Annotated in this window: 51 protein-coding genes and 1 pseudogene (2 of these 52 cut by a window edge); 23 read left to right on the plus strand and 29 right to left on the minus strand. The window is 59.6% G+C overall.

Annotated elements, in window-relative coordinates; genetic code table 11:
- From IFT59_RS14535 to IFT59_RS14570, 8 genes are all read left to right on the plus strand, one after another.
- On the plus strand, window positions 1-587 hold the 3' portion of the coding sequence (locus IFT59_RS14535) for a mandelate racemase/muconate lactonizing enzyme family protein (protein ID WP_192087323.1). 565 nt of this gene lie to the left of the window's left edge; the window shows 587 of its 1,152 coding nt (coding positions 566-1,152); its start codon lies beyond the left edge, outside the window; the stop codon is at window positions 585-587.
- A 148-nt stretch (window positions 588-735) separates the two neighbouring features.
- Window positions 736-1,050, plus strand: a complete 315-nt coding sequence (locus tag IFT59_RS14540) for a hypothetical protein (RefSeq protein ID WP_062459650.1) — start codon at window positions 736-738, stop codon at window positions 1,048-1,050.
- A gap of 46 nt (window positions 1,051-1,096) precedes the next feature.
- Window positions 1,097-1,708, plus strand: a complete 612-nt coding sequence (locus tag IFT59_RS14545) for a general stress protein (protein WP_192087324.1) — start codon at window positions 1,097-1,099, stop codon at window positions 1,706-1,708.
- Window positions 1,709-1,882: 174 nt separating this feature from the next.
- Window positions 1,883-2,677: an exodeoxyribonuclease III gene (gene xth, locus IFT59_RS14550; RefSeq protein ID WP_192087325.1), complete on the plus strand. Its 795-nt coding sequence runs from the start codon at window positions 1,883-1,885 to the stop codon at window positions 2,675-2,677.
- Window positions 2,677-2,886, plus strand: a complete 210-nt coding sequence (locus tag IFT59_RS14555; RefSeq protein WP_113165411.1) for a hypothetical protein — start codon at window positions 2,677-2,679, stop codon at window positions 2,884-2,886. Before xth ends, IFT59_RS14555 begins: the two co-directional genes overlap by 1 nt.
- Window positions 2,887-2,981: 95 nt before the next feature.
- A complete protein-coding gene (locus IFT59_RS14560) occupies window positions 2,982-3,875 on the plus strand; it encodes an NAD-dependent epimerase/dehydratase family protein (protein ID WP_192087326.1) in 894 nt (297 codons plus the stop codon).
- Window positions 3,876-4,089: 214 nt separating this feature from the next.
- Entirely contained in the window at window positions 4,090-5,622 is a 1,533-nt protein-coding gene (locus tag IFT59_RS14565; protein WP_192087327.1) for an acyl-CoA carboxylase subunit beta, read from the plus strand.
- Window positions 5,623-5,632: 10 nt separating this feature from the next.
- Window positions 5,633-7,636 (plus strand): acetyl-CoA carboxylase biotin carboxylase subunit, encoded by a 2,004-nt coding sequence (locus IFT59_RS14570; protein WP_192087328.1) that lies wholly within the window; start codon window positions 5,633-5,635, stop codon window positions 7,634-7,636.
- A 57-nt stretch (window positions 7,637-7,693) separates the two neighbouring features.
- Here IFT59_RS14570 and IFT59_RS14575 read toward each other — a convergent pair whose 3' ends face one another.
- Genes IFT59_RS14575 through IFT59_RS14590 form a run of 4 tightly spaced genes read right to left on the minus strand, consistent with a single transcriptional unit; the run spans window position 7,694 to window position 13,601 of the window.
- Window positions 7,694-8,584 carry a lytic transglycosylase domain-containing protein gene (locus tag IFT59_RS14575; RefSeq protein ID WP_062578028.1) on the minus strand — a complete coding sequence of 297 codons (891 nt, stop codon included), beginning with the start codon at window positions 8,582-8,584 and terminating at the stop codon, window positions 7,694-7,696.
- Window positions 8,585-8,639: 55 nt separating this feature from the next.
- A complete protein-coding gene (locus IFT59_RS14580) occupies window positions 8,640-9,182 on the minus strand; it encodes a metallophosphoesterase family protein (RefSeq protein WP_062578026.1) in 543 nt (180 codons plus the stop codon).
- A gap of 58 nt (window positions 9,183-9,240) precedes the next feature.
- On the minus strand, window positions 9,241-12,405 hold the full coding sequence (locus IFT59_RS14585) for an efflux RND transporter permease subunit (RefSeq protein WP_197978115.1): 3,165 nt from the start codon (window positions 12,403-12,405) through the stop codon (window positions 9,241-9,243).
- Window positions 12,402-13,601 carry an efflux RND transporter periplasmic adaptor subunit gene (locus tag IFT59_RS14590; protein WP_197978116.1) on the minus strand — a complete coding sequence of 400 codons (1,200 nt, stop codon included), beginning with the start codon at window positions 13,599-13,601 and terminating at the stop codon, window positions 12,402-12,404. Before IFT59_RS14590 ends, IFT59_RS14585 begins: the two co-directional genes overlap by 4 nt.
- A 542-nt stretch (window positions 13,602-14,143) precedes the next feature.
- Between IFT59_RS14590 and recQ the strand changes: the two genes are divergently transcribed.
- The gene (recQ, locus tag IFT59_RS14595) at window positions 14,144-16,003 is read left to right on the plus strand and encodes a DNA helicase RecQ (protein WP_192087329.1); all 1,860 of its coding nucleotides are present in this window, start codon (window positions 14,144-14,146) and stop codon (window positions 16,001-16,003) included.
- A 66-nt stretch (window positions 16,004-16,069) separates the two neighbouring features.
- Here the strand turns inward: recQ and IFT59_RS14600 are convergent, their stop codons facing one another.
- From IFT59_RS14600 to IFT59_RS14610, 3 genes are all read right to left on the minus strand, one after another.
- Entirely contained in the window at window positions 16,070-16,480 is a 411-nt protein-coding gene (locus IFT59_RS14600; RefSeq protein WP_244631553.1) for a response regulator, read from the minus strand.
- Window positions 16,481-16,586: 106 nt separating this feature from the next.
- On the minus strand, window positions 16,587-17,027 hold the full coding sequence (locus IFT59_RS14605) for a hypothetical protein (RefSeq protein WP_192087330.1): 441 nt from the start codon (window positions 17,025-17,027) through the stop codon (window positions 16,587-16,589).
- Between the two features lie 140 nt (window positions 17,028-17,167).
- Window positions 17,168-18,031, minus strand: coding sequence for an SDR family oxidoreductase (locus IFT59_RS14610; RefSeq protein WP_082471776.1), 864 nt, complete (start codon window positions 18,029-18,031; stop codon window positions 17,168-17,170).
- A gap of 291 nt (window positions 18,032-18,322) precedes the next feature.
- Between IFT59_RS14610 and IFT59_RS14615 the strand changes: the two genes are divergently transcribed.
- Both IFT59_RS14615 and IFT59_RS14620 read left to right on the plus strand, forming a co-directional pair.
- The gene (locus IFT59_RS14615) at window positions 18,323-18,532 is read left to right on the plus strand and encodes a cold-shock protein (protein WP_062459695.1); all 210 of its coding nucleotides are present in this window, start codon (window positions 18,323-18,325) and stop codon (window positions 18,530-18,532) included.
- Window positions 18,533-18,653: 121 nt separating this feature from the next.
- Complete coding sequence (locus IFT59_RS14620) at window positions 18,654-18,878, plus strand: hypothetical protein (RefSeq protein WP_062459699.1); 225 nt, start codon at window positions 18,654-18,656, stop codon at window positions 18,876-18,878.
- Window positions 18,879-18,973: 95 nt separating this feature from the next.
- On the opposite strand, the gene IFT59_RS14625 is transcribed toward IFT59_RS14620, so the two are convergent.
- The 4 genes from IFT59_RS14625 to IFT59_RS14640 all read right to left on the minus strand — a co-directional run bounded on the left by IFT59_RS14625 (window position 18,974) and on the right by IFT59_RS14640 (window position 22,167).
- Window positions 18,974-19,396, minus strand: coding sequence for a hypothetical protein (locus IFT59_RS14625; RefSeq protein ID WP_192087528.1), 423 nt, complete (start codon window positions 19,394-19,396; stop codon window positions 18,974-18,976).
- Window positions 19,397-19,527: 131 nt separating this feature from the next.
- Complete coding sequence (gene pcaF, locus IFT59_RS14630) at window positions 19,528-20,733, minus strand: 3-oxoadipyl-CoA thiolase (protein WP_192087331.1); 1,206 nt, start codon at window positions 20,731-20,733, stop codon at window positions 19,528-19,530.
- A gap of 10 nt (window positions 20,734-20,743) precedes the next feature.
- The gene (locus tag IFT59_RS14635; RefSeq protein ID WP_192087332.1) at window positions 20,744-21,448 is read right to left on the minus strand and encodes a CoA transferase subunit B; all 705 of its coding nucleotides are present in this window, start codon (window positions 21,446-21,448) and stop codon (window positions 20,744-20,746) included.
- Window positions 21,445-22,167, minus strand: a complete 723-nt coding sequence (locus IFT59_RS14640) for a 3-oxoacid CoA-transferase subunit A (RefSeq protein ID WP_192087509.1) — start codon at window positions 22,165-22,167, stop codon at window positions 21,445-21,447. The genes IFT59_RS14635 and IFT59_RS14640 overlap by 4 nt, the downstream gene beginning before the upstream one ends.
- Window positions 22,168-22,284: 117 nt before the next feature.
- On the opposite strand from IFT59_RS14640, the gene IFT59_RS14645 reads away from it, so the two are divergent.
- On the plus strand, window positions 22,285-23,046 hold the full coding sequence (locus IFT59_RS14645; RefSeq protein ID WP_192087333.1) for an IclR family transcriptional regulator domain-containing protein: 762 nt from the start codon (window positions 22,285-22,287) through the stop codon (window positions 23,044-23,046).
- 39 nt (window positions 23,047-23,085) lie between these two features.
- Here IFT59_RS14645 and mmsB read toward each other — a convergent pair whose 3' ends face one another.
- The 7 genes from mmsB to IFT59_RS14680 all read right to left on the minus strand — a co-directional run bounded on the left by mmsB (window position 23,086) and on the right by IFT59_RS14680 (window position 30,295).
- Window positions 23,086-23,973, minus strand: coding sequence for a 3-hydroxyisobutyrate dehydrogenase (gene mmsB / locus IFT59_RS14650; protein ID WP_192087334.1), 888 nt, complete (start codon window positions 23,971-23,973; stop codon window positions 23,086-23,088).
- A 9-nt stretch (window positions 23,974-23,982) separates the two neighbouring features.
- Window positions 23,983-25,578: a GMC family oxidoreductase gene (locus tag IFT59_RS14655; RefSeq protein ID WP_192087510.1), complete on the minus strand. Its 1,596-nt coding sequence runs from the start codon at window positions 25,576-25,578 to the stop codon at window positions 23,983-23,985.
- A 13-nt stretch (window positions 25,579-25,591) separates the two neighbouring features.
- Entirely contained in the window at window positions 25,592-26,590 is a 999-nt protein-coding gene (locus tag IFT59_RS14660; RefSeq protein ID WP_062459725.1) for a branched-chain amino acid ABC transporter permease, read from the minus strand.
- A 15-nt stretch (window positions 26,591-26,605) separates the two neighbouring features.
- Complete coding sequence (locus IFT59_RS14665; protein ID WP_062459730.1) at window positions 26,606-27,493, minus strand: branched-chain amino acid ABC transporter permease; 888 nt, start codon at window positions 27,491-27,493, stop codon at window positions 26,606-26,608.
- 97 nt (window positions 27,494-27,590) lie between these two features.
- A complete protein-coding gene (locus IFT59_RS14670) occupies window positions 27,591-28,295 on the minus strand; it encodes an ABC transporter ATP-binding protein (protein ID WP_062459733.1) in 705 nt (234 codons plus the stop codon).
- On the minus strand, window positions 28,295-29,077 hold the full coding sequence (locus IFT59_RS14675; RefSeq protein ID WP_192087335.1) for an ABC transporter ATP-binding protein: 783 nt from the start codon (window positions 29,075-29,077) through the stop codon (window positions 28,295-28,297). Before IFT59_RS14675 ends, IFT59_RS14670 begins: the two co-directional genes overlap by 1 nt.
- Before the next feature lie 3 nt (window positions 29,078-29,080).
- Window positions 29,081-30,295, minus strand: coding sequence for an ABC transporter substrate-binding protein (locus tag IFT59_RS14680; RefSeq protein WP_192087336.1), 1,215 nt, complete (start codon window positions 30,293-30,295; stop codon window positions 29,081-29,083).
- Window positions 30,296-30,507: 212 nt separating this feature from the next.
- Here IFT59_RS14680 and IFT59_RS14685 point away from each other — a divergent pair, with 212 nt between their 5' ends.
- A complete protein-coding gene (locus IFT59_RS14685) occupies window positions 30,508-31,428 on the plus strand; it encodes a LysR family transcriptional regulator (RefSeq protein ID WP_174197702.1) in 921 nt (306 codons plus the stop codon).
- Window positions 31,429-31,505: 77 nt separating this feature from the next.
- On the opposite strand, the gene IFT59_RS14690 is transcribed toward IFT59_RS14685, so the two are convergent.
- Window positions 31,506-33,785 carry an FdhF/YdeP family oxidoreductase gene (locus IFT59_RS14690; protein WP_113111458.1) on the minus strand — a complete coding sequence of 760 codons (2,280 nt, stop codon included), beginning with the start codon at window positions 33,783-33,785 and terminating at the stop codon, window positions 31,506-31,508.
- Between the two features lie 283 nt (window positions 33,786-34,068).
- On the opposite strand from IFT59_RS14690, the gene osmF reads away from it, so the two are divergent.
- From osmF to IFT59_RS14710, 4 genes are all read left to right on the plus strand, one after another.
- Entirely contained in the window at window positions 34,069-34,980 is a 912-nt protein-coding gene (gene osmF, locus IFT59_RS14695; protein WP_062578000.1) for a glycine betaine ABC transporter substrate-binding protein OsmF, read from the plus strand.
- A 68-nt stretch (window positions 34,981-35,048) separates the two neighbouring features.
- The gene (locus IFT59_RS14700; protein ID WP_192087337.1) at window positions 35,049-36,215 is read left to right on the plus strand and encodes an ABC transporter permease; all 1,167 of its coding nucleotides are present in this window, start codon (window positions 35,049-35,051) and stop codon (window positions 36,213-36,215) included.
- Window positions 36,212-37,150 carry an ABC transporter ATP-binding protein gene (locus tag IFT59_RS14705; protein ID WP_062577995.1) on the plus strand — a complete coding sequence of 313 codons (939 nt, stop codon included), beginning with the start codon at window positions 36,212-36,214 and terminating at the stop codon, window positions 37,148-37,150. The genes IFT59_RS14700 and IFT59_RS14705 overlap by 4 nt, the downstream gene beginning before the upstream one ends.
- Complete coding sequence (locus tag IFT59_RS14710; RefSeq protein ID WP_192087338.1) at window positions 37,147-37,896, plus strand: ABC transporter permease; 750 nt, start codon at window positions 37,147-37,149, stop codon at window positions 37,894-37,896. Before IFT59_RS14705 ends, IFT59_RS14710 begins: the two co-directional genes overlap by 4 nt.
- A gap of 21 nt (window positions 37,897-37,917) precedes the next feature.
- Here IFT59_RS14710 and IFT59_RS14715 read toward each other — a convergent pair whose 3' ends face one another.
- The 4 genes from IFT59_RS14715 to proV form a co-directional block, all read right to left on the minus strand.
- On the minus strand, window positions 37,918-38,178 hold the full coding sequence (locus IFT59_RS14715) for a helix-turn-helix domain-containing protein (RefSeq protein WP_192087339.1): 261 nt from the start codon (window positions 38,176-38,178) through the stop codon (window positions 37,918-37,920).
- A gap of 78 nt (window positions 38,179-38,256) precedes the next feature.
- Window positions 38,257-39,129 (minus strand): glycine betaine ABC transporter substrate-binding protein, encoded by an 873-nt coding sequence (locus IFT59_RS14720; protein ID WP_192087340.1) that lies wholly within the window; start codon window positions 39,127-39,129, stop codon window positions 38,257-38,259.
- Window positions 39,130-39,196: 67 nt separating this feature from the next.
- Window positions 39,197-40,087, minus strand: coding sequence for an ABC transporter permease (locus IFT59_RS14725; protein ID WP_062459766.1), 891 nt, complete (start codon window positions 40,085-40,087; stop codon window positions 39,197-39,199).
- A gap of 88 nt (window positions 40,088-40,175) precedes the next feature.
- The gene (gene proV, locus IFT59_RS14730) at window positions 40,176-41,408 is read right to left on the minus strand and encodes a glycine betaine/L-proline ABC transporter ATP-binding protein ProV (protein ID WP_062459769.1); all 1,233 of its coding nucleotides are present in this window, start codon (window positions 41,406-41,408) and stop codon (window positions 40,176-40,178) included.
- Window positions 41,409-42,118: 710 nt separating this feature from the next.
- Here proV and IFT59_RS14735 point away from each other — a divergent pair.
- The 4 genes from IFT59_RS14735 (at window position 42,119) to IFT59_RS14750 (ending at window position 45,539) form a co-directional block, all read left to right on the plus strand.
- On the plus strand, window positions 42,119-43,297 hold the full coding sequence (locus IFT59_RS14735) for an amidohydrolase family protein (RefSeq protein WP_197978117.1): 1,179 nt from the start codon (window positions 42,119-42,121) through the stop codon (window positions 43,295-43,297).
- Window positions 43,298-43,364: 67 nt separating this feature from the next.
- Window positions 43,365-44,363: an alpha/beta fold hydrolase gene (locus IFT59_RS14740; RefSeq protein ID WP_192087342.1), complete on the plus strand. Its 999-nt coding sequence runs from the start codon at window positions 43,365-43,367 to the stop codon at window positions 44,361-44,363.
- Complete coding sequence (locus IFT59_RS14745; protein ID WP_192078435.1) at window positions 44,350-44,793, plus strand: DoxX family protein; 444 nt, start codon at window positions 44,350-44,352, stop codon at window positions 44,791-44,793. Before IFT59_RS14740 ends, IFT59_RS14745 begins: the two co-directional genes overlap by 14 nt.
- A 128-nt stretch (window positions 44,794-44,921) precedes the next feature.
- Window positions 44,922-45,539, plus strand: a complete 618-nt coding sequence (locus tag IFT59_RS14750; RefSeq protein ID WP_062460469.1) for a hypothetical protein — start codon at window positions 44,922-44,924, stop codon at window positions 45,537-45,539.
- Window positions 45,540-45,556: 17 nt separating this feature from the next.
- Here IFT59_RS14750 and IFT59_RS14755 read toward each other — a convergent pair whose 3' ends face one another.
- The 3 genes from IFT59_RS14755 to IFT59_RS14765 all read right to left on the minus strand — a co-directional run bounded on the left by IFT59_RS14755 (window position 45,557) and on the right by IFT59_RS14765 (window position 49,455).
- Entirely contained in the window at window positions 45,557-46,915 is a 1,359-nt protein-coding gene (locus tag IFT59_RS14755; protein WP_446737835.1) for an ATP-binding protein, read from the minus strand.
- Between the two features lie 4 nt (window positions 46,916-46,919).
- Window positions 46,920-47,573 carry a response regulator gene (locus IFT59_RS14760; protein WP_192087343.1) on the minus strand — a complete coding sequence of 218 codons (654 nt, stop codon included), beginning with the start codon at window positions 47,571-47,573 and terminating at the stop codon, window positions 46,920-46,922.
- 181 nt (window positions 47,574-47,754) lie between these two features.
- The gene (locus IFT59_RS14765) at window positions 47,755-49,455 is read right to left on the minus strand and encodes a phosphoethanolamine transferase (protein ID WP_342366107.1); all 1,701 of its coding nucleotides are present in this window, start codon (window positions 49,453-49,455) and stop codon (window positions 47,755-47,757) included.
- A 351-nt stretch (window positions 49,456-49,806) separates the two neighbouring features.
- Here IFT59_RS14765 and IFT59_RS14770 point away from each other — a divergent pair, with 351 nt between their 5' ends.
- Window positions 49,807-51,036 (plus strand): M24 family metallopeptidase, encoded by a 1,230-nt coding sequence (locus IFT59_RS14770; protein ID WP_192087344.1) that lies wholly within the window; start codon window positions 49,807-49,809, stop codon window positions 51,034-51,036.
- Window positions 51,037-51,220: 184 nt separating this feature from the next.
- Window positions 51,221-53,329 (plus strand): carboxy terminal-processing peptidase, encoded by a 2,109-nt coding sequence (locus IFT59_RS14775; protein WP_192087345.1) that lies wholly within the window; start codon window positions 51,221-51,223, stop codon window positions 53,327-53,329.
- A 730-nt stretch (window positions 53,330-54,059) separates the two neighbouring features.
- On the opposite strand, the pseudogene IFT59_RS14780 reads toward IFT59_RS14775, so the two are convergent.
- The 3 genes and pseudogenes from IFT59_RS14780 to IFT59_RS14790 all read right to left on the minus strand — a co-directional run.
- Window positions 54,060-55,727: pseudogene (locus tag IFT59_RS14780) on the minus strand (HAMP domain-containing methyl-accepting chemotaxis protein); the annotation flags it as partial.
- A 436-nt stretch (window positions 55,728-56,163) separates the two neighbouring features.
- A complete protein-coding gene (locus IFT59_RS14785; RefSeq protein ID WP_192087347.1) occupies window positions 56,164-56,649 on the minus strand; it encodes a chemotaxis protein CheW in 486 nt (161 codons plus the stop codon).
- Between the two features lies 1 nt (window position 56,650).
- Window positions 56,651-57,462 carry the 3' portion of an HD-GYP domain-containing protein gene (locus IFT59_RS14790; RefSeq protein ID WP_082476371.1) on the minus strand. The gene runs 424 nt beyond the window's last position, so the window shows 812 of its 1,236 coding nt (coding positions 425-1,236); the start codon falls outside the window, past its right edge; it ends in the stop codon at window positions 56,651-56,653.

Raw genomic sequence — 57,462 nt, forward strand, 5'->3', positions numbered from 1 at the left:
ACCATCATCGCCTCAGCGTCGCCGAGGCCGCCTCGTTTTGTCAAAAGCTGCCGCGGGGCACTCTGGATTTAATCGAGGAACCGATCCGCGACGAGACGCCCGGTGCCTATGAAGCACTGCGCAGAATGACGGAGATACCGTTTGCCATCGGCGAGGAGTTTTCCTCAAAATGGCAATTCCTTCCCTATGTCGAACGTGACCTCCTGCAGTTCTGCCGCATCGACATCTGTAATGTGGGCGGTTTCACCGAAGCGATGAAGATTGCCGGTTGGTGCGAGGCGCATTACGTCGACCTCATGCCGCATGCGCCGCTTGGCGCCGTCTGCACGGCGGCCTCCGTCCACCTTGCCGCAGCCGTCGCCAACTTCGCGTGGCTGGAATGCCGCAACTCACCGACAGAGCAGCTGGGTTTCGGTGACCCCGCAACCTACCCGAAGCAGATCGGGATGGACGGAGCCTTCTACCGTGTGCCGGACGAGCCGGGTCTCGGTGTTGAGGTCAATGAATCGCTGCTCCAGGCGTCGAGCTTTGAATACACCGAGCCGCCGCACCTGCGCCGCGATGACGGCTCTTTCACCAACTGGTGAGAGCGGGGGCAACCGTGTTCGTATCGTGGGTGAACGCGGATGCGCGTCCTTGCTTGATCCGCCGTGCCTAATCTCGACGGAACAAAATCCGGCTCCACGGGTTGTCCTCCGCGCATTCGAAAGTGAATGCAGAACTTGGAGGAACACCATGAAAAAACTTAGCTTTGGCCTCGCTGCAGTCCTTCTTTCGGCATCCGCCGTTCTGGCTCAGACAGAGCCTAAGACGACCGAGACGACACCAGCGGTGAGCACCTCCGGCGAAACCAATCCGGCCGCACCGGTTGCTGGCAAGAACAGCTTCACAGAGGCGCAGGCAAAATCGAGAATCGAAGAAGCCGGTTACGCGGAAGTCTCCGGTCTCAAGCTGGACGACCAGGGCATCTGGCGCGCCATGGGTACCAAGGACGGCAAGCACGGCAACGTGGCGCTGGACTTCCAGGGCAATGTGGTGATGGCGAAGTAAGCCTGATCGTCCCAACAACAATAACGAATACGAAGAGGAAATTCCCATGCGTACCATTACTGGACTTTACGACAGCTACGATGACGCCCGCGCCGCGGTGAAGGCTCTCGAAGATGCTGGCGTGTCCTCCGACGACATCAGCATCGTGTCGCACAAGAACGGCAAAGAAGATATCGAAGGTCAGGGCAGCAACGCTGCTGAAGGCGCGGGCACAGGCGCTGGCATCGGTGCCGTCGCTGGTGGCGCCGGTGGTCTTCTGGCCGGTCTCGGCATGCTCGCAATCCCAGGCGTTGGCCCGGTTGTAGCAGCGGGCTGGCTTGCAGCAACGGCTGTCGGTGCAGTTGCCGGCGCAGTCGCTGGTGGCGCAGCTGGTGGCATCGTTGGTGCCATGATCGAATCCGGCGTGTCCGAAAAGGATGCCCACCTTTACGCTGAAGGCGTACGCCGCGGCGGTTCGCTCGTCGTTGCCAAGGTCGATGACGACAAGGCAGTCGCTTCGGAAGCGATCCTGACCCGTTCGCGTTCCGTCGATCTCAACGAGCGTCGCACAGCCTACACCAATGATGGCTGGTCGCAGTTCGACGACAAGGCCGATCCTTACACACAGGACCAGATCGACGCCGAGCGCGGTCGCTACCGCACAAACACTCCGGTCTGATCCGTATTCTGAAAGGGCGGTCTTCATGGCCGCCCTTTCTCTATGCCGGGCAATTGCCGGCGACTGCGCAAGGCGGCATCGATCTGTCAACTTGTGCTTTGTCAAAACCAACACGCAGCACCGCAAATTTTGGCTGGGCCGCGAACTCGATAGTCGCACTCGGGTACAATACGCGTGAAAATAGCCAGCTACAACGTAAACGGCATCAACGGGCGGATCGATAGACTCCTCCAGTGGCTGGAGGAGTCGCAGCCTGATGTCGTGTGTCTGCAGGAGCTCAAAGCGCCTGATCAAAAGTTTCCCATCAAAGCCATTGAAGCAGCCGGTTACGGCGCCGTGTGGCACGGGCAGAAATCCTGGAATGGCGTGGCGATTCTAGCGCGCGGCGAAGAGCCGTTGCTGACTCGAAAGGGCCTCCCTGGCGATCCTGACGATGTCCAAAGCCGATATATCGAAGCCCTTGTGAACGGTATCCTCATCGGCAACGTCTATCTTCCGAATGGTAATCCTTCACCCGGCCCGAAATTCGATTACAAGCTCGCGTGGCTTTCGCGACTGCAGGACTATGCCGCCGAGCTGATAGAATTAGACGTTCCGGTCATCATCGCGGGTGATTACAACATCATACCGACCGAACTCGACGTCTATAAGCCTGAGCGATGGGCAGATGATGCGTTGTTCCGGGCCGAAGTTCGCAATGCATTCAGGGAGCTTCTCGCGCAGGGCTGGACGGATGCCATTCGCAGGTTACATGCTGACGAGCGCATCTACACCTTCTGGGACTACATCCGGAATGCGTATGGGCGAAACGCAGGACTTCGCCTCGACCATTTCCTGTTGAGCCCAGGTCTCGCAGACGACCTCTCGCGAGCCGAGGTCGACACGCATGTTCGGGGCTGGGCCCACACGAGCGACCATGCACCTGTATGGATAGAGTTGTTAGACGATCTTAAAAAAGGAGCTGAGTGATGGAAGGCCATTGGACAAACGAACTTCGCCAGAAGGTTGAGGCACTCGTCGACGAATACGTTGCAGCTGGAGCATCCCAGAGCGATGTGCTCGATGTCGTAGCAAAGACAGGGGTCGATCTGCGGCTTCCGAAAACCGATGAGCCTGATCGCGCCAGCGACAAGGCTGTTGTCGAGGAACCCGCCAACGATTGGCCGGCTGCGACGTAAGGCTGCGCGGAGGGGCGTGACGATCACGTTGCCGCGGACTACCATGACCGCCCGGCATGGCGGTTATGGCTCACATATGGGAAGGGAACAGAAACATGACAAAGCGGATCGTTTTCACTGGCGGCACCGGAAAAGCCGGCAAGCATGCGGTATCGTATCTTCTGGCGAAGGGATACTCGGTCCTGAATGTCGATCTGAAACCGCTCGATATGCCCGGCGTGAATACGCTGATCACGGATATCACCGACAGCGGCCAGGTCTTCAATGCGTTGACGACGCATTTCGGATTCTCCGGCTTCGAAGACGGCGCACCACCATCGGCACCCGATGCGGTCGTCCATTTCGCAGCCGTTCCACGCGTGCTGATCGAGCCTGATAACAAAACATTCGAAGCCAATGTCATGGGCACCTATAACGTGCTGGAAGCCGCCATGAAGCTCGGCGTACGCAAAGTCGTGATTGCTTCAAGCGAGACGACCTACGGCGTCTGCTTTGCCGAAGGTGACAAGAATTTCCACGCGTTTCCGCTGGAAGAAGATTACGACAGCGATCCGATGGACAGCTACGGATTGTCGAAAGTCGTCAACGAAAAAACCGCTCGCGCCTTTGCCATGCGCTACGGAGCCGACGTCTATGCTCTGCGCATCGGAAACGTGATCGAGCCTGACGAATACGACAATTTCGCAGATTTCCTTGAACAGCCTATGTCGCGAAAACGCAATGCGTGGAGCTACATCGACGCGCGCGACCTTGGTCAGATCGTCCATCTCTGCCTGGAGAAAGACGGGCTTGGCTATCAGGTCTTCAACGCAGGCAACGACACGATCACCGCCGAGCTGCCAACCGCCGAATTCCTCGCCAAATATTGTCCGGATACGCCGGTCTGGCGCGAGATGGGTCGGGATGAAGCGCCGCTCTCGAACCGCAAGGCCCGCGAAGTTTTAGGCTTCCGCGAAGAGCATCCCTGGCGCCGATATATGCTTCGCTGAGCTGCCAGATTGTCCGCTTCCGCGAGGGCGGGGGAACTTGAAATGGATGCGGACGTCAGCCTATCGGAGGGGCTGGCGTCATCTCCGGCAAGCGGTTAGCAATAGTTCTAGACGAAGCCGCAGCTTCATCTTTGATCGCGAAGGCATAAGGCGCGCCGCTGTCGCATCAGACTTAGCTGGGGCACGGGAACGAGGGGATGGGAGACGACAACGCATGCTGCAGATAATCGAACAGCTGGAACAACGCAGGGCTGAGGCGCGTCTCGGAGGGGGCCAAAGACGGATCGACGCCCAGCACGCGAAGGGCAAGCTGACGGCGCGCGAGCGGATAGAGGTCCTGCTGGACGAGGGCTCCTTCGAGGAGTTCGACATGTATGTCACCCATCGCTGCACGGATTTCGGCATGGAGACACAGAAGGTGGCCGGCGACGGTGTCGTGACCGGCTGGGGCACCATCAACGGGCGCCAGGTCTATGTCTTCAGCCAGGATTTCACAGTGCTCGGCGGGTCTCTGTCCGAAACCCATGCCCAGAAGATCTGCAAGATCATGGATATGGCGGTAAAGGTCGGAGCTCCGGTCATAGGCCTCAACGATTCCGGCGGCGCTCGTATTCAGGAAGGCGTCGCATCTCTGGGCGGCTATGCGGAAGTGTTTCGACGCAATGCCGAGGTTTCCGGCGTCATCCCGCAGATCTCGGTGATCATGGGACCATGCGCCGGCGGCGCCGTCTATTCGCCTGCCATGACCGACTTCATCTTCATGGTGCGTGACACGTCCTATATGTTCGTGACGGGCCCGGACGTGGTGAAGACCGTGACGAACGAGATCGTGAGCGCCGAAGAACTGGGGGGCGCCACGACCCATACCCAGAAATCCTCGGTCGCGGATGCCGCATTCGAAAACGACGTGGAAGCGCTGGAAGCGGTCAGACAGCTGTTCGACTTTCTGCCTCTCAACAATCGCCAGAAGCCACCGGTTCGACCCGTTCATGACGATCCGTCGCGGTTGGAGATGCGCCTGGACACACTGATCCCGCATAGCGCGGCCAAGCCCTACGACATGAAGGAGCTTATCACCGCACTTGCCGATGAAGGCGACTTCTTCGAGATCCAGGAAGCCTTTGCGAAAAACATCATCACCGGTTTCATTCGCATGGAAGGCCAGACGATCGGCATCGTTGCCAACCAGCCGATGGTGCTGGCCGGCTGCCTCGATATCGACTCGTCGCGCAAGGCAGCGCGGTTCGTGCGGTTCTGCGATGCGTTTTCCATTCCGCTGCTGACGCTGGTCGATGTGCCGGGCTTCCTTCCGGGCACGGCGCAGGAATATGGCGGCGTCATCAAGCACGGCGCAAAGCTGCTGTTTGCCTATTCGCAGGCCACCGTGCCAATGGTGACGCTGATAACCCGCAAGGCATATGGGGGCGCGTATGACGTGATGGCGTCCAAGCATATCGGCGCCGATATCAACTATGCCTGGCCGACGGCTGAAATCGCCGTTATGGGCGCTAAAGGTGCGACCGAGATCCTGTATAGGTCGGAGCTTGACGATCCGGACAAGATCGCAGCCCGCACCCGGGAATACGAGGAGCGGTTCGCCAACCCGTTTATCGCGGCAGAGCGTGGCTTTATCGACGATGTGATCATGCCGCATTCGTCGCGCCGTCGTATCGCAAGGGCATTTGCCTCGTTGCGCGACAAGCAGGTGCAGACCCATTGGAAAAAGCACGACACAATCCCGCTGTGAGGCTCCAAGCATGATCAAGAAAATCCTGATCGCCAATCGCGGCGAAATTGCCTGCCGGGTCATCCGGACCGCCAAGCGGATGGGTATCGCAACCGTCGCCGTCTACTCGGACGCCGATCGTGATGCGCTGCATGTGAGGATGGCGGATGAGGCGGTTCATATCGGTCCAGCACCTTCCGACCAGTCGTATATCGTCATCGACCGTATTCTCGATGCCGTCGCGAAAACAGGCGCAGATGCCGTCCACCCTGGATACGGGTTTCTGTCGGAAAACGCCCTGTTCGCAGCAGCGCTCGAGAAAGCCGGCATCATCTTCGTCGGTCCGCCGGTCAGGGCGATCGAAGCGATGGGCGACAAGATCACGTCCAAGAAGATCGCCGCCGAAGCGGGCGTTTCGACCGTGCCGGGTCACATGGATCTCATTGCGGATGCCGATGAGGCCGTAAAGATTTCCTCCTCGATCGGCTATCCGGTCATGATCAAGGCGTCTGCCGGCGGTGGCGGCAAGGGCATGCGGATCGCCTGGAACGATGCCGAAGCCCGGGAAGGTTTCCAGTCATCCAAAAACGAGGCGAAGTCTTCCTTTGGCGACGATCGCATCTTCATCGAAAAATTCGTGACGCAACCGCGTCACATCGAGATCCAGGTACTCGGCGACCAGCACGGGACCACGCTCTATCTCGGGGAGCGCGAATGCTCGATCCAGAGGCGAAACCAGAAGGTTATCGAGGAAGCGCCGTCTCCCTTCCTCGATGAGCAGACCCGGAAAGCGATGGGCGAGCAGGCCGTCTTGCTCGCAAAGGCCGTTGGTTATTTCTCCGCGGGCACAGTCGAATTCATCGTCGACGGCAACAGGAAATTCTACTTCCTCGAAATGAACACCCGGCTGCAGGTCGAGCATCCTGTGACGGAGCTAATTACCGGCGTCGATCTCGTCGAACAGATGATCCGGATCGCGGCCGGTGAAAAGCTGGCCCTCAGCCAGGACGACGTGAAGCTTGAAGGCTGGGCGATCGAAAGCCGGCTCTATGCCGAAGATCCCTATCGCAATTTCCTGCCGTCGATCGGCAGGCTCAGCCGCTACCGTCCACCGGTCGAGGGCGTCAAGCACGATGGCACGATCGTGCGCAACGATACCGGCGTCTTCGAGGGTGGCGAGATCTCGATGTACTACGACCCGATGGTCGCCAAGCTCTGCACCTGGGCGAAAGACAGGACGGCTGCGATCGATGCGATGGCGACAGCGCTCGACGGTTTTGAGGTCGAGGGCATCGGCCACAACCTACCCTTCCTCTCGGCGGTCATGAGCCAGGAGCGTTTTCGCTCCGGCAACTTGACGACGGCCTATATCGCCGAGGAGTTTCCCGATGGCTTTTCCGGTGTGCATCCCGATGCGGATGCGTTGCGGACGCTGGCTGTGATTGCGGCGTTTGCGCATCAGATGATCAGGCAGCGGGCGCTGCAGATCTCAGGAACGCTTGCGACCGCTGGCCGCGTGACGGCAAAGGACTGGATCGTGGCACTGGCAGACGCTGAGGAAACGGTCACGATCGAGACCGGATCGGCAGAAAGCGCCGTCGTATTTGCAGATGGCAGTCGCTTCGCGATCTCTTCGGACTGGCTGCCCGGCAAGCGACTTGCCAGTTTTACCATCGGTGACAGAGTTGCCGAAGTGAAAATCGATCTGATCGGATCGGCCATCCGGCTACGTGGGCGCGGTATGGATGTCAGGGCGCGGGTGCGTTCACCGCGTGTTGCGCAGCTTGCACGCCTGATGCCGGTCAAGGTCCCGCCGGATATGTCGCGAATGCTGCTCTGCCCGATGCCCGGTGTCATCACCTCGGTCACGGTCGGCGTGGGCGATCAGGTCGAAGCAGGTCAGACGCTGGCGACTGTCGAGGCGATGAAGATGGAAAATGTCCTGAAGGCGGAACGTCGTGGCGTGGTGAAGCGGGTGACAGCATTGCCCGGCCAGAGCCTCGCGGTTGATGAACTGATCATGGAATTCGAGTAAGGCCCGCCGACGATTTCTCAGGAAACGGTGTCGACGTCCACATACAGGGTCAACGGTTCAGCGGTTCTTGAGAACCGTGCAGGAAACGCCGTGGGCTTTGATTTCATTGCAAAGCTTGACTGCAGCGGCCCGGCTTTCCTCACCGATGCGGGCTGCGTATCGCGGACGACGACCGAAATTTCCGCCGCGCTGGCGCACAATAAGTGCGCGTTCGGCATTAAGCGGCGAGGGCAGTTTCGCAGCCGAGGCGGCAAATAGCCGGCCGGCAACGCCAGGGTTATAATGCGCGGCGAGCTGGACACCCCAGGGCGCCCAGTCGGCTGACGCACCGAGAACCGGATCGTTGATGCGACGAGTGTCCGCCAGCGCGACGCAGGCGTCCTTAAACGGTTTTTGAGGGTCCAGATCGGGTGCGGCAACCGCCGGAGCATTGTCTCTCCAGACTTCCGCGGGATAGCCTGTAATCGCGAAGACGTAGTCCCGCGTCTCCATCGGCAGGCTTCCCGAGGTGAGGAACCTCTGCAGCCGTGCTTCGCCGGCATTGTAAGCGGCCGCCGAGAGACCGAAATTGCCGAACTTACCTCTCATTTCAGCGAGATATGTCGCGGAGGCATCAAGCGCTTCGAGAACGTTGAAGCTGTTGTTCAAACCGCGTAGACGGGCCGTATCCGGCATGAACTGCGCGATACCCTGCGCGCCCTTCGGGCTGACTGCTTCAGGCCGAAACAGGCTTTCACGCCATATCAGGCGGGCGAAAAAGGCGGGCGGGATCTTCTGTTCTGTCGCGAAATGTTCGATTGCGTGACAGAGATCGACGTTGAACGTCTCCTTGGCGATGCAGAGCGCTTCGTCGCCGTCGCGCCGCTCGTAGAGGCACTCCGTCTCTTTGGTTGGTTCCGGAAGTGAGGTCTCGGCAGCGACAGGGTCGGCAAAGGCAGCCGCGACCATCAAAGCGCCAGCGCCCAGAAGTTGGAATTCCCTCTTCAACAAAAACCGCTCTCTTCTATCCGCTTGCATGTCCGCCGCCCAGTGTCACGACAGAGGCGATCTTTGGCGCAGCCTTCTTCTTGACGACATCCTCCAGCGTTACCGGCCGAAGCCCCTGCGCATCGACGCCAACATCAAACTGCCGTGGCAGCGGTTTGAGCCGGCCATGCGAGTGGCCGTGGAGGTTGATCGATTTCTTGCCCATCTTGTTCCAGGTGCGAAACGCGTAGTGGCAGAGGATCAGATGGACATCGTCGATATGAAGCTCATGATAGTGCTGCACGGACGTCCAGCCACTGGCCGACGTCGTGGTCTCCGGGTCGTTATTGCCGATGATCAGGTGTTTGCGGCCGTTGAGCTTCGCCAGTAGCCCATCGCAATCGCCACCGCGTACCGACATGAAATCGCCGAGATGCCAGACATCGTCGTCAGCGCCGACTATATCATTCCAGTATTGAATGAGTGCCTCGTCGTGCGCGACCATGTCCGGGAACGGTCGCCGGTCGATGCGCAACACGCGGGGATCGCCAAAATGAGTGTCGCTGGTGAAGTAGATCATGAGGTTTTAACCGGACCGCGCGAAAAAAACAGCAACACCTATAACGGACATGCTGGTGCTATGCGGTCTCTGTCTTGGCCTCCAGATTTTCTGCCTTAGCTTTGCGACCGCTGAAGATGCGCCGTACGAGCACGAAAAACAGCGGGACGTAAAGCGTTGCAAGGATCGTCGCCGTGATCATGCCGCCGATGACCGCCGTACCGATCGCGATGCGGCTCTGTGCACCCGCGCCGGACGAAATTGCAAGCGGCAAAACGCCGAAGATGAAGGCAAGACTGGTCATCAGGATCGGTCTTAGCCGCAGGCGGGCGGCTTCCATGGCCGAATCGTAAGCGCTCTTGCCGGCCCGTTCCGCCTGTTCCGCGAACTCGACGATCAGGATCGCATTCTTTGCGGAAAGGCCCATCGTGGTCAGAAGGCCGATCTGGAAGTAAACGTCGTTCTCCAGTCCGCGCAACGTGACAGCACAGACCGCTCCGATGATGCCAAGCGGGATGATGAGCATGACCGAGAACGGGATCGACCAGCTTTCGTAAAGTGCTGCAAGACATAAGAAGATGACGAGAAGCGACAGCCCGTAGAGGATGGGCGCTTGTCCGGCGGACAGTCTTTCCTGGTACGAGAGACTGCTCCAGGCCACCGACGTCCCCGGCAGGTCCGCGGCCAGTTCCGTCATACGGTCCATTGCCTGACCGGAGCTTAGGCCCGGTCCCGCTTGTCCCTGGATTTCATAGGACTGCAACCCGTTGAACCGCGTCAGCGTTGTCGGCGCCTGGGACCAGCTCGTCTTGGCAAACGAAGAGAAAGGTGCCATTTCGCCGCTTGCCGTGCGCACATACCAACCATCGAGATCCTCGACAGCGCCGCGGTGGGCGGCGTCACCCTGGACGTAGACCCGCTTCACGCGCCCACGGTCCACAAAATCGTTGACATAGACGCCACCCCAGGCTGCGCTCAGGGTTGCATCGACATCGGACTGCTGGATCCCGAGTGCGCCGACCTTTTCGTCGTCTATGTCGATCTGTAACGTCGGGACGTCTTCAAGTCCGCTCGGACGTACGCGCGCAAGTGTCGGATCCGCCGTCGCCGCAGCGAGAAGCTGGTCGCGCCGCTGCTTGAACTCCGTCAGGCTGAGATCGCCATTGTTCAAAAGTTGCATGGTGAAGCCGTTGGACTGACCCAGTCCCTGCACCGATGGCGGTGTCAGCGCAAAGAACTGGGCGTCGCGCAAGGAGCGCCCGAGCGCGGCTGTGGCACGCGCCACAATCGAGGCGGCCGCGTTCTCTTCGCCCACTCGTTCGTCCCATGGCTTGAACTGCACAAAACCCTGACCGACGTTCTGGCCGGAACCGCTGAAACGGAAACCCGAAATCGTAAACAGGCCAGCAATATTCGCCTGTTCCGGTCCGAGGAAGTGGTCTTCGATCGCGGCTGCCGTCTCGACCGTGCGAACGCGTGTTGCGCCCGGCGGAAGCGTGTACTGAACCACGCCGTAACCCTGATCCTCAACCGGAAGAAAGCCGCCGGGAAGTTGGAGGAAGAGAAACACGACGGCGCCGATTAGCGCACAAAAGGCGATGATCGAAAGCCAGATCCTGCGGATGGCGATATTGACGGCCGCGAGATATGTCTTTTGAACCCAGCCGTAACCGCGGTCGAACATCGTCCCAAATCGCCGGATCAGACCACCAGTGCGCTTCGGCGCATTCTCTTTGACGCGTGGTTTCATGAGGGTTGCGGTCAGGGCCGGCGTCAGCACCAGCGCCACCACGACCGACAGAACCATTGCGGAGATAACAGTGACCGAGAACTGCCGGTAAATGACACCGGTTGAGCCGCCGAAGAATGCCATCGGAACAAACACCGCCGACAGGACCAGCGCGATCGCAATCAACGCCGTCTGGATTTCACCCATCGAGCGAAGCGTCGCGTCTCGGGGGCTTAAGTCCGGCTCCTCCTCCATGACACGTTCGACATTTTCGACGACGACGATCGCGTCATCGACCAGAAGACCGATGGAGAGGACCAGTCCGAATAGGGTGAGCGTGTTGATCGAATATCCGAACAGTGCGAGCACGCCGAACGTGCCGAGCACGACGACCGGGACGGCAAGTGCTGGAATAAGCGTCGCGCGCCAGCTGCGCAGGAAGACGAACATGACGATGATGACGAGAACAATCGCCTCGATCAGTGTCTTCACCACTTCCTCGATCGAAAGCCGGATGAACTCGGTGGAGTCACGCGGGTAGGTGACGCGGTAGCCATCCGGCATGTTTGCCGCTTCGCCATCGATAGCCGCTTTCACCAGCTCGGCCGTTTCAAGCGCGTCCGCGCCGGGGGCAAGCTGAACGGCGATGCCGGATGCCGGATGACGGTTGAAACGGGTGAAGCGCGTATAGCTTTCCTGTCCGAGTTCGACGCGGGCGACATCCGCCAAGGTGACACGTGCGCCGCTTTCGTCCGTGCGGATGACGATCCGCTGGAACTCCTCCGGTGTCGTCAGGCGCGAACGGGCGGTCACGATCGCATTCAGCATCTGCGTGTCGGGGGAGGGTTGGGCGCCGATCTGGCCGGCCGCAACCTGCGTATTCTGCGCCTCGATCGCGGTGATGACGTCCGACGGCATCATCCCGTATGAAAACAAACGACCCGGGTCGAGCCAGATGCGCATCGCGTATTGCGAGCCGAAAAGGTTGGTATCGCCGACGCCGGGAAGGCGACCGATCCGCTCCTGGAGATTGGCGGCAATGTAGTCCGAAATGTCGGAATCCTTCGCCTTATCGGTTTCGTCGTAAACTGCGGCGACAAGCAAAAAGTCACTGTTAGACTTCGTAACGGTGAGACCTTGCTGCTGCACCTGCTGGGGCAGGCGAGAGAGAGCCTGCTGCACTCTGTTCTGAACCTGAACCTGCGCGATATCAGGATCGGTACCCTTGTCGAATGTCACCGCGATCGTGACCTGGCCTTCGGCGCTGGAGGTCGACGTGAAGTAGATGAGGCCGTCGATGCCGGTAAGCTGCTGCTCGATCACCTGTGTCACGCTGGTTTCAAGCGTTGCAGCAGAAGCCCCAGTGTAATTGGCGCGGATGTTCACCTGCGGCGGCGCGATATCCGGATACTGCTCGACCGGAAGCGTCAGGATGGAGCCGATACCACCCAACATGATCACGATCGCGATCACCCAGGCAAAGATTGGACGATCGACAAAGATACGGCTGATCATAGCGCGGGGACCGCCTTGTTCTCTGTTGCTTCTGCGGTCTGCTTCTTACCCACGTCGACAATCTTGACCTTGTCGTCGGGTTTGACCTTGGAGACGCCTTCAACGATGACCCGGTCTCCAGGAGCAAGGCCTTCGGTTACGAGCCAGCGATTGCCGACAGCCTGAGCGACCTGGAGTGCTCGCCGCTGGACGGTATCTCCGTCGCCGACCACGAGCGCGCTTGCCTCTCCCGTAGGGCTCCTCGTCACGCTCTGCTGCGGCACGAGGATCGCATCCTTCGCCTGAGTCTGTGAGAGAACTGCGCGGACATACATGCCTGGCAGGAGGATGGCGTCGGGGTTCGGAAACTCGGCGCGAAGTGTGACAGACCCGGTCGACGGATTGACGGTGACATCGGTAAACTGGAGTTTGCCCGGAAGCGGATATTCCTGCCCGTCTTCCAGTTTCAAACGCACCTCGGCCGTGTCCTTGGACAATTCGCTCGAGGCCATCGCATCTCGCAGCTTTAAAAGCGCGGTCGAGGATTGCTGAATATCGACGAAGATTGGGTCGAGGCGCTGGATGGTCGCCAAGGCCTGCGTCTGCTGTGCCGACACGAGCGCACCTGTCGTTACCAGCGAACGGCCGATCCTGCCGCTGATCGGCGCGGTCACCTTGCTGTAGCGCAGGTTGATCTCCGCGGTCTGAAGCTTCGCATTGTTCTGCGCGACGGCCGCAGTGGCAGACCGGAGCGCTGCAGTGGCATCCGTAAACGCCTGCTCGCTAACCGCTCCCTTTTGCGCCAGGGGCTTTAAACGTTCGAATTCGATCCGCGCGTTGTCTTCGCCCGCCCGTGCGCTTTCGAGATTGGCGCGTGCCTCCGCAACCGAGGCTTCGAACAGGCTTGCATCGATCTGGTAAAGCGTGTCGCCCTTCTTGACGAAAGCACCCTCGGTAAACGAGCGAGCCTCGATGATCCCTGACACCTGGGGCCTGACCTCAGAAGTCTCGAACGGGGATGTGCGACCTGCAAGCTCGTTCACGAGCGGCACGTCTTCTGTCATCGCCGTCACAATCCCAACTTCCGTTGGCTGACGCGGTGGCTTTGCTTCCTCCTCGGCCTGCAGATTGCAGCCGGCAAGTGCAACGGCACAGCCGATGGCTGCGAGCCGCGGCAGCAACCCCATCTTCGGGTAGGAGAACTGTGTGGGGATCATCGTAATTTGGCCTGTTCCGTCGCTGCCGAGATGAGTTGCTCGGCAGGTAACGCGGAAGGCGGCAAATCGTACGGTGGTGTTTCATCACGATGTTGCGATGCAATCGCGAGCCGGGCATTTTGTTTCGGAGAGGCCTGAGAAAGCTGGCCCATGAGAGCCGGCTTGTCCGCAGTTTTTGCAAACGGTTTCAGAGTAGCTGTATGGTGACTGCTTCGACCAGAATATGATAGATATTCTCTATGACCGTCTGGCAATCCGTTTTGAACGGTGCCGACAGGTTTTTAGAATGTTCCTAAAGTGTTCAAATTATCGGTATCTAATATTATCGTTTGCTAATTTTGCAACGCGGTCGCGATCCCGCTGCCCCCTTAAATCTAGGGGTGTGTCGATTGATATTTTCTATCAGGTCATTTGTTTCGTGCCTCAATGTCATTCGGGCACGAACCGCTTGATGGATAATGGCGATATCTGCGTCGGCGGGCTTTGCAAAGGTCGTGCCGTGTGAGATGGCTCGCGAGCAAGGATGGAGGCGGAACGAGCTCATGCAAGCGAAATCAACCAGCCAAGATGGTGAACGCAAAAGCGGTGTGCAGGCGGATCCGGTCGGGGTTTTGCAGAAGGTTTACGGCTACCCTTCCTTTCGCGGCGACCAGGAGGCTGTCGTTCGCCATGTTGTTTCGGGCGGAGACGCGGTTGTGCTGTTTCCGACGGGCGCAGGAAAATCTCTGTGCTTTCAGATCCCGGCTCTCTGCCGCGACGGCGTCGGCATCGTTGTTTCGCCGCTGATTGCGCTGATGCGCGATCAGGTCGAAGCGTTGAAGCAGATTGGCGTCCGTGCCGCCTCGATCAATTCCTCCATGCCGCGGGAAACGTTCGGCGAGGTCAAACGCGCGCTGGCGGCCGGCAGGCTCGACATGCTGTACGTGACCCCCGAGAGGATCGTGACGTCAGGGTTTCGTGAGTTGATCGGAGACGCCAAGGTCGCGCTGTTTGCAATCGATGAAGCGCATTGCGTCTCGCAATGGGGGCATGATTTTCGCCCGGAGTATCGGCAGCTCGGTGAACTCGCCGACCTTTACCCGGGCGTGCCGCGTATGGCGCTGACCGCGACCGCCGACCCGCATACGCGGGAAGATCTCATCGACAGGCTCACCCTGCGCAATGCCCGGGTCTTCACCGCATCGTTCGATCGCCCCAATATTGCCTACGAGATCGTCGAGCGGGATCAGCCGCGCCAGCAGTTGCTGCGCTTCCTGGAGAATCACAAGGGATCGAGCGGTATCGTCTACTGCCTGTCGCGCGCGAAGGTCGAGGAAAATGCGGAGTGGCTGAGTGCGCAAGGCATCCGCGCGTTGCCCTACCATGCGGGTATGGACCGGGAGGTTCGCGATGCCAATCAGGACGCCTTCTTGAAAGAGGAAGACCTCTGCCTCGTCGCGACCGTCGCCTTCGGGATGGGCATCGACAAACCCGATGTACGCTACGTCGCGCACCTCGATTTGCCGAGCTCAGTCGAAGCCTATTATCAGGAGACGGGCCGTGCCGGTCGTGACGGTCTGCCGTCCGAAGTTTGGATGGCCTACGGGATGGCCGACGTCATTCAGCGCGGCAGGATGATCGACAACGGCACGTCCGGCGACGACGTCAAGCGGGTCGAGCGCGCCAAGCTCAATGCGTTGCTTGCGATCTGCGAGACGGCCGGCTGCCGACGACAGGCGATCCTCGCACATTTTGGAGAAAAGCATGCGGGGCATTGCGGAAACTGCGATACCTGCATCAAGCCCGTGGACACCTGGGACGGAACCGAGGCCGCCATCAAGGCGCTCGCTGCTGTGTATCGAACAGAGGAACGGTTCGGTACCGGCCATTTGATCGATGTCCTGCTCGGCAATGACAACGAAAAGACACGTCGCTTTGGCCATGTGGACATGCCGGTCTTCGGTGCGGGAAAGGATCTGGCACAAAAGACGTGGCAGTCTGTCTATCGCCAGCTTCTTGCCGCAGGCCTGGTGCGCGTCGATCACCAGGCTTTCGGAGCTTTGAAACTGGAGCCTTCGGCACGCGATGTCTTCCGCCACGAGCGGACCGTCCGTTTCCGCAAGGACCCGGTGACCGGCCGCAAGACGCCACGAGGGCAAACGGCCGGCTCGAAAAACCCAAGGTCGCAGTTGGGAGAAACCGACGCGGTCTTGTTTGAGGCATTGCGCAAGATGAGAATGACGATTGCGAAGGATCTGGCGATCCCTCCCTACGTCGTATTCGCCGATGCGACGCTGATCGCGTTTGCAACGCAGCGGCCGACAACCCACGACGCGCTCCTTGGTGTATCCGGCGTCGGGCAAGCGAAACTTGAGCGCTATGGCGACGCGTTCCTCGATATTATTCGGGCACACGACGGATAATTGATAGACGACGCGCTGCGAGCGGCTAATGGTCGCCCCGACACTATATCGGGACGACGCCGGTCCTTACTGCTTTATGACGGGAAACGTTCTGAGGCGGTCCGGCGGGCACGTGCCCTCGATCCCGGCGCGTCTGTCCGCTACGTACTGGATTGCTTTCACGACCTCGAGATCGAGGATCGGCTTCTCCATCACGCCAAGCGTTCCCTTCACGCCCGCCCCCAGCGCGCCCGGATCGCTCGTCATGAACAAGACGGTGATGTCGGCGATTGCGAGGTCGCGCCCGATGCCTGGCCCGGTTGGACCGTCATCGAGGTTGACGTCGACCAAAGCCATATCCGCTGTGGCCGCAAGCAACGTGGCTTCCGCTCTGTTTCTCGCCACGCCAATCGAATGGTGCCCCAACGCTTCGACAGCGTCTTCCAGACCCATTGCAATAATTGGCTGATCTTCGACAATCAGAACATTGAAAGCCATTTCCATTCTCCGTTCATGAACACGTTTGCGTAATCTCTTAGTGAACGAACGGGCGGAAATGCTGGGTGTTCCAGTTTTCGTCACAAATACTTATGGTTGAGCGTGGTTATCGCGTGATGCCCAACAGAAATCCGATAGCCGCCGCAAGCCCAACGGCTCCGATTGGAGATCTTTGGATGCCGCGCTTGATGTCGTCCACAATAAGGCGGGGTTCGTTCGCGTACTCGCGGTAGGTTGCCGGCTCTACGGCTCTGTCCTTCAGACTTTCGAGCTCGGCGCGCAGGGCTGTCAGCGTATCTCGTGCTTTGGCAGTTGCCGAGTTGTCGCGGTCGTGGACCGATGCCAGCGCTCCATCGACAAGCGGTTCGTCTGAACTCGTGCTCGGGCCGCCAAAGCCTGTGGCAGTGGACGAAGATGAAACAGGATCGGAACCCGGGAAGGTCTCTTCGAGGCCCTGTTGCAGGACTTCGTCTGGAGTGCGGGCGCGTTGTGCTGCCTGTTCGCGAAGAAGAGAAGCGGCAGCCGGCGACTGGGAATGATCGGCCATTGGGTTTTCCTTGCTTGTTTGTTTGGGGATCGAGACATCCTCTGATCCCGCTCGTGTTTCTATGGGTACCGAAACTCGCTCTTCGAGAGCGGTTTCGGGAGAGGAGCGAGCCTTCCCGAAACCGAACGACAATGAACGGATCAGATCATGATCTCGCCGCCGGTCACCGGAATGACGGCGCCAGTCATGTAGCTGCCAAGGTCGGACGCCAAGAGAACATAGGCACCTGCCAATTCGGCTGGCTGGCCCGCACGACCGAGCAAGGTCTGCTCGCCGAACTTCGCCGCCTTTTCAGCCGGCATGGTTGAGGGAATGAGAGGCGTCCAGATCGGGCCTGGCGCGACGGCATTCACCCGGATCCCATGTTCTGCCACCATTTCGGCAAGACCAGCCGTGAAGTTGGAGATGGCACCCTTGGTCGAGGCGTAGGCGAGAAGCTGTGGCGAAGGTTGACGCGACTGGATCGACGTCGTGTTGATGATCGAGCTACCCGGCTTCATCAGAGGGACAGCCGCCTTCGATAGGAAGAATGGTGCGTAGATGTTGGTCCGGAACGTCTCGTCCCACTCTTCCGCAGTGATATCGGTAATGGTGGCATAGGTGCGCTGGAAGGCGGCATTGTTGACGAGGATGTCAATTTTTCCGAGCTCATCGGCCGTGCGCTTTACGAGCGCGTTGCAATGCTCCTCCGACTTGATGTCTCCGGGAACGACCACTGCCTTGCGGCCTGCTTCGCGAACCCACTTCGCCGTGTCTTCAGCGTCTTCGTGTTCGCTGAGGTACGAAATCAGGATATCCGCGCCTTCGCGGGCAAATGCGATCGCCACAGCTTTGCCGATGCCCGAGTCAGCACCGGTGATCAGCGCGACCTTGCCCTCAAGACGACCATTGCCCTTGTAGGAGTGTTCGCCATGATCCGGCGCCGGATCCATCAATGCGGTCTGGCCTGGCGGGTCCTGATGCTGGGCGGGATGGGGAGGTGTCGGGCGACGTGTTTCTTGCATGGTTTGATCTCCAGTCTAGCGTTCTGAGCAGAAACAAGCTGATCCACAATCGGTTCCGTTGTCGCTCACTCAGCCTCTTCGAAAGCGCTCCAGTCGGGCCGGGGAAACTAAAAGTTGACTTTCGGGAGCGTAGCCGCTATTTGTGGTTTATCGATATTTTGCTTGCTGATCTTTGGTTATTGCGCTTCGAACGAAGCGCCTGAGCGAACTTCCTCTTCAAAACAAATCGCTATCACCTTCTGCAAGATCTCGTTTTGCAGATACCTTCTCTATGCTTTGAAAGGGTTCACTATGACCACCGGCACAGTAAAATGGTTTAATTCCACTAAGGGCTTCGGCTTCATTCAGCCTGACGATGGCGGCGCTGATGCGTTCGTTCACATCTCCGCAGTCGAGCGCGCCGGAATGCGCGAAATCGTCGAAGGCCAGAAGCTGGGCTACGAACTTGAGCGCGACGCAAAGTCGGGCAAGATGTCGGCCTGCAACCTTCAGGCTGCTTAATTCGATTTTTGCTTCGCTTTGACCACGGATGTACTGGCACTGTCGAAGTAGCAGTTGGTGAGGGCCGAGCATACGTGCTCGGCCTTCTTATTTGGCGTCTACCGCCAGGATTGGATAAGAAATGACGGAAACAATGTCGAAGTCGCGCGAGCGTGCGGAAGCCGCATTTGCTCAGACCCAGACCCAGTTTTTCTCCCGCGTCGAAGCGGTCGCAGAATTAAACGCACACGTCGCCGAACGTGACTCAAAGACGGCTCGGCTCAAGGCTGCGCGCCTTGCAAAAGAAATTGAAGACCGCGCCTCTGCGACTGCTGCCCTGATTGCCAAGCGCGCCAAGAAGGCCTGACACCAGCCCGACATCGAATGAACTCGGCCCGCAGCCTGCGCGGCCGATCTTGTTTGATGCCCGTGGCTACGACTACTGCTATAGTCGACCAGAGATCACGGACCTCCGATCGTCGGCAGATACGTCTCGACTTCACGCCTTCCCACGGCGTCGAGCACAGCGATATTCTCGTTCCAGAAATCCTCAGCTTCTTTGGTATCGGTTCCCCATGCACGCGTAGCGCTGCGACGACCACCGAGACGCAGATACTGATGGGCCAGCATCGACAGGCCGGACGCAGTCCCAGTCTCAATCGTGGAGTTCCTCACGGGAAGTGCAGATAGCATCCGCTCAAGCGCGTCGTGCTCGGGGCCACGTGGGTGTTGACTTAAGAACACGTCCACTGGAATCCGCGTTTCGTGGCCACCGGACGGCAAGTTGCCACGGTGAATAACTGTTGGGTGCTGGTTCTCGGGAGCGGGCTCTATAAACCACCGATCTCCATTGGTGCTGTGCGCAAACTCCTGCGGTTCGTTCATGCTGCCGATCCTTACGAGTTTTCGAGGGGGAGACGCTATCCGGACTCGCCGCGCGCCTCCACTATCAACAGCGACAGCCGCCAATGGTTGCCGAGAGCCTCGAATTGAGTTCGAGGCCCGGCTGCAATCCGCTAAACCCGTTCCAGGGCGAGGGCGATCCCCTGGCCAACGCCGACGCACATCGTGGCAAGCGCGTATCGCGTACTACCCAGCGATAGCTCCAGTGCCGCGGTTCCGGCAATGCGTGCTCCGGACATGCCGAGCGGGTGACCCAGCGCGATCGCACCGCCATTCGCGTTGACATGCTCCGCATCATCGGGGATTCCGAGCTCGCGCAAAACGGCGATGCCCTGAGAGGCGAAGGCTTCGTTTAGCTCGACAATCCCGAAATCCTGCGGCGACAAGCCGAGGCGTGCGCAGAGTTTCTGCGTCGCTGGCGCAGGCCCGATGCCCATCACCCGTGGCGGAACGCCAGCCGCAGCGCCGCCGAGGATGCGTGCAATCGGCGTCAGGCCATATTTTAGGGCCGCTTCCTGCGAGGCGATGATCAGTGCCGCTGCCCCGTCATTGACGCCGGATGCGTTGCCGGCAGTGACCGTGCCGCCTTCCATTTTGTTCACCGGCCGGAGTTTAGCCAATGCCTCCAAGCTGGTTGCGCGGGGATGCTCGTCCTTGTCGACGATGATGCTATCGCCCTTCTTTTGCGGAACGCTGACGGCTTTGATTTCTCTTGCTAGCCTGCCGTTCTGCTGGGCGGCAGACGCCTTGTTCTGGCTGCGCACTGCAAACGCGTCCTGATCCTCGCGAGAGACATGGTAATCGATCGCGACATTGTCGCCGGTTTCCGGCATGGAATCGACGCCGTACTGCTTCTTCATGAGCGGATTGACGAAACGCCACCCAATGGTGGTGTCGTATATCTCCGCGTTGCGTGAAAACGCGGTCTCGGCCTTCGGCATCACGAACGGAGCGCGGCTCATGCTTTCCACGCCACCGGCAATCATGATGTCGGCTTCGCCGGCCTTGATGGCGCGGGCAGCGGTGATCACGGCATCCATGCCCGATCCGCAGAGACGGTTGATCGTCGTGCCGGATACGGACACTGGCAGGCCGGCAAGCAGCAGCGACATGCGCGCGACATTCCGGTTATCTTCGCCCGCCTGGTTGGCGCAGCCAAAGACCACGTCGCCGACCGCTTCCCAGTCGACGGCAGCGTTTCGCTCCATCAGTGCCTTAAGAGGTACAGCGCCCAGATCGTCCGCACGGACCGATGACAGCGCGCCGCCGAAACGACCGATCGGGGTACGGATATAGTCGCAGATAAATGCTTCGGTCATCGATCTCTCCTCAAAGCGCCGGTACGACAAGATCAGCAACAACGCCGTCCACATGGAGCTGCGCGCCGGTCATCGCCTGCAATTCCTCGATGGTCATTGCGGCGAGCTTTTCACGCAGGACAAAACGGCCGTCCGCGATATCGATCACCGCATGGCTCGTATAGACCCTCGTGATGCAGCCGACGCCAGTCAGGGGAAATGTGCATTTGGAGACAAGTTTCGGCTTGCCGTCCTTCGTCACATGCTCGGTGATGACGTAAACCTGCTTGGCACCATGCACCAGATCCATCGCGCCGCCGACCGCCGGCACGCCTTTGGAGCCAACGCGCCAGTTGGCGAGGTCGCCATTTTCCGCCACCTGATAGGCGCCGAGGATTGCAACGTCGAGATGGCCGCCCCGCACCATGGCGAAGCTGTCCGCATGATGAAAGAAAGCCGCGCCGGGCTTGACCGTGACGGCCTTTTTGCCCGCGTTGATCAGATCCCAGTCTTCCTCACCGGCTGCCGGAGGCTCGCCGAAATCGAGGATGCCGTTTTCCGTATGGAAGATCGCCTGTCTGCCGGGCGGCTGATAGCGGGCGACCATTTCCGGAAAACCGATCCCGAGATTGATATAGGCGCCATCTTCGATATCCTGCGCGGCACGCCAGGCGATCTGCGTGTTCGACAGTTTGATGTCGTCGCGGGTGTCCAGTGTCTGAGTTTCGCCGCTCATGCGCTCATTCCTCCGGCATAGGCCACTCCGGCCCGGATGAGTTCTTCTTCTTGCTGAGGGTTTGAAACCTCGACCACCGCATCGACAAAGATGCCGGGCGTGATCACGTGTTCGGGGTCGATGTCGCCGGGTTCAACGATCTGCGAGACCTGGGCGATGGTGGTGGTCGCCGCCATGCACATCAGAGGATTGAAGTTCCGGCCGGCCTTGCGATAGGTGAGGTTGCCATGGGTGTCGCCCAGATGCGCCTTGACGATGGCAAAGTCGGCCTTGAGCCAGCGCTCCTGCACGAATTGTCGTCCATCGAACTCGGCGACCGGCTTGCCCTCGGCCAGTTCCGTTCCATAACCCGTCGGAGTGTAGAAGGCCGGTATGCCGGCGCCACCTGCGCGGATCCGCTCGGCAAGCGTGCCCTGGGGGACGAGTTCCAACTCGATCTTTCCGGCCAGATAGGTATCGGTAAAAGCCCGCGGATCGGACGAGCGAGGGAAGGAGCAGATCATCTTCGCGATCATGCCCGCATCGATCATTGCCGCAATACCGATGCGTCCGTTCCCGGCGTTGTTATTGATCACGGTCAGGTTTTTAGGACCATTGTCGATCAGCGCGTGGATGAGTTCGATCGGCGCACCGGAGCCTCCGAAACCACCGATCATCACCGTGGCACCGTCGGTGATCTTGGACACGGCATCAGCCAAAGTCCGAATTGTTTTATCCATCAGTATCCTCCGCAAACCGATCCCGCTGCAGAAACAACTAAATCCCATAAGGATGGACGGCAAACCATTTGTGCGATATCGTCTCTTTGTACGATTATCGCACAAAATGAGGCTCTGGTGGACGTCAAGACGAGAGACATGATGGGCGGGCTGGCAAAGGGCCTCAAGGTCATAGAAGCCTTCTCTGCCGAGCGACCGCGTCTCAGCATCGCCGAAGCCTCACAGCTCACCGGTTATGATCGCGCGACGGTGAGACGATGCCTCCTGACGCTCTCCGAACTCGGCTATTGCGCCTATGACGGAAAATTCTTCACCGTCACCCCCCGCGTCTTGCGACTGGGAACGGGATGCCTGGCAGCGATGCCATTGCCGAAGATCGTGCAGCCCTGGCTCGATGACCTGTCCGAACAGACAGGCCAAAGCACATCCGTTTCCATTCTTGATGCGAGTGACATCGTCTACGTCGCGCGGGCCGCGCAGCGCAGGGTCATGTCGATTTCGCTGATGCCGGGCTCACGCCTTCCAGCCTACTGCACCTCTATGGGGCGGGTGATGCTGGCAGCACTTCCTGTCGAGCAGGCAGAAGATCTCCTTTCATCAAAGCCGCTCGTGGCGAGGACCGCAAAGACCGTGACCGACATCGAAACACTCAAGGGCAAACTGCTCCGCATCCGTGATCGCGGTTATGCCTGCATCGATCAGGAGGTCGAAATCGGCCTCCGCTCTCTGGCCGTCCCGCTATTCAGCCCCCGCGGCCAGGTCGTCGCCGCGCTGAACATCGGGCTAGCCGCGTCAGAGGAGCCGATGCAGGCTGTCGCTGACCGTTATATTCCGTCACTGCTTAAAGTTCAGAAGGAGCTGACCGGCATATCCGGTTGAATTTGCGGCATATGCCGGCGTTCCAACTCCGAAACCATCTTATTCCCGCGGTATCTCCTGCAGCATCCGGATGATGGCGGAAAAGTCCTCGCCGCCGTGTCCGGCTGCCTCGAACTGGGCGTAGAGGTCGGCCGCGTGGGCTCCGAGCGGTGTCGCAGCGCCGGATTGTTGTGCTGCCTCTTGTGACAGCAGCAAGTCCTTCAGCATCAACGCCGTGGCAAAGCCGGGGCGGTAGTCGTTGTTGGCAGGCGATGTCGGCACGGGACCGGGCACGGGGCAATAGGTCGTCAGCGACCAGCACTGGCCCGATGAGGTCGAGGCGACATCGAACAGCGCCTGATGCGAGAGGCCGAGCTTTTCAGCCAGGCCGAACGCTTCGCAGACGCCGATCATCGAGATGCCGAGGATCATGTTGTTGCAGATCTTTGCAGCCTGACCCGCACCATCGCCGCCGCAGTGGACAATCTTGCGGCCCATGGCTTCGAGGATAGCCTTACCCGACGCAAACGCACTCTCCGAGCCGCCCACCATGAATGTCAGCGTGCCCGCTTCCGCGCCGGTCGTTCCCCCGGACACCGGAGCATCGAGAGAGAGGCAACCCATCGCGCTGCCCAGAGCATGCGCCTTGCGGGCGCTCTCCACGTCCACGGTCGAACAATCGATGAGCAGCGTTCCCTCGGGGATCACGGATGCCAGATCCGACCAGACGGCGAGGACATGCTGGCCCTTGGGCAGCATGGTGATAATGCAGTCTGCATTCAGCACAGCCTGGGGGAGGGTGCTTGCCGCGTTGACGCCACGCGCGCTTGCGGCATTCCTGCTCGCCTCCGAAAGATCGAAGCCCCAGACGTCATGTCCCGCCTTGACGAGATTGGCCGCCATCGGCCCGCCCATGTTCCCAAGTCCAACGAATGCAACCTTGCTCATAGTCCCCCCTTACCGATTGTCCGCCAAGATCATCGCCGCCGCCTTTTCGGCAACCATGATCGTCGGAGAATTCGTGTTGCCCGATGTGATGGCGGGCATGATTGATGCGTCGGCAATTCTCAGCCGGCCGAGTGCTCTCATTTTCAGTCGCGGATCGACGACGCTATCGGGATCCGACCCCATCCGGGCCGTGCCCACGGGATGGAAAATCGTCGTTCCTATTTCGCCGGCAGCGCGCTCCAGATCTGCATCCGTGTCGTACGCCGGTCCCGGCTTGTATTCTTCCGGCTGGTAGCGGGCGAAAGCAGGCTGCGCGACGATGTTGCGGGTCAGCCGGATCGAACTTGCCGCGACACTGCGGTCGGCAGCTGTCGAAAGATAGTTCGGCCGGATCGCCGGCGCTGCTGCAAAATCCGGGCCTTTCAGATGCACGGAACCGCGGCTTTCGGGGCGAAGATTGCATACGCTTGCGGTGATTGCCGGAAAAGCATGAACCGGATCCCCGAAGCGGTCCAGCGAGACCGGTTGGACATGGTATTCGAGATCAGCCGTTTCCTTGTCCGGACCCGACCGGGTAAAAATCCCGAGCTGGCTTGGAGCCATGGACATAGGTCCTGAGCGTTTCAGCGCATATTCCAGCCCGATCGCAGCCTTGCCGAGCCAGCGAGAGGCTTTCTCGTTCAGCGTCGGCACGCCGGTGACCTTGTAGACCAGCCGTAGCTGCAGGTGATCCTGCAGGTTTTCGCCGACCTGTCGCACCTCCTTGACCATCTCGACCCCGGCGTCCGCCAGAACCTCGCCGCGTCCGACGCCTGAGAGTTCGAGCACATGCGGCGTCCCGATCGCGCCCGCCGAAAGCACCGTCTCGCGACGGGCATGAGCCACCTGCGACACGCCATTCTGCTGAAACTCGACGCCTTTCACCTCACCGGTTTCGATGATCAGGCGGCGGACATGCGCCTTGGTGAGGACGCGTAGGTTCGGCCGCTTCATCGCGGGCCGCAGAAAGGCCTTGGAGGTGTTCCAGCGAATGCCCGAACGCTGGTTGACGTCGAAATAGCTTGAGCCTTCGTTGTCGCCGCGGTTGAAATCCTCGATCATCGGGATGCCCGCCTGTTCCGCCGCCTTGCGGAAACTGTCGAGCACCGCCCAGTGCAGACGCTGCTTTTCGACCCGCCATTCGCCGCCTTCGCCATGCAGATCGTCGCCGCCCTTGTAGAAGTCCTGGCTCTTGCGAAACAGCGGCAGCACGTCGTCCCAGCCCCAGCCGGCACATCCCATCTGCCGCCATAGGTCGTAATCGCGCGCCTGGCCGCGCATATAGATCATGCCGTTGATCGAGGAGCAGCCACCGAGCAGCTTTCCGCGCGGATAAAACAGGGAGCGGCCGTTGAGGCCTTTTTCCTTTTCGGTGGCAAAACACCAGTCGGTGCGCGGGTTGTTGATGCAATAGAGATAGCCGACCGGGATATGCACCCAGTGATAGTTGTCGGTCCCGCCGGCTTCCAGCAGCAGCACGCTGTTGCGGCTATCGGCCGAAAGGCGGTTCGCAAGAACGCAGCCGGCGCTTCCGGCACCGATGATGATGTAGTCGTAGGTTTCCATGATCTTCAGCCAATCAGCGGCGATGCTCGAAGCCCAGTTTTCGGCCAAGCCGCGAGGCGTAGAATTCCCCGATCAGGCCGCGCCGGAAGAGGAGGACGCAGACCATGAAGACCACGCCGGTGATGATCGTGACGGGAAATTCCGAGGTCGCGAGGTAGTTCTGCAACGCCACGACAAGCCCGGCGCCAAAGATCGGTCCGATCAGCGTGCCGATGCCCCCAAGCAGCGTCATCAGGATCACCTCGCCGGACATCTGCCAGCCGACATCGGTCAGCGTCGCGAACTGGAAGACGAGCGCCTTGGTTCCGCCGGCAAGCCCGGCAAGCGCCGCCGACATGACAAAGGCGCCGAGCTTGTAGCGGGATACGGAATAGCCGAGCGAGATGGCGCGCTGCTCGTTTTCGCGGATCGATTTGAGGATCATGCCGAAGGGCGAGTTGATGAACCGCCAGATGATCGCCATGCCGATCAAGAAGACGGCCAGCACGAAATAGTACATGTTCGTCGTTTCGCTGAGATCGATAAAGCCGAACAGGTGGCCGCGCGGCACGGACTGGATGCCGTCTTCGCCATGCGTGAATTCCGCCTGCAGGCAGAAGAAGAAGAACATCTGCGAAAGCGCAAGCGTTATCATCGCAAAGTAGATGCCCTGCCGTCGAATGGCAAAGAAGCCCATGATCAGGCCAAGCACGGCCGCTCCGAATGCGCCGACGAGAATGCCGAGTTCCGGCGACAGACCCCAGACCTTTACGACATGGGCAGTAAAATAGGCGGCTCCGCCGAAGAACGTCGCATGGCCGAAGGACAACAGGCCCGTGTAACCCAACAGCAGGTTGAACGCGCAGGCAAATAGCGCAAAGCACAAAAGCTTCATCAGAAAGATCGGGTAGAAGAACAGCGGTGCAACAAGGAGCAGCACCAGTCCCAACCCGATGAAGATCGCGTAGGTTTTCGTGGCTGTGCCCGATCTCTCGATGCGCGGCGGGGCAGCGGTGTGGATGATGTCGCTCATCTCTGGCATCCTTCCCTAAACATCCCGGCCGAAAAGACCGGCTGGCCGCAGAAGCAGCACGATCGCCATGATCACGAAGATCACGATGCTCGACGCTTCCGGATAAAACACTTTCGTCAGGCCCTCGGCGATGCCGAGCATGTAGCCGGTCAGGATCGCACCCATGATCGATCCCATGCCGCCGACGACGACGACCGCAAAGACCACGATGATGATGTTGGACCCCATCAGCGGCGAGACCTGGTAGATCGGCGCCGCCAGAACGCCGGCAAAGGCGGCAAGGCCCGCGCCGAGCCCGTAGGTCAGTGTCAAAAGCACCGGCACGTTGACGCCAAACGCCTGCACCAGGATCGGGTTTTCCGTGGCTGCCCGCAAATAGGCGCCGAGCTTGGTCTTTTCGATCAAAAGCCAGGTGCCGATACAGGCGACCAGGGAGACGACCACCACCCAGCCGCGATAGATGGGTAGGAACATGAAGCCGAGATTGGTGCCGCCGGCAAGCTGCGTCGGAACCGAATAGGGCTGGCCCGACGAACCGTAGAGATACCGGAACGTGCCCTCGATGGTGAGCGCCAATCCGAAGGTGAAGAGCAGGCCGTAGAGGTGGTCCAGTTTGTAAAGCCGTGACAGCAGGAAGCGTTCGGTAATTGCTCCGAACAGGCCGACGACGAGAGGTGCGAGAACGAGCGCGAACCAGTAGTTGATGCCGAAATACTGCAGCATCAGCATGGCAACGAAAGCGCCGAGCATATACTGCGCGCCGTGGGCAAAGTTGATGACCCGCAGCAACCCGAAGATGACCGCAAGACCGAGGCTTAAGAGTGCGTAGAAAGAGCCGTTGATCAGGCCGATCAGGAGCTGTCCGAGGAAAGCCTGGAGCGGAATGCCGAAAATCATGGTCATGGTGCGGCGCTCCTGGCGTCGTCTGATTTTACCGAAATTGGACGCGAGCGCGTTGCCAGGTCGTCCGTGCGGTGATCCGTTTGCATTACGACCATGCTCAAACCCCCAGAACCTTGTGCAGCATGTCCATCCTCTCCGGCAGTTCGCCGACCGGGAAATTTGCCACCATTTTTCCGTGGTCCATCAGGTAGAACCGGTCAGCGACGCGGCTTGCGAAGCGAAAATTCTGTTCGACCATCAACACCGTCATGCCGCGGTCCTTGAGCGTCTTCAGCACTTCGCCGATGCGCTGCACGATGACAGGCGCAAGCCCTTCGGTCGGCTCGTCGAGGATGAGCAGTTTTACCCCGGTGCGCAGGATGCGGGCGATCGCCAGCATCTGCTGTTCGCCACCGGAGAGCTTCGTGCCCGGGCTGGAGCGGCGTTCGTGAAGGTTCGGGAATAGTTCGTAGATCTCGCTGAGTGGCATTCCCCCTTGCGCAACGACCGGCGGCAGCATGAGGTTTTCCTCGACGGTCAGCGTCGAGAAGATACCACGCTCCTCAGGCACAAAGCCGAGACCCGCATGGGCGGTTCTGTGCAATGGAACCCGCGACATGTCCTGGCCGGAAAAGAGGATCTCGCCGCGGCGTTCGCGGATGATGCCCATGATCGTGCGCAGCGTCGTGGTCTTGCCGACGCCGTTGCGACCGAGAATGGTGATGGTTTCGCCCTCATGCACCGTCATGTCGACGCCGTGCAGGACGTGGCTTTCACCATACCAGGCATTGAGATTGGAAACCTGAAGCAGGGGTTGCGCCATCATGCTTCCTCCGTGCCCATGTAAGCGGTGCGGACGCGCGGATCCTGGCTGACCGTCGCGTAATCGCCCTCGGCCAGAATTTCGCCGCGCTGCAACACCGTGACGTGGTGGCAGATATCGGCAACGACGGAGAGATTGTGCTCCACCATCAGCACCGCACGGGTCTTCGCCACTTCGCGGATGATGGCGGACACGGTGCCGATATCCTCCTGGCCCATGCCGGCCATCGGCTCGTCGAGCAGCAGCACTTTCGGATCGAGTGCCAGCGTCGTTGCGATCTCCAGTACCCGCTTGCGACCGTAGGAAAGGTCGGCAGCCAGCGCGTTTCGCTCGCGTTTCAGCCCCACAGTCTCGATCAGCTCGTCGGCGCGGGCATCCAGCCGGTCGAGCGAGGAGAGCGGCAGCCAGAACTGTGTCGACAACCCGCTCGGACGCTGCAATGCGACGCGGACATTGTCACGCACGGTCAGATGCGGAAACACGGCCGAGATCTGGAACGAGCGGACCAGCCCCATCCGCGCCACCTTGTCGGGTGGCAGTTTCGTGATGTCGGCGCCCATCAGCGTGATCGAACCGGCGGTCGGCTGCAAAAACTTGGTGAGCAGATTGAAAACCGTCGTCTTGCCGGCGCCGTTCGGACCGATCAGCGCATGGACACTGGCGTCGTGAACATCGAGATCGACATTCTTGACGGCTGCGAATGCTCCAAAGCTCTTCGACAGGCCACGGGCGGACAAGACCACCCGTGGCTGATCGTTAGTCGAGATCGATGCGACTGCCATCGCTCACTTCACCAGCTCGCAACCGGCCTTGGCCGGATCGATATAGGCTTCCTTGCCGGGAATGGTGGCAAGCACGTTGTAATAGTCCCACGGCTCCTTGCTTTCGTCAGGCTTCTTCACCTGCAGCAGGTACATGTCGTGGATCATTCGGCCGTTGGCACCGACCGTGCCGCCGCGCGCGAAGAAGTCGTCGACCGGCATTTCATGCAGCGCTTTGGAAACCGCGTCGCTTTCGTCCGTACCGGCCTTCTGCACGGCTTTGAGATACTGCGTCACGGCAGAATAGGTGCCCGCATGAACCATGTTCGGCATCTTGTTGGTCCGGGCAAAAAACTTCTTGGCAAACTCGCGGCTCTTATCGTCGAGGTTCCAGTAATAACCTTCCGTCAGCGTCAGGCCTTGTGCTGCCTCAAGTCCGAGCCCGTGCACTTCGGCCAGCGTGAACAGGAGCGCTGCCAATTTCTGACCGCCTTGGACAATACCGAACTCGGCCGCCTGCTTGATCGAGTTGGCCGTGTCGAGACCGGCGTTGGCAAGCCCGATCACCTTCGCGCCTGATGACTGCGCCTGCAGCAGGAAGGATGAGAAATCCTGGCTCGACAGGGGATGCCGCACCGAACCGACGACCGTGCCGCCATTGGCCTTCACGTAGTCGCTGGTCTGCTGCTCGAGGGAATAGCCGAAAGCATAGTCCGCGGTCAGGAAAAACCAGCTGTCACCGCCCTGCTTGACCATCGCACCGCCTGTGCCGACCGCAAGCGCATGGGTATCATATGCCCAGTGGAAGCCGTAGGGCGTGCAGGACTTGCCCGTGAGATCAGTGGTCGCCGCACCGGTGTTGATGGTGATCTTCTTCTTGTCCTTGGACAGCGCCTGGACCGCGAGACCGACCGACGACGTTGTCAGGTCCATGATCGTATCGACCTGCTGGGTATCGTACCACTGGCGGGCGATGTTGGAGGCGATGTCGGGCTTGTTCTGGTGATCGGCGTCGATGACCTCGATCGGAACATCCAGAACCTTGCCGCCAAAATCCTCGACCGCCATCTTTGCAGCCTCAACGGACGACTTGCCGCCGAAATCGGAATACACGCCGGACTGGTCGTTCAGGATACCGATCCTGACCTTGCCGTCGGATGCCGTTTGGGAAAATGCAGTGCTGCTGGCGAGCAATACGGCCAGCGGTGTAACAACGGACGCCACAAACGTCTTTCGCATAAGGTCTCCTCCCAGAGATAACAGCGCGCGAATCTGTTCAAATTTGGCGGGCCACCCTCCTCAAAGCAGCCCCTCCTGTGGGTATGGTCGAGTAAAACGAACGTTGACGCAAGGAGGAGCGCGCTATTAATTGCAAACAGCCTCTGTTCAATTTTGAACAGACCCGTGACAGCGTTTGAACAGATAGGGACATTGGAGCGCTAACCGCCGACATGACAGCCAGCCCGAACTTCACCTGGGACGACCTTCAATATTTCCTGGCCGTCGCCCGAACCGGGCAGCTTTCCGTCGCGGCCCGGCAATTGCGCACCAGCCATGCCACCGTATCGCGCCGCATCGACCGGCTGGAATTCAGTCTCCGGATCAAGCTTTTCGAGCGCAATCCGCGCGGCTATGTCCTAACCGGAATTGGACAACGCTTCATCGAAGCGGCGGAACGCATGGAGGCGGAAGCGGACCGGTTACAGATGGATATCTTTTCGGGGAGCGCTGCTCACCAGGGCGTCGTCCGTCTCAGTGCTCCGGAAGGAATTGCGAACTTCTTCCTCGCGCATCAGATCGGCGATTTCACCGTCCAGCATCCCAATCTCTCGCTCGAGCTGGTGACGATCCAGCAGATCATGTCCTTGTCGCGCAAGGAGGCCGACATTGCCATCTCGCTCGATCCGCCGAAGGGCGGACCCTACGAAATCGAGAAGATCACCGACTATCGGCTGAACATCTACGGCGCAAAATCCTACCTGTCCGAGCGACCGGAGATTAAAAGCCGCGACGACCTGCTGCTACACCCGTTCATCGGCTACATCCAGGATATGATCTTTGCGCCGGGACTGGACTATCTTGGCGACGTCCATCCGGGAATCCGGCCGCGGTTTCAGAGCTCAAGCATCTCGGCGCAACTGACGGCGACGCTTCAGGGTCAGGGTCTCTGCATCCTGCCGCATTTCATTGCGCGCCGTCAGCCGGATCTCGAGCTGGTGCTGCCCCGCGAGGTGCAGTTGACCCGGCACTACTACCTGGTCCGTCACCGCGACATGAGCCGCATTCCCCGTGTACGTGCCGTCGCCGACTACCTTTTGGCGGTCGTGCAGAACAATCGAGATGCGTTTCTTGGCGAAATTGAAAGCGCCTAAGCAGAACGAAGTGTGCCCGCCAAACCGGGTTTACCTGGCGTGGCGGGCACTGTACCGGACGGTACTCGCTTTCGGAATCAGTGGCTGACGATTTTTACCGGGATTGCCTTGGACGCCGGCGTCTTGGACATCTCGTCGTGATGGTCGATTGCGTTCAGCACATTGCATTCGGGATAGTACCCGCCGATCGTGCCGCGCGGAAGCTTGTGCGCTCTGACCGTCAGCCCGCTGAGTTCGCGGTGTTTGCCGTCTTCGAAGTCACTGACGAGCGATACGACCTGACCTTCCCGAAGTCCTGCTGCAGCGATGTCTTCCGGACACATGAGAAGCACGTCTCGCGTACCCTCGATGCCGCGGAATCGATCCGAATAGCCATAGATCGTTGTGTTAAACTGGTCGTTGGATCGCATCGTGATCAGCCGGAACCGACCAGGCGCATCCTCGAACGACAACGCGTTGAGCTGATGCGGCGTTGTAAAGACCGCTTTCTTTTCCTCAGTATTCCACTTCCGTTCGTGTGCATCATTGCCGCGATAAAAGCCGCCGGGCTCGAACATGCGCTGGTTGTAATGCTTGAAGTCGTCGGGGTAGGTTGCCTCGATGAGATTGCGAACGAGGCTGTAGTCCCGCGTCCATTCGTCCCATTTCAGCTTCGGGTTATGGTCGAGGGTTGCCTTGGCGATGCCGGTCACGATCGCAAGTTCGCTCTGGAGTTGCTTGGATGCCGGCGTCCGCTTTCCGATCGAACCGGAAATGTGGGAGAAGCTGTCTTCCGTCGTGACGGACTGATTTCCGGTCGCCTGCATGTCGATCTCGGTTCTGCTGAGACATGGCAAGATCCAGGCCTCCTTGCCCGGAAACAGATGGCTGCGGTTGAGCTTGGTCGAGACCATGACCGTCAGCTCCTGCTCGGCCCAGACCCGCTCCATATCGACCTGATCCGGCACGGCGCGAAGCAGATTGCCGCCGAGTGAGATTGTGGCGCGGATGGTTCCCGCCATCATGCCTTTGACCGCATCGACGATGTGCGTTCCGTCCTCGGTCGGAGGATCGAAATCGAACAGTTCCTTCAGTTTGTCCATCGGGATGAGCTTGGTCTTTTCGGCGATGCCGACGGTCCGCTGGCCCTGAACGTTCGAGTGGCCACGCACCGGACAGCAACCAGCGCCCTCACGGCCGATATTGCCGCGCAGGAGGAGAAGGTTGACTAGCATCGCGATGTTAAGGCCGCCCTGCGAGTGCTGGGTCAGTCCCATTCCGTAGACGCCGATGACGCGCTTGGCGGCAATATAAGTCGCGCCTGCCTCGCGCAGATCAGCCTCCGTGAGCCCGCTTTCGCGCACAATGTCCGACCAAGGCGTGTCGCGCACGCATTCGATGAACTTGTCGAAGCCCGTCGTGTGCTCGGCGATGAAATCGACATCGAGAACGCGCGCCCGGCCAGCGGCAACCGCCGCATCATCGGTCTCGACGACGGTCTTACATAGACCCAGCATGGCAGCGACGTCACCGCCGGCCTGCACCTGCAGATACTGATCGGATATCTTGGTCTCGTTGCCCGTGACCATGTCGAGCGGATTTTGCGGGTTCACGAACGACACGAGACCCTGCTCGATAACAGGGTTGAATGTGACGATCTTCGCGCCGCGCTTTTTGGCTTCCTGCAGCGGATGGAGGAAACGTGGACTGTTGGTGCCCGGGTTCTGGCCAAAGAAGAAGAAGGCGTCGGTCTTTTCCAAATCTTCCCAGACGATGGTACCGACCGGCGAGCCGATGACCTTGGTGAGGCCGACGGACGTCGTCTCGTGGCACATGTTCGAGCTCTGCGGCAGGTTGTTGTTGCCATAGGCGCGTGCCAGCAAGGCATAGAGGTAGGATGCTTCCAGTCCGGCATGGCCGGACGAATAGAAGACCACGCTCTTCTTCTCCAGGCGCTTTAGCGTTGCGCCGATCTTCTGGAACGCCTCGTTCCAGGTGGCCTCCACGTATTGTCCGGTCGCGTGGTCGAAGCGGAGAGGATGGGTCAGGCGACCTGTCATCTCCAGATCGTGGTCTTTCCAGCCCTTCAGCTCCTCCACCGTATGCTTCTTGAAGAAATCAGGTCCGCAACGGGAGTTGGTCAGGTCCCACATGGTGGCCTTGGCACCATTCTCGCAAAACTCGAAGGGGTGATAGTTTTTGGGCTTTGGCCAGGCGCACGAGACGCACATGAATCCGCCCGGCTTGTTTTGTCGAGACAATGTTTCGAGAAACGCTGGTGGAGGCGAACTCTCGCCGTAGATCCGGAAAATCGACTTTACCGAGCCCCAACCACCTGCAGGGCCTTTGCCTTCAGGATTGCTGATGTTGTCTGCCATGGGTGGGCCTCCGAAATGTTCGCTGAAAGGGATGCTAGGGGCGGCATCGACATAACTCGAAGAAGGCGCGATCGTTCCTCCCGCCGGGCAGTCGTTTCCGAGCGGCTGTCGGATCCGGAGACGGCATACGGCCTCGGTTTCAGGACGAGGCATACCGCAAATGACTGACGTGACGTTGCTCCACTATTCTTCTTGAACCGGCGGCATATATAGGCGTTTGCGTCCGGACGATTGCGGTTGGGCGCGCCAGGCAAGACTAGTTGTAAACAGGGAGATACCGGCCGTGCACCTGCCCAAGATCGTGATCGGAACCATATTCGCCATTGCCGCATCTGCGGCCACGGCATCGGCGCAAGTCGTCGTATCATCAAAGATCGATACCGAGGGCGGCGTCCTCGGCAACATCATTTTGTCCATCCTGAACGCAAACGACATCAAGACGACGGATCGCGTTCAGCTCGGCGCCACACCTGTCGTGCGCAAGGCGATCACCGCCGGCGAAATCGACATCTATCCGGAATATACCGGCAATGCGGCGTTCTTCTTCGAAAAAGCCGAAGACCCGGCCTGGAAGGACGCGGCAAAGGCCTATACTGAGGCCAAGAAGCTGGATTACGATGCAAACAAGATCGTCTGGCTGACCCCGTCTCCGGCAAACAACACCTGGGCGGTCGCCATCCGCAAGGAAGTCGCGGACGAAGGCAAGATCAAGACCTTCAGCGAATTCGGCTCGTATGTTGCTGGCGGCGGTAAGGTCGTTCTGGCTGCCTCCTCGGAATTCGTCAACTCGGCTGCAGCCCTTCCGGCCTTCCAGAAGACCTACGGCTTCACGCTGAAGTCCGACCAGCTGATCACGCTGTCCGGCGGCGACACCGCTGCCACGATCGCAGCAGCTGCAAACCAGACCAACGGCGCCAATGCGGCGATGGTCTACGGCACGGACGGTGGCATTGCGCCATCAGGTCTCGTCGTTCTGGAAGACGACAAGGGCGTCCAGCCGGTCTACCAGCCGGCTCCGATCATCCGTGAAGCGGTTCTGAAGGAGCATCCACAGATCGAAACGCTTTTGAAGCCTGTCTTCGAAAAGCTTGACCTTGTGACACTTCAGGAATTGAACGGCCGCGTGCAGCTCGGTGGCGAACCGCCGAAGGCCGTTGCCGAAGACTTCCTGAAGAAGAACGGATTTCTGAAGTAAAGCTGGCTGTATGATGCATTCCACCCTCAGGGGAGGGATGCATCATCCGGGGGCCAAGGAGGATCGGATTGAAGCTTCGCCTCGATAAGCTGGGTGTCGTCGTGGCGCTTCTGGCAACCTATGCTGCCTTTTTCGCGCCCCTCATGATTTTCCGTCCCAACCGGATCGTGCCGGGGCAGGGGAAGTCTCTCTGGGAATCCCTGCCGCCTTCCACGTCAATCTCCTTCGTCGTCGTTATCGGCGTCGCGATCCTCATCACACTCTTCAAAACACCTCTTTATCTAAGGCTGTCGGCTGCGGCGGCCGTTCTCGCGGGACTGGCCATCTCCGTCGGCTCCGCCGCGTCGTTTCTGACGCCGGACGGCAATACCTATGCTCGTGTTTCGCCGGCCTCCGGTGCCTGGCTGTTGATGCTTGCCTTCGCTCTGCTCGCCGCCGATGCGATCGCCAGACTGCGGCCAACACCCGTCGTTCGGATCGCCTTGCTGGCGGTCAGCCTAGCGGGCATCGCGCTCGTCCTGTCTTCGGGTCTCTGGGACGGACTTTCCATCATCAGGGAATATGCGGGCCGCGCCGACGTCTTCTGGCAGGAAGCGGGAAAACATGTGACATTGGCGATCGGATCGCTGATTGCTGCCGTCGTCGTCGGTCTTCCCCTCGGCGTTCTTGCCCACCGAGTCACGTCCTTGCGTGCCGGCATTCTCAACACGCTGAACTTCGTCCAGACGATCCCGTCGATTGCCCTGTTCGGCATTCTCATCGCGCCGCTCGGCTGGATCGCCATCAACGTGCCGGGTGCGGCCGCGATCGGCATACGCGGCATTGGCGCTGCACCCGCGTTCGTGGCGCTGTTCCTCTACTCCCTGTTGCCTGTTGTCGCCAACACCGTCGTGGGACTCGAAGGCGTGCCCCGGGAAGCAAACGAGGCGGCCCGCGGAGTCGGCATGACCGGGCGCCAACGCCTGTTCGGCATCGAACTGCCGCTCGCCATGCCCGTCATCCTGACCGGTATCCGCATCGTTCTGGTTCAGAATATCGGGCTTGCCACCATTGCGGCCCTGATCGGCGGAGGCGGGTTCGGCGTCTTCGTCTTCCAGGGCGTCGGCCAGACGGCAATGGATCTTGTGCTCCTGGGCGCCGTACCCACCGTCGTGCTCGCGTTCACCGCAGCCACCGTATTGGACGCACTCGTCGAACTGAACGCCCCTGTTGGCACTCGAGGCAAAGCCGCATGATCGAAATCGAGACCCTCACCAAGCGTTACGGCGACAATACGGTTGTCGACACAGTAACCATGACGATCCAACCGCGCACGGTAACGGTCATTGTCGGCACGTCGGGTTCCGGCAAGACGACGCTTCTGCGGATGATCAACCGGCTGGTGGAGCCGACATCCGGTACCATCAAGCTCGACGGCGTCGACAATCGCGACCTGCCGGGGTTCGAACTGCGGCGCAGGATCGGCTACGCGATCCAGGGACACGGGCTTTTTCCGCATCGAACCGTCGCGCAGAATATCGCCACTGTTCCGGGTCTGCTTGGCTGGGACCGGCCCCGCATCGACGCCAAAGTAAAAGAGCTGCTCGAACTCTTCCAGCTCGACCCCGCCGATTTCGCGGCGCGTTTTCCGCATGAACTCTCCGGCGGGCAGCAACAGCGCGTCGGCGTGGCACGCGCTCTTGCGGCTGAACCCAACGTACTCCTGATGGATGAGCCGTTCGGCGCTCTCGACCCGATCATTCGCGCCAAGGCGCAGCAAGACCTAATCAGCATTCAAAAAGTGCTCGGCACGACTATCGTTCTCGTCACGCACGATATGGACGAGGCCTTTCATCTGGCGGACCGGATTGCGGTGATGGACAAGGGCAAGGTCGTTCAATACGGCGCGCCTGTCGAACTGGTTCGACAGCCTGCGACCCCGTTCGTCGAGACGCTGATTGGCGATACGGAGCGGCCATTCCGGCTCCTGTCGATGCAGACTATCGGTGAGGCCCTCGAGCCCAATCAAGCGACAGGGGAACCACTGTCCGAAGACATGAGCCAGCGAGAAGCGCTATCAAAGCTTTTGTGGACGGGACAGCAGGCATTGCCTGTTCGCGCATCCGATGGGCGGATCATCGGCTCTGTTTCGGTCGAAGGACTTTCGAAGCGCGCGGCGGGTCTGGCATGAGAGCGTGGCTTCCTCTCATGCTGCGGGCGTTACTGCTCGTTCTTCTGCTGACGTTCCTGCTGATGCCCGAATCGTTCGATCCCATCCTGCGCCCGCTGGTTCAGCAGAATGCGCCCGCGATCTACAATCAGGGAAGTCTTCTGACACTCACGCTTCTGCATCTGAGGACGGTCGCCATCGCCACGACAGCAGCGATTCTTGTGGCTGTTCCCATGGCAATTCTCGTGACGCGGCCGATCGGCGCCGAGTTTTTGCCGCTCTCGCGGGGCCTCGTGAATATCGGGCAAACCTTCCCGCCAGTAGCGGTGCTGGCGCTCGCGGTTCCAACGCTGGGCTTTGGTGAAAAACCGACGCTGGTCGCGCTCTTTCTCTACGGTTTGCTGCCGATTTTCGAAAACACACTGACGGGGCTGACGACCCTTCCGCCGTCTGTCATGGAGGCGGCGCGCGGGACGGGCATGACCGGGTTGCAGCGGCTGTTCAAGGTCGAGCTGCCGCTCGCGACACCCGTCATCCTCGCCGGTATCCGTCTGTCGGTCGTGATCAGTCTCGCCACGGCCACGATCGGTTCTACCGTTGCCGCAAAAACCTTGGGCGAAGTCATCATCGCCGGCCTGCAGGCCAACAATCTCGCCTTTATCCTGCAAGGCGGCCTGATCGTCGGCGCTCTTGCGATCCTCATCTACGACACGCTATCGGCCGTCGAGCGCATCGCAGCCCGTCGAACCGGCCTGAACGTGCGCTAGTCGGACTTCAACGCTGACAGACTAGTTGTCCCACTTCGGCCCGACGCCGCGGCCGGTGATCAGCCAGGCAAGGCTCACCTGCAGAGAGCGTGCAACGATCTCCAGATCAGTTGCGATCGGTGCGTCGCGATCATTCTCCCACGACTGCCAGACATCCCGTTCAACGCCGGTCATGTCGGCCGCGTCGTCGACCGATACATCGCAGGCGTCGCGTGCAAGCGAGATACGCCCGCCAAGCGTGTCACCGGTGGCGAGGTTTAGATCGGTTCCGTCGATATACATGTGTTCTCCTGGACAATTGTACGCTGGCTTCACGTGGCAAAAGGGCTCCGCGGATAACCGCAGAGCCCGAAGCCGATATCAGCCTTCGTTACCAACCCAGGCCTTGATCTGGTCCGGATGGTCCTTGATGTATTTCTCGATCGCTTCGTCGTACGAAGTCTCCTGGGCGGTGAACATCCCCGCTTCGAGATCATCGATCGGCAGCTTCATGCGCGAGAGGAAGCCGGCAACCTTCGGATTTTCGGCTTTGAAATCCTTGCGGGCGAGGACGTCGACATGTTCTGCTTCACCCAGCGACTTCTTGGGGTCGGTCAGGTAACGAAGCTTGTACTTGCCGAACATCCAATGGGGGCTCCAGGACGTGGCGACGAACCACTTTTCGCTGCGCATGGCGCGATCGACCGTCGTCAGCATGCCCGCCTCACTGGAGATCTGCAGCTTGTAGTCGTCGAGACCGTAATCCTTCACGGCCTTTTCTGACAACCGTGTCAGACCTGCGCCCGGATCGATGCCCTGCACGATGCCGGAAAGCTTCTTTTGCACTTCAGGCTTCTTCAGATCCTCGATCGAAGCGATCTCGCTTTCCGGGATATAGGCCGGAACGACCCAGCCCAGCTTTGCGCCGTCATAGACGGTACCCAGCGTTTCGACCTTGTCCTTCACCTTCTCGTAGTAGTCCGCATGGGTCTGCGGCAGCCAGGCCATCATCATCGCGTCGAGATCGCCGCGGCTGACACCCTGGTAGAGCGGAGCGACATCGGACTGTACCAGCTCGACTTCCGTGCCGAGTTCATCCTTGATGAGCTTGGCGGCGAGCTTGGTGACAAATTCAGCATCGGACCAAGCGGACCAGCCGATCTTTACCGGCTTGGCGTCCTGCGCCATCGTTGCGGTCACAGATCCACCGATGAGGGTGGCGGCGAGCCCGAGGGTTGCGAGGGTCTTGAACATGTAGTCTCCTTTTTGGGAGGTTTGCAATTGCGGGTTCATCACCCGCACGGTTCGGCGAAGGACTGGATCAGGCGGTTGCCGTCACCATATCCTCACGCTCGTTTCTCTTGAAAAGCGCGCGCCAGAGGGCGTTCGGCTTTCTGGATTTCTGGCCGAGGCTCTGGGTGATCCGGTCGAGAATGACGGCCAGGATGACGACGGCAAGACCGCCCTCGAAGCCCGTGCCCACATCCAGGCGCTGGATACCGGTCAGGACCGTGTTGCCGAGCCCGCCGGCGCCGATCATCGAAGCGATGACGACCATCGACAGCGACAGCATGATCGTCTGGTTGATACCGGCCATGATCGAGGGCAGGGCGTTGGGAAGCTGGATCTTGAACAGAAGCTGCGTCGAGGTGCAGCCAAACGCGTTGCCTGCCTCGATGAACTCGTGATGTACCTGGCGGATGCCAAGATTGGTCAGTCGCACGACAGGCGGCATTGCAAAGATCACCGTGGCGATGGCACCCGGTACCGCTCCAAGCCCGAAGAACATCGCTGCCGGAATGAGGTAGACGAACGCCGGCATGGTCTGCATCAGATCGAGGATGGGCCGGACGATGGCTGCGACACTATCCTTGCGCGCCATGGCAATGCCGAGCGGCAGGCCGATGATCATCGCCATCAGCGTGGACGCGATCACCAGGGAAAGTGTCTCCATCATGGCGCTCCAGAGACCCATGTGGTCCACCAGCCAAAGTGCGATGCCGGTCAGCAAGCCGAAGCCGAGGCCGACCCGCCAGAGGGATAGCGCGACAAAGATGGCAATGCCGACGGGCATCGGGAGCGCAAGCAGCGCATCCTGGATCGTCCCGGTTACAAAGCCGATCGCCGACGCGATCAGATCGAGAAAGGGGGAGAAGTTGTCGAGGATGTAGTTGACGGCTGTATCGATGCCGTCGCCGATGTTGAAATTCATGTCTGTCTCCGGTTTCTGGCCGGCTACAGCGCCGCCTGCATTATGGGCCGGCAGGGCGCTGCAACAATTCTAAGGTCGTGAATGGAAATCAGCTGGCGCGGTCGAGCGTTTCAAGCAGCGTCGTTTTGCTGATCGATCCGAGATAGCGCTTCGCGTCATCGATGACGGGGACCGGCCAGGCGCTGGCGGCGACCGTGCCGAGAACGTTCGACAGCGGTTCGTCGGCTGCGATTGTCTCGATCCCGGTGAGAAACGCTCCGCGGTAGGGATCATCCGCCTTGGCGCGCAGCTTTTCGACAAGCGATGTCTGGCTGACCATTCCCTGGTAGGTCTTGTCGCGACCAAGAATGATCGCGTATTCGCGGTCGAAGTGCTTCATGCGTTCGAGTGCGGCGGCGGCCGATACACCCTGACGGTCGATGATCGTGACCTGGGTCTTGCGAGCAACATCGCCGGCCTTGAAGACATGGCTGACATCAACATTGCGGAAGAAGGAGCGGACGTAATCATTGGCCGGGCTCATGACGATTTCGTCCGGCGTGCCGACCTGAATGACGCTGCCGTTCTGCATGATGCAGATACGGTCGCCGATCCGCATGGCTTCGTCGAGATCGTGGCTGACGAAGACGATCGTGCGGCTTTGTTCGGACTGAAGACGGACCAACTCGTCCTGCATCTCGGTCCGGATGAGCGGGTCAAGTGCCGAGAAGGCTTCGTCCATGAGAAGAATGGTCGGTTCACTGGCCAAAGCACGGGCAAGGCCGACGCGCTGCTTCATGCCGCCGGACAGCTGATCCGGAAGGCTGTCCTCGTAACCGTCGAGGCCCACGGCCTTCAAAGCAACGAGAGCCTTCTGCCGACGCTCGGCTTCGTTGACGCCTGCGACCTCGAGACCGAAGGAAGCGTTGTTGAGCACGGTACGGTTGGGCAGAAGCGCGAAGGACTGGAACACCATGCTGATATCGCGCCGCCGCAGATCGATCAGTTCCTTGCGCGACATCTGGGTGATGTCACGCCCGTCGATTTTTATCGCACCGGATGTCGGCTCGATGAGCCTGTTCAGCAGACGAAGGAGGGTGGATTTTCCGGAGCCGGACAGGCCCATGATCACGAAAATCTCACCGGCCTTGATCTCAAAGCTCGCGTCGTTGACACCGACGGAGCAACCGGTCGCTGAATGGATTTCGGATTTTGTCTTGCCGGCGCGGATCATGTCCAAGGCCTTGTCAGGCCGCTCGCCGAAGATTTTGTAGACGTTGTTTAGACTGATCTTGGTCGGTGTCGCTTCGAGCGGCGCGTCATTTTCAGTTGCATAAGCCATTAAAAATTTGGCCCGGGCTCGGTAGCGCGGGCATTCTCCTAGACAGTCGGATCTACTCTACGGCGGAAGCATAGGCTTTCCGGCCAGAGGTTGTCCGTGTATTTTATTTGGGCGATATAGCCATCGCCGGCGAAGAACCAATCCGATCAGCGTATCGCGAGGATTGTATCAAGTCAGACGTCACGCACTAAAAGCGCGCTTCAGACGCACATTCGTTATGCGCATCTGCAGCCCGTCCATGACCTGTTTGTAGAGCGAGAGATGTGGATGTCCATCAAAAAATCCAATTTGCATGGGTCGGAAAACCTCCCGAAGCAGGCTCATCCATCGCAGATCCACTGCATCAACGAGCATCTCGCCCTATCGAACCCGGATTTCAGACCGGCCATCACGAAACCGTGAAACAATGAAAATCTTGCTCTAGCCCAGATGCGAAGGTCCAGACTTGTGAGCCGGTGAGCTACACTCCGCCGCGCAATCGTCCCAACAAGCCGATTTCCCGACCGTTAGCCAGCCAACGCAACTCCCCGCAGCCGCTCTGAGAAACACTCGCGTTGCAATGCGACATGGGATATTTGCATTGTTGGGTGATGGGCGAGTAACGACGTCTGGTCTTTGTGAAGCGGTTTACTCAGCGTGGTCTCATGAGCGTTGTCGGGCAGAGTACTTTTATCATCGACAATCTGAGATTGGCGGACGGTCGCCAAGGCATGTCGCTCAATGTTTCGAACGGCGTGATAGTCGCGATCGGAGAGCAGACCGCACAGCTATCGTCGCCGCGTCTCGATGCTGGAGGGGTGCTGATCCTGCCGGGACTGACGGATGCGCATGTCCATCTCGACAAGGCGATGATCCTTGGCCGCTGCCCGCTGTGCGAGGGGACCCTTGCTGAAGCCGTTCGGCTGACGGCGCAAGCGAAACGCAGTTTTACCGCAGAGGATGTCGAAGCGCGCGGCGCGCAAGTCTTGGAATTGGCTGTGCGTGCGGGTACGCAGCGCATGCGCAGCTTCGTCGAGGTGGATCCACGCGCAGGTCTTCGAAGTCTGGAAGGTCTGCTGCGGCTGAAGCGCAGATGGTCGGGTCTCATCGACGTCCAGCTTTGCGCCTTCGTGCAGGAAGGCCTGACCAACGAGCCTGAAACCATCGACCTTCTTCACGAAGCCATGAGGATGGGTGCGGATCTGATTGGCGGATGTCCTTATACGGACCCTGATCCCGTTGCCCATGTCGACCGCATCTTCGGCCTTGCCCGTCATTACAACGTTGATGTCGACTTCCACGCCGACTTCGATCTCGATCCCGGAAATTCCATTTTGCCCGAGATCATCAGGCAGACCGAAGCCTTCGGCTGGGGCGGGCGTGTCACTGTCGGCCATGCAACGAAGCTTGCAGCCTTCGACCCTGACGAGCGTGAGAGGATGGCGCGGAGCATGGCCGAGGCCGGTATCGCTCTCGTCGTCTTGCCCGCGACAGACGCGTTTTTGAACGGATCGCGCGACAACCCGATGCGGCCGCGAGGCATCGCTCCGGCAGCCCAGATGAAGCGCTTCGGGGTGGATGTCGCGCTCGCCACCAACAATGTGCAAAACCCGTTCACACCGTACGGCGACGCCTCACTGCTTCGGATGGCAGGCCTCTACGCCAATCTTGATCAGCTCTCGACGGCAGCCGATATGCACAGCGTTTTCGAGATGGTGTCGACAGATGCGGAGAAGATCACCGGGATGCTAGCGCCACCGATCGCTGTGGGGGCGAAGGCCGAATTCATTCTTGTTGCTGCAGAAACGGCTGAAGATGCGATCCGCCGCAACGCGCCCGTCGTCGCCGCTGTCAAACGCGGCGTGTTGCGACTATGGGCGCCTCTTGCGCCTTTGATCATTCCGGACTGAAACTTTCCTTGTCCCGCGCGCGTAGTAGGAGCGAAATGCTCATTTCGGCGAAACGCATTGAGGACTAATGCAAAAGATTGTCTTGCTTCTGGGGTTTGCGCTCGCGGCGTTCGGCATCGTCGGCGCGCGGCAGGTGACGGCCGATGACCATGTGCCACAAGCGGTCCGGATCGATGTCGGCGGTTACAAACTCAACAGCGTTCTGATCGAGCCGGATAAAAAAGCGGATCTTCCCCCGATCGTTTTTCTCCATGGTGCGAGCACGAGCCTGAAAGATCCCCTCTTTTCGTTCAGGAAGACGTTGCAGGGCAGGGCGCGACTGCTGTTCGTCGACCGACCGGGACATGGCAGTTCCGATATCGGAAGCGAACAGAATATCCTTCCGGATGGCCAGGCTGATGCCGTCGCGCAGCTGATGAGGAAGCGGGGGATCGGCAAGGCCATTATCGTCGGCCATTCCTTCGGGGGCGCCATCGCCGCGGCATTTGCAGTTCGGCATCCGGACATGGTGTCCGGTCTCGTCTTCCTCTCGCCGGCGGTCTACCCCTGGGACGGAAGCGTGGCATGGTATTATTCTGCAGCCACAGCCCCTTTCACGGGCCAGGTCTTCAGCGCACTGGTCGTTCCACCGGTGGGGCTGCTGGCGATCAAGGGTGCGGCGAGCGCAGTCTTCTCTCCCAACCCTGTCCCCGCCGGCTATATTGCCGAGACCAATGCATTTCAGGCGCTGAGCCCAACCGCATTTCGCCATAATGCGCGGGAAATCTCGGCGCTCAGCGACTGGGCACGTACCGCCTCGCGACAATATCCGAAGATCAAGGCGCCGACCGTGATCATCACCGGTGATGCCGATGAGATCGTGTCTCCCGAAATCCATGCCAAACATCTGGCGCGCGATATCCGCGGCGCAAAACTGATCGTCGTCCACAAGCTCGGGCACAAGTCCGACTACATCGCGAGGGATCTGGCGGTGGCTGCCATGGAAAGCGTTGCGGGCCGACGCAGGGACTTAGCCTCCATTGCAAGGTCGGTGGAGCGACGGATAGCGGCAGATGCAAAGGATTGAACCCGCCAGGGAACGCGAGGGACAGGACCTAACCGTCTGGCGCCGTCGGTGCCGGTTGGGCCTCTTCCTGTTCTATGCCGCAGCGGGCGTCCTGCATATTACCGTGCCGCGGCCGTTTCTCAGCATCACACCCAGCTGGGTCCCTGATGCACCGGAGGTGATTCTTGTAACGGGCCTCTGCGAGATCGCAGGCGCGATCGGATTGCTTGTTCCGTGGTCCCGTCGGTATGCGGGCATTGGCCTGGCGCTTTACGCAGCCTGCGTGTTTCCTGCCAATATCAAGCACGCAGTTACCAGCCTGACTGCGCCAGACGCCTCGCAGTGGCAGTGGCTTTATCACATGGTTCGATTGCCGTTACAGCCTGTTCTGATCTGGATCGCCCTGTTTGCGGCGGGCATCGTCAGGTGGCCGATGAGGGCGAGAGACTGATCTGTCGCCTCTGCGCGACAACAATTCCGCGCCGGCATCGTGCCGCGCTCGGCGAAGGTCGGAGGATTTCCAACCCGAATCCACCGGCAGCACGACACGACCTTAAGGGTTTCAAAAAGGAAGAGACCATGTCCTCCATTTCCAGAACCGGCTTTACGATACTCTCAGGCGCACTGATCGCCGTCACGCTCGGTGTTTCGGCCTTTGCGGCAGACACCGTCCGGGTCCGCGGTACAGTCGAGAGCCTTCAAGGCAAGACCCTGTCTGTCAAAACCCGCGAAGGCACGAATGCCAAGATCACGCTCAAGGATGACTGGAAGGTGTCGAGCGTTGCCAAGGCCTCTATCGATGACATCAAGCCTGGTGACTTTGTAGGGATCGCCTCGCTGCCGACTGCCGATGGCGGTGATGGCGCTCTTGAAGTTCTGATCTTCCCGGCGGCGATGAAAGGCACCGGCGAAGGCAGCTACGCCTGGGATCTGAAGCCGAACAGCTCGATGACCAATGCGACGGTTGCCGATGCGGTCAAATCCGTCGATGGCCACACGGTCACCGTGACGTACAATGGCCAGGAGAAAAAGATCTCGATCCCTGAGGGCACCCCGATCGTGACGTTCGCGTCAGCAGTCGAAGCGGATATCAAGGCAGGCGCGACTGTGTTTGTGCCGTCGGAAAAGGCGGCCGATGGCTCCATGTCGAGCGGCCGGGTCGTTGTCGGCACCAACGGCGTCGTGCCTCCGATGTGAACGAGCTCGTCGATCGCCTAGAGATGGCGCAGTTCTATCCGCGCTTCGAAACCGTCGGAGCGTCCTGTCGCCGGAGATGCGAGGATCAACTGTCCGTTCATCTGACCGAGTAGTCGGTCCACAATTGAAAGACCGAGACCGGAGCCTTCGGCTTCGGTCCGGCCACGCCCGAAGCGCTTGCGAATGGCGGCAAGTTCAATCGCACTCATAACCGGCGATCCGTTGGTAATGCGCACTTGGCCACCATCCTCAAGAAACACCTCGACCGGTTTATCCGGTGTCCCGTGAATGAGTGCGTTTTCGATCAGATTGCGCAGCACGATCGCGAACCCGTCTTCGCTCACCGGCGCCGTCAGGCGCGCGCCAGTTGGATGGCGGAGGACCAGCCGGTCGGGATCGGCCATGCCGCGCTGAAAATCGGTCACCACCATGTCCAGAACACGACCGAGATCGACGGCGTGGTCGGCGAGGCCGATGCCCGCCTCCGCGCGAGACAGTTGCAGCATCTTTTCCGCAAGGTGGCTCAGTCGCGTCAGTGAGGCTTCAACCTGGTCGGCACGCCGGCGATGAGGGTTTCCCACAAGTTCGGCGACCAGCATCTGAGTCTGCGCCAGCGCGCCCGCAATCGGCGTTCTCAGCTCGTGGGCGCTGTTGGCGGTAAATTCACGCTCCGCATCAAGTGCTGTGCGCAGGCGCTGCATCAGCCGATTGACCGATGCGGCAATCGGCATCAACTCTTTCGGAAGCGCCGTCGCGTCGATCGGCTCGGTGTTGCCGCCGTCCTTGGTTTCGATCTCCTCGCGCAACGCACCGACGGGACGGACAGCTCGCCGCACCACGAACCAGATCGCCATTCCGCAGACGGGAATGAGCAGCAGAAGTGGCAGAAACAGTGCCATGGCGCCTTCGCGAAGCGCTTCTTCTCTGTTTTCGAAAGCGTCGGCGACCTGCACGAAGACACTCCGATCGCCATTCGCCGCGGTATAAAATTGATAGGTGTCGTTTCGCCACAGCCCTGCCTTCAGCGGCGCCTCGAAAGGTTCTGCCGGCGCATCATGGGACCGGATCAGGATCCGGCCGGCCGTGTCTCTCACCTGATAGATCAGGTACTCCCGTTCGCCGCTCGAACTCGCGGTCTGTAGTTGTTGGGGGGAGGCGCCGACGAGGCTGCGATGTTCAAGGTCGTCGACGGCAAGAGGAACCAGTCTCTCGGCCGTATCCTGCAGAGTACCATCGAAAATTTCGGCGAGCTCCTCTTCCATCACAACCAAGCCCAGGCCCACGGCAAGCAGCCAGAGAAACGCCATCACCACAGTCAGCCACAAAATCAGACGCCGGGTCATGGAAGGCGCCGTCTTGGAAAGAAGCATGCTCATCGATCTACCCTAGCCGATATCCAATTCCGCGCAGTGTTGTGATGTGGTCGCGGCCAAGCTTCTTGCGCAAGCGGCTGACATAGACTTCGACGGTATTGCTCTCGATTTCCGAGCCGAAGGCGTAAAGCGCTTCCTCGATCTGCGATTTGGAAACGACCGCGCCGACACGAGACGACAGCGCGTCAAGCACGGCCCATTCCCGGCTGGAAAGTTCGATGACGGCGCCCGTTGCGGTAACGCGACGGTCGGTCGGATCGATCTCGAGATCGCCCACGCGAAGAAGCGAAACCGGACGGCCGCTGTAACGGCGACTAACCGCCAACATGCGCGCCGTCAGCTCACCCAGGTTGAAAGGCTTCACAAGGTAGTCGTCTGCACCGCTGTTCAATCCTTCGATGCGATCTGAAATCTGGTCATGTGCCGTCAGAATGATTACCGGCGTGGTAATACCCTTGGCGCGCAGGCGTTTCAAAAGCGCGATGCCGCTGCCATCCGGCAGGCGCAGATCCAGAAGGACAAGACCGTAGCCGGTCGTCGAGAGGGCGCTCTCTGCAGCGTCAAGCGTCTTGGTCCAGTCGACTGCATGGTCGGCGCTCGCCACATGGTCGCGCACTGCTTCCCCAAGTGTCACGTCATCCTCGACCAGAAGAACTCTCAAGCAGTCTGCTCCATCCCTTTGCCATTTCGCTTCGGCGATCCGGAGGCGAGAATAGCCGGAAATCTCAGGAAGTGGAGCGACAATCGTGCGCACACAAGCGAAGCACGAGAGTCCTGTTGCCAACCCAGCAAGCGATGTCGAGAAGAACTGTCTGACCGGACTACCACCAGTGTCGAACGGGTCAGAAGTCTGCACGCGCGCTGGCAACGCCGCTACTGTCTCTCACCCGCCGGCATGATGCCATTACGTCAAGGTCCGGCTTGTAGCTCGAAGTCCGAACGGACATCATTCCGAGTACGGTGTGAAACAGATTGTCATGTGAGGCGGGTGCAGCCGCTCGGGAAGAAAGGCATTGCGGATCGGTCGTGGTTTTCAACTCCGACCCTTGCCACAGCACGAAGGGCACGTGGGTCTGCTGCGATGGCGCAACGACATACGGAGCGCCGTGCAGATAAAGGCCATGCTCACCGAGCGACTCGCCATGATCGGACATGTAGATCATGGCTGGAGCGATGACGTCCTGATGCGCCTTCAGACTGTCGATGACCGACGCGAGGATGTGGTCCGTGTAAAGGATCGTGTTGTCATAGGCGTTGACGATCTCGTCGGTTTTGCAATTGCCCAGTTCAGCATTGCGGCATTCCGGCTTGAAGCGGGCAAAGGCCGTGGGATAGCGCTCAGAATAGGCGGGGCCATGACTCCCCATCTGATGGAGGACCAGAACGCTGTCGCCCTTGACTGTCGAGAGCCAGCCATCGAGTGCCGCGATCATTCCCTCGTCGAGGCACTCCCTGTCTTTGCAGTAGCGGGGATCGTTGGCATCGGAAAACGAGTGGTAGGCGGTACGGCTTGCAACGTTCTTGCTGCCGGTGTTGTCGTCCCACCACTCCGCTTTGACACCCGCGTGACCGAGGACATCGAGCAGATTTTCATTCGCGAGGCCGGCACGATGGGAATAGCCGCGCCGTGTCAGGTTGGAAAACATGCAGGGCACGGAAACCGCTGTTGCCGTGCCGCAGCTTGATGTTTCCTTGAAGTAGGTAATGTCTCGGCGGGCGAGCTCCGGATTGGTGTCGCGGCCGTAGCCACCAAGCGAAAAATTCTCGGCACGGGCCGTCTCTCCGACAACGATCACCACGACGCGCGGTCGGCCGGAGGATGTCGGGGCAATGACGCGGGCATCGGTCCCGAGCGATTTCACGACGACGGTTTCGTCCTCGCCGGTCGCCATGGCAAAGCCGATGGCATTGCCGATCGGCACGAAGGGGTTAAGTGTCATCATCAGGTCTTTGTGGAGCCGCGTGACCGAGGCAATGCTGCGAGCGCTGCTCATTCCGCAGGCGAGCGCGACCAGCAGAAGTGGAACGATTGCCGCGCTGTTCCACAAGACTTTGCCGAAGAACGGCCTGTGTTCGATCTTGACCCAGCAGACCAGAAGCGATGGCAGGATGCCGAAAACGGCCATGTGCAGCACGAAGGCCGGTGTCAACAGATGCCCGGCTTCGGATGACGTCGTCTGGACGGCGTTGCGGATCATGTCGACGTCGATGATCGTTCCGAACCTGTCCATGAACCAGGAGCCCGCAGCAGCGCTCACGAAGAGAAAGACCAGAACCGGCTTCAGGACATACTTGAGCGACAACGATACGATCAATGCTGCGAAAAGGCATGCGAGACCGAGTATGAAGGCAGCAAAGGCAAGGTGACTGTCGAAATAGGCGAAAGCCCGCGTGAGAAACATCCGGTTGGTAAAGGCCGCCAGATAGAGTGCACCTGTCACAGCCAGGGTAACGCTACCCATCCGCGGGCGGAAGAAAGGAGGTGCGGTTCTGGACAGACTGTAGATCGGCACTGGTTGATCCTCGGCGATATCGATTGCCACGGATTTGCATCGGATCCTGACACGCACCTGAATGCCCTAGACCAACGGCCACCCTTCAGCTGGGAGTCAGCTTCGTTCGTCATCATTGCCTGAGTGAGAAGCAACAAGGCCTATACTCGGTGAACAGTTTTCGTCTTCGGCCCGGTCTAATTTTCGTGGGCATATTCGTACTGATCGTGTGCTCGATCTCGCTGCTGCGCGATCCCCGGCACGTTCGCAATCCCCAGACGCTACCGGGATCGAACGTTCGACAAACACATATGCCGACGGGTTAAGCCGCCGCATCTTGACCGGCCGATGTCCGGTGCGCCATGTCATGGGGTGCATCTTTACGGACGACGGGGGCAGGCAGTGGGCGATATCGATCGGGACAGGGCAGAGCGATTGATGCAAGAGGCCGATCTTGATGGCCTGCTGCTATTCCAACCCGAGGGATTCCGCTACGCAATCGGCGCACCCGCTGGCGTAGCAACGATGTGGGGCAGGGCAGGGGCAGCAGTCGCTTTTGTTCCGGCGGATGCGGGGCTCTCGCTTGCCGCCGTCGTCAGCGATCACGCCCTTCCAAGCATCCGCAAATCCGCACCCGATGTCGAGCTGCGCAGTCATCGGATCTGGATCGACACCGTCGATACATCGGACGCCGGCTCCATCGCGCAAATCGACCAGTGCTATCGCCGAGGTGGGGCGACGGGGGAAAGGCCTGAAACCTTTGATCGCGAAGTGTCCTTCGGCCTGCTGGGGGAACTGCTTCGTGAGCGCGGTCTATCTGAGGCTCGTCTTGGCGTTGACATGGAGTTCATGCCCGCCGCCGATTTTGCCGCGCTCAAGCACCATCTGCCCCGCGCCTCGTTGACCGATGGATCTGCGGTTCTGCGCCGCCTGCGCTCGGTGAAGACGCCGGTCGAGATCGCTCGATTGCGTCTTGCGGCCAATGCGGCAGAGGCAGGCATTGTCAGAATGGTCGAGGCCATACGGCCCGGCTCCTCTGTCCAATCGCTTTCCGACGCTTGGAAATCCGGCGCGAAGGCGTTCGCAATCGGGAAGGGCGTCAGCCTGTCCGGGTCATGGGACTACATCTCCGTTGGCCCGGATCTTTCAGACGCGAACGCAACGGTTGTTCCGGGTGCGCTCATCAAGGCAGATGTGGGAACGCTGGTGGAGGGATATTCTTCCGATAGCGCACGAACCTTCGTCTACGGCGAGGCGTCGCCGCTCGCGAACGATCTCGACAAGATCCTCCTCGAGGCATTTGAAGCGGGCCTCGAGCAGATCCGGCCCGGCAATACATTCGGCGCGGTGCATCGGGTTGTCACGGCCGCCATCCGCCGTGGGGGATTGAGCGAATATCATCGTGGGCATTTCGGGCACTCGGTCGGCGGCAGTGCCGGCATCGAGGAATGGCCATTTTTCTCGATGGGAAATGAGGAACTGATCCAGCCGGGCATGGTGGTGGCGCTCGAGACGCCCTTCTACGGGAATGGCTTTGGTGCCCTGATGATCGAGGACCAGTTCCTTGTGACCTCTGACAGCACGGAATGCATGAATAGATTGCCGCGCGGTCTTCAGAAGATCATGCATTGAAGCCTGACGACCGAACGCCCGCGAACGACATTCTGCAGGAATCAGCGGCCCTCCGCGTACGCCGTTCGTCCTGGTTCTTGCGATGGACACGCAATATTGCACACCCAGACAGTTGCCAAAACTCGATCATTGTTGCACCACCATTGCGCAAAACGAACCGACATCGCAATTGGAACATAGCGGAATGCGTCTGAGATATTCTTTCCTTGGTCTACTTCTTGCCATCGCACCAGCAGCCTATGCCTTGGAACCGGGCACACCCCCCGTCCTCGCTCCGCTCGATCGGCAGGCACAGGCGGCCAATATCAGCGCACAGTTTCTCGGCCGCTACAGCTACAAGCCCGTACCGCTGGACGACGCGCTGTCGGTCAAGATCATGAACAGCTTCATCAAGTCGCTGGATCCGGACCGGAGCTTTTTTCTCAAATCCGATATCGACAGCTTTGCCGCGAACAGCAAGAAGATCGACGATGCGATCGAGGACGAGGACCTGAAGCTTCCCTTCTCGATTTTCAACGTTTATTCGCAGCGCGTTTCAGAGCGCCTGACCTATGCACGTGAGTTGCTGAAGCAGGGTTTCGACTTCACCCAGCGGGAAGAGTATTCCGTGCTGCGAGACGACGCGCCGTGGCCGCAGTCGCAACAGGAAAGCAACGACCTGTGGCGCAAGCGTGTGAAAAGCGACTGGCTGCGCCTGAAACTGGCAGGCTCCCAAGACGCGACGATCCGCGAGACGCTCGACAAGCGCTACCAGAACGTCCTTGATCGGACCTACCGTTATAAGAGCGACGATGTATTCCAGTCTTTCATGGCTGCCTACACGACGTCGGTTGACCCGCACACGGACTATTTCGGGGCGAGGGCAGCGGCTGAATTTGACATCTCCATGAGCCTGTCTCTCGTCGGTATCGGCGCGGTTCTGCAAGAACGCGACGGTTACACCACGATCCGTGAACTCGTGCCTGGCGGCCCGGCGCAGCTCTCCGGCAAGCTCGCTGTCGGCGATCGCATCGCAGGCGTTGCGCAAGGTGAAGATGGCCCGATGAAGGACGTCGTGGGTACGCGCCTCGACGAAATTGTGCAGATGATCCGTGGCGCGAAGGATTCTGTCGTCCGTCTGGACGTGCTGCCTGCAGATACCGGTGAGACCGGAAGCCACCGGGTTATCAGCCTCGTGCGGGACCGGGTTAGTCTCGAAAAACAGGCAGCCCAGAAAAGCATTATTCCGGTCGAGGACAAAGGTGTCACCCGCCGCATCGGCGTGATCACTCTGCCTGCCTTTTACGAGGACTTCGAAGCGAGACGCAAAGGCGAGAAGAACTACAAGAGCGCCAGCCGCGATGTCGCCAAGCTGCTCGTTGAACTCAAACAGGAAAACGTTGATGGCGTCCTGATTGACCTGCGCGATAACGGAGGCGGATCCCTGTCTGAAGCGATTGAACTCACCGGGCTCTTTGTCGGCAAGGGACCGGTCGTGCAGCAGCGCGATGCCAAGGGTAAGGTTGAAATCCTGAAGGACGATCGGTCTGCTCCCGCTTGGGCGGGCCCGGTCGGCGTGCTCATCAACCGCGGTTCGGCTTCGGCCTCCGAGATCTTTGCTGCAGCTATCCAGGATTATGGTCGCGGCGTTGTGATCGGCGAGCCCAGCTTCGGCAAGGGAACCGTGCAGACCGTCGTGGATCTCGATCAGGCGACGCGCAGCAGCGAATCGAAATACGGCGAATTGAAACTGACCATCGCCCAGTTCTTCCGCGTCGATGGCGGTACGACCCAGCTTCGCGGTGTGACGCCGGATATCAGCCTCCCGGGCCTTTCTGACCCGAAGACGCTGGGTGAGGCGAGCTATGACAATGCGCTCCCATGGACACGTATCAAGCCTGCCAAATATGCCGCAGTCGGAAATGTCGCATCGGTTCTGCCACAACTGCAGACCCAACACGAAGCCCGAATCAAGGATGACCCGGATTTCCAGCGGTTCATCGAGGACGCTGCCGAACTGAAGCAGCAGCGCGAGAAAAAGGTCATCTCGCTCAACGAGGCCGAACGCCGGGCAGAACTCGCAGCCGTCGCCAGTCGTCTGAAGGCTCGCGAGCAGATCAACAATGGCCTGGTCGGCAGTGAAGACGATGGTCTGCAAGCAAACGAACGTAGCTTGAGTGCGGAGATTGCTCTTGAGGATGCGCGCAAGAATGCCAAGGACGTCCTGAAAAACGAGGCGTCTGCGATTGTCGCCGATCAGGCGACCTTGCTGCAAGACAGCAATGCACAGCCCGGGCGCGCCAAGCGGAACTAGTCACCAGAGGGCTGCGGGGTCGTCGGGGTTCAAGTGAACCTTATGACGGTCAGTGGAGCAACGTAAAAAGACGTTGACAGCGCGCGGTAGAGATACCGTGCGCTGTCGTCAAAGCGAAGGGGATATGCAGTTTCGCCGACGTGGAAAACCCGAGTCACCCAACACAGCGCATCACCCAGTTATCAGATAATATGCATTATGGAACCAACGGATATTGATGGCAAGTAGCAGGCTTAGCGGCCTTGGCTGAGACGGTAGATACGTCCGCTACGGTTCAACGTGCCGCCTCTGAAGCGCCGATATCAGCACGCCATTTCCGGCTATCTTTGCCGACGCGTGAGAGACGAAGCGAGAGAGACGAAGCGTAACAAAGCAGTGGCCGCGGGTTTGAAAAATGCAAATCCTAGTTCAGCCGCGACCATCGATAGCTTGTAATCCCGGCCGACCTGGGAGCCTTACCAGACCGCGGCTAAAACTCCTCCCACGCCTCGGCGACAGCTGCACTTGTTGGAAAAGAGCTGTTCACTCTCGCCATCAGCTTTCTGGCTGGGGACGGCATATGGGGCGCGCCGTTGGCGTTTCCGGTTCGAGGTTGAAGGTCATGTCCTTTGCTCAACGTGAACCGACCAATCATGGTGAAAAGGTTATCTGCTTCGCGGGCAAGGCTGTTGCTGGCTGCAGTCGATTGTTCGACCATGGCCGCATTCTGTTGCGTGCCCTGGTCCATCCTATTGACCGCCATATTGATTTCCTTGAGCCCGACCGCCTGCTCCTTGGCCGCCTCGACGATGGCGGTGACATTGACGCTGACGTCTTGGACGCGGGAGACGATCTCAGTGAGCGATTTTCCGGTTTCTGCAACGAGCTGAACTCCGTTTCGAACCTGCTCGCCTGACGTGTTGATCAGGGTTTTGATCTCCTTCGCCGCCTTTGCAGAGCGTTGAGCAAGTTCACGGACCTCCTGGGCGACGACGGCAAATCCCTTTCCGGCCTCCCCGGCGCGCGCCGCCTCGACGCCGGCATTCAATGCCAGCAGATTTGTCTGGAAAGCGATATCATCGATGACCCCTATGATATTGACGATCTCGTTCGACGAGCGCTCGATTTCGCCCATTGCCGAAATCGCTTTTCGCACGACGTCGCCAGACTTTTCGGCACTGTCCTTTGTCTCGGTGACAAGGCGACCAGCGGCTTCGGCACGCTTGCTCGATCCGGCAACGGTGGTCGTGATCTGCTCAAGGGCCGCAGCCGTTTCTTCAACAGAGGCAGCCTGTTGCTCGGTGCGCTTCGAAAGATCATTGGCGGCCGACATGATCTGGTTGGAACCCGCCGCGATCGTCTGCGCGTTCTGGCCGACGGTGCGCAAGGTCTGCTCGAGGCGTTCCATGGAGCTGTTGAAGTTCGTCCTCAACACATCAAGCTGCGCAACGAATGCTGCATCGATCCGATGCACGAGATTCCCATTCGCAAGCTGATCGAGACCATGTTTCAGGTTATCGACAGCGAACTCCATCGCTTCGGCTTCCGCGGCTCTGATCCGGTCGCGTTCAATACGCTCCCGCTCCGAAACGCTGCGGTTTGCATCGGCCTCGGCCTCCAGACGAGCTCGATCTTTCGCACTTTGCCTGAAGACACCAACGGCGCCTGCCATTGTGCCGATCTCGTCGCGGCGGCCCTCTCCGAAGATGCGCACGTCAAGTTTGCCGCCCGCCAACTCGGTCATGGCCCTCGTCATCTCGGTCAACGGCCGGATAACCGCAGAACGAACCGTCCAAACCGAAATCACCACGACGGTAAGACCCGCGAAGGCAATTATCGCCATGACCAATGTCAGGCCAGCCTTCATCTCCTTTCCTGTCGCGAGCGTTTCGGCTGCGACACGAAGCTGAAGCTTCACCAGTTCGTCGATTGGACCACCAAGCGGATCGATTGTCGGATAAAGATCGGCGTCGGCGAAGCGTCCCAAGGCATCCAGATCGCCGGATGCAATCAGGGTCAGCAGGCCTTTCAGCTTTGCATCGGCCGCTGAGCGAGACGCCTCGAAGGTCGTAGCGATCGCCTGCTCTTCGGCTGTCATCTTCGTGTTGCGATATTCGCGCCATCGCAGGTCGATGACCTTCATGGCGGTCTCGATGTTTTCGGTCGCCTGCCGGGCTGTCAACGTTCTCGCGCGGGCCTTGTGGACCGTATCGACGATGTTTACCGCGTAACTGTCGGCGACCTGCTTCAACTGTGCCAAAGGGATGACGCGATCTTCAACGATGGAATTGGCAAGCTTGCCTTCTTCGTCGAGTGCATAGAAAGCAAAACCAGCCATCGACAATAGCGCCGTAGCGAGGACGAAAAGACAGGCTAAAAGCTTTGTTCGTATCAACATTTTCAACCTCTCATCGGGCATCGACCTGCCACCGGCACAACGGGCCGGAAGTCAGTATGGTCGCAGATTGTGGATTTTGGAAAAACTGACCGTATGCAGTGGCACGGCGTCTTGCTCGCCGGTACCGCAGGGGTCGATCGGAAAAGGAATTCTAGACGATTGGCCCAAACTAAAATTGTTGCCGTTTACCGGGCAGTGCAAATCCTGAAATCGGTCTCGCGCTGACAAAAGACGAGCGCCTACCCACTCCCTCGATTTGTAGGGCAGATTCGTTAAACTGTGGTTACGATGCGAAAATCAGCAATTCGTCTTAATCAAATACTCATACGTTGTGCGATTGAGGCGTAAGTTGCGTTTCAGGTTGTACCTGCTTCCGCAAGCCAAGTTTGGTCGTGCACCGAACCGTCATCTGACAGTCACGGAGCGTCTAGGCGGATGAGTGCGAACGGCGCAGCTATCAGGCGGCGATGAGGCCGGCGGTATTCAAACCTTCGAACATTCGTTCCAGGTTCAGAAAACAGGTCATTCCTGTGGGCTGGACGATGATGCCGTCGGAATAGCTCGTCGCGGCACCCTCGTTCATGTCAGGCACAGGCTGCATGTTTTCGACGGGAATCGTGAGGATGTCCGAGACCCGGTCGACAACAAGACCAAAGGCCATTCCGTGGACTTCCGCCACGACGATCGCACTCCGCTCATTGGGTTCGGTACTCCGCATACCGAGCTTGCAGGCGAGGTCGATGATCGGAATCACTGCACCGCGGAGGTTCATCACTCCCAGAACCTCTCTGGGTGAATGCGGGATCGGCGTCGCGGGGCCCCAGCCGCGGATTTCGCGGATCGTCACCGTCCTGACGCAGAACTCCTGGTCGTGAAGGCGGAACGCGATGATTTCCAGGGTCTCACCGGAACGTGCAGAATTGGAAGGATGCAAAGTGTTCATTTCATCGTCCTTGCAAAGCGGTCGGTTGATTTTCGAGTTCGTAGTTCTGTGTTGTTGGTGACGTCATCATTGCAACAGTCAGTGGACCGTCATTTTTCTCCACGCGGGCATCGCTGATTGCGCGGCGGCAGCGTTCAAAGGATTCCTTCGACTGCGAGCACCCAGCGTGAACCGGGATGCAGCTTGTAGGCACTGAAAGCAGGCTTTCCCTGCGATCGGTCTCCATGATTTCGAGAATGACGGACAATGCCTTGTCGAAGGCAGCGACGCAGCGGGGGTCGAAGTGGCTCCCCGATCTTTCACGTATGTGTGCTACGGCGCGATCCACGCTCCACGCCTCTTTGTAGGGCCTTGCGGTCGTCAACGCGTCGAAATTATCGGCAATGGCGACGATGCGGCCGGAAACCGGAATGGTCTCACCCGAAAGACGGAACGGGTACCCCTGCCCGTCCCAGCGTTCATGATGACTGCCAGCAATTTCGGCAGCAAGCTGCAGAAGACTCGACTTCGATTCCCGGAGAATATCGCAGCCGACGACCGTATGTCGCTGCATGGCCGCGAACTCCTGTTCGGTCAGCTTGCCGTTCTTCAGGAGGACGGCATCGGGAATGGCGACCTTTCCGATATCGTGCATCGGCGAGGCAAGCCTGATGTCGGAACAAGCGCGCGCCTCCATGCCGTAGGCCCGCGCGATTGCCTCGGAATAAAGGCCTACGCGCCGCGTGTGCCGGGCCGTCTCGAAGTCCTTGTAGCTTGCTGCAATCGTCAAGCGGTCAATGATTTCCTCCTCGCGGGCACGCAGCTCGACGACCG

The sequence above is a fragment of the Rhizobium sp. CFBP 8752 genome (assembly GCF_014842035.1).
In the GTDB taxonomy this organism is placed as follows: Bacteria; Pseudomonadota; Alphaproteobacteria; order Rhizobiales; family Rhizobiaceae; genus Neorhizobium; species Neorhizobium soli.

Bases quoted from the DNA above. Each gene is read 5' to 3' on its own strand.
- IFT59_RS14735 (WP_197978117.1), top strand. From the start codon at position 42,119: ATGTCGCTCAATGTTTCGAACGGCGTGATAGTCGCGATCGGAGAGCAG.
- IFT59_RS14740 (WP_192087342.1), top strand. From the start codon at position 43,365: ATGCAAAAGATTGTCTTGCTTCTGGGGTTTGCGCTCGCGGCGTTCGGC.
- IFT59_RS14690 (WP_113111458.1), bottom strand. From the start codon at position 33,785: ATGGCAGACAACATCAGCAATCCTGAAGGCAAAGGCCCTGCAGGTGGT.
- proV (WP_062459769.1), bottom strand. From the start codon at position 41,408: ATGGCTTATGCAACTGAAAATGACGCGCCGCTCGAAGCGACACCGACC.
- IFT59_RS14560 (WP_192087326.1), top strand. From the start codon at position 2,982: ATGACAAAGCGGATCGTTTTCACTGGCGGCACCGGAAAAGCCGGCAAG.
- IFT59_RS14680 (WP_192087336.1), bottom strand. From the start codon at position 30,295: ATGCGAAAGACGTTTGTGGCGTCCGTTGTTACACCGCTGGCCGTATTG.
- IFT59_RS14615 (WP_062459695.1), top strand. From the start codon at position 18,323: ATGACCACCGGCACAGTAAAATGGTTTAATTCCACTAAGGGCTTCGGC.
- IFT59_RS14570 (WP_192087328.1), top strand. From the start codon at position 5,633: ATGATCAAGAAAATCCTGATCGCCAATCGCGGCGAAATTGCCTGCCGG.
- IFT59_RS14640 (WP_192087509.1), bottom strand. From the start codon at position 22,167: ATGGATAAAACAATTCGGACTTTGGCTGATGCCGTGTCCAAGATCACC.
- IFT59_RS14715 (WP_192087339.1), bottom strand. From the start codon at position 38,178: ATGTATATCGACGGAACCGATCTAAACCTCGCCACCGGTGACACGCTT.
- IFT59_RS14585 (WP_197978115.1), bottom strand. From the start codon at position 12,405: ATGATCAGCCGTATCTTTGTCGATCGTCCAATCTTTGCCTGGGTGATC.
- IFT59_RS14605 (WP_192087330.1), bottom strand. From the start codon at position 17,027: ATGGCCGATCATTCCCAGTCGCCGGCTGCCGCTTCTCTTCTTCGCGAA.
- IFT59_RS14685 (WP_174197702.1), top strand. From the start codon at position 30,508: ATGACAGCCAGCCCGAACTTCACCTGGGACGACCTTCAATATTTCCTG.
- IFT59_RS14580 (WP_062578026.1), bottom strand. From the start codon at position 9,182: ATGATCTACTTCACCAGCGACACTCATTTTGGCGATCCCCGCGTGTTG.
- IFT59_RS14565 (WP_192087327.1), top strand. From the start codon at position 4,090: ATGCTGCAGATAATCGAACAGCTGGAACAACGCAGGGCTGAGGCGCGT.
- IFT59_RS14755 (WP_446737835.1), bottom strand. From the start codon at position 46,915: ATGAGCATGCTTCTTTCCAAGACGGCGCCTTCCATGACCCGGCGTCTG.
- IFT59_RS14785 (WP_192087347.1), bottom strand. From the start codon at position 56,649: ATGAACACTTTGCATCCTTCCAATTCTGCACGTTCCGGTGAGACCCTG.
- IFT59_RS14670 (WP_062459733.1), bottom strand. From the start codon at position 28,295: ATGGCGCAACCCCTGCTTCAGGTTTCCAATCTCAATGCCTGGTATGGT.
- IFT59_RS14540 (WP_062459650.1), top strand. From the start codon at position 736: ATGAAAAAACTTAGCTTTGGCCTCGCTGCAGTCCTTCTTTCGGCATCC.
- IFT59_RS14625 (WP_192087528.1), bottom strand. From the start codon at position 19,396: ATGAACGAACCGCAGGAGTTTGCGCACAGCACCAATGGAGATCGGTGG.
- IFT59_RS14635 (WP_192087332.1), bottom strand. From the start codon at position 21,448: ATGAGCGGCGAAACTCAGACACTGGACACCCGCGACGACATCAAACTG.
- IFT59_RS14775 (WP_192087345.1), top strand. From the start codon at position 51,221: ATGCGTCTGAGATATTCTTTCCTTGGTCTACTTCTTGCCATCGCACCA.
- IFT59_RS14745 (WP_192078435.1), top strand. From the start codon at position 44,350: ATGCAAAGGATTGAACCCGCCAGGGAACGCGAGGGACAGGACCTAACC.
- pcaF (WP_192087331.1), bottom strand. From the start codon at position 20,733: ATGACCGAAGCATTTATCTGCGACTATATCCGTACCCCGATCGGTCGT.
- IFT59_RS14610 (WP_082471776.1), bottom strand. From the start codon at position 18,031: ATGCAAGAAACACGTCGCCCGACACCTCCCCATCCCGCCCAGCATCAG.
- IFT59_RS14655 (WP_192087510.1), bottom strand. From the start codon at position 25,578: ATGGAAACCTACGACTACATCATCATCGGTGCCGGAAGCGCCGGCTGC.
- IFT59_RS14720 (WP_192087340.1), bottom strand. From the start codon at position 39,129: ATGTTCAAGACCCTCGCAACCCTCGGGCTCGCCGCCACCCTCATCGGT.
- IFT59_RS14660 (WP_062459725.1), bottom strand. From the start codon at position 26,590: ATGAGCGACATCATCCACACCGCTGCCCCGCCGCGCATCGAGAGATCG.
- IFT59_RS14705 (WP_062577995.1), top strand. From the start codon at position 36,212: ATGATCGAAATCGAGACCCTCACCAAGCGTTACGGCGACAATACGGTT.
- IFT59_RS14545 (WP_192087324.1), top strand. From the start codon at position 1,097: ATGCGTACCATTACTGGACTTTACGACAGCTACGATGACGCCCGCGCC.
- IFT59_RS14555 (WP_113165411.1), top strand. From the start codon at position 2,677: ATGGAAGGCCATTGGACAAACGAACTTCGCCAGAAGGTTGAGGCACTC.
- IFT59_RS14725 (WP_062459766.1), bottom strand. From the start codon at position 40,087: ATGAATTTCAACATCGGCGACGGCATCGATACAGCCGTCAACTACATC.
- mmsB (WP_192087334.1), bottom strand. From the start codon at position 23,973: ATGAGCAAGGTTGCATTCGTTGGACTTGGGAACATGGGCGGGCCGATG.
- recQ (WP_192087329.1), top strand. From the start codon at position 14,144: ATGCAAGCGAAATCAACCAGCCAAGATGGTGAACGCAAAAGCGGTGTG.
- IFT59_RS14600 (WP_244631553.1), bottom strand. From the start codon at position 16,480: ATGGCTTTCAATGTTCTGATTGTCGAAGATCAGCCAATTATTGCAATG.
- IFT59_RS14710 (WP_192087338.1), top strand. From the start codon at position 37,147: ATGAGAGCGTGGCTTCCTCTCATGCTGCGGGCGTTACTGCTCGTTCTT.
- IFT59_RS14575 (WP_062578028.1), bottom strand. From the start codon at position 8,584: ATGGTCGCGGCTGCCTTTGCCGACCCTGTCGCTGCCGAGACCTCACTT.
- IFT59_RS14675 (WP_192087335.1), bottom strand. From the start codon at position 29,077: ATGGCAGTCGCATCGATCTCGACTAACGATCAGCCACGGGTGGTCTTG.
- IFT59_RS14665 (WP_062459730.1), bottom strand. From the start codon at position 27,493: ATGACCATGATTTTCGGCATTCCGCTCCAGGCTTTCCTCGGACAGCTC.
- IFT59_RS14750 (WP_062460469.1), top strand. From the start codon at position 44,922: ATGTCCTCCATTTCCAGAACCGGCTTTACGATACTCTCAGGCGCACTG.
- IFT59_RS14620 (WP_062459699.1), top strand. From the start codon at position 18,654: ATGACGGAAACAATGTCGAAGTCGCGCGAGCGTGCGGAAGCCGCATTT.
- IFT59_RS14590 (WP_197978116.1), bottom strand. From the start codon at position 13,601: ATGATCCCCACACAGTTCTCCTACCCGAAGATGGGGTTGCTGCCGCGG.